51 protein-coding genes (1 of these 51 running past the window's edge) are annotated in these 57,671 nt (G+C 53.7%); 38 read left to right on the forward strand and 13 right to left on the reverse strand.

Annotated features, from left to right (window positions below):
• The first annotated feature begins 1,346 nt into the window (after positions 1-1,346).
• The 11 genes from ABD937_RS00005 (at position 1,347) to ABD937_RS00055 (ending at position 16,059) form a co-directional block, all read left to right on the forward strand.
• Entirely contained in the window at positions 1,347-1,766 is a 420-nt protein-coding gene (locus ABD937_RS00005; protein ID WP_345252519.1) for a hypothetical protein, read from the forward strand.
• Between the two features lie 1,725 nt (positions 1,767-3,491).
• On the forward strand, positions 3,492-4,022 hold the full coding sequence (locus ABD937_RS00010; RefSeq protein ID WP_345252520.1) for a hypothetical protein: 531 nt from the start codon (positions 3,492-3,494) through the stop codon (positions 4,020-4,022).
• A gap of 652 nt (positions 4,023-4,674) precedes the next feature.
• Positions 4,675-5,319, forward strand: a complete 645-nt coding sequence (locus ABD937_RS00015; protein ID WP_345252521.1) for a hypothetical protein — start codon at positions 4,675-4,677, stop codon at positions 5,317-5,319.
• Between the two features lie 971 nt (positions 5,320-6,290).
• Positions 6,291-7,067 carry a uracil-DNA glycosylase family protein gene (locus tag ABD937_RS00020; protein ID WP_345252522.1) on the forward strand — a complete coding sequence of 259 codons (777 nt, stop codon included), beginning with the start codon at positions 6,291-6,293 and terminating at the stop codon, positions 7,065-7,067.
• Positions 7,064-7,471: a hypothetical protein gene (locus ABD937_RS00025; RefSeq protein ID WP_345252523.1), complete on the forward strand. Its 408-nt coding sequence runs from the start codon at positions 7,064-7,066 to the stop codon at positions 7,469-7,471. The genes ABD937_RS00020 and ABD937_RS00025 overlap by 4 nt, the downstream gene beginning before the upstream one ends.
• Positions 7,472-7,689: 218 nt before the next feature.
• Entirely contained in the window at positions 7,690-8,946 is a 1,257-nt protein-coding gene (locus tag ABD937_RS00030; RefSeq protein ID WP_345252524.1) for a hypothetical protein, read from the forward strand.
• 729 nt (positions 8,947-9,675) lie between these two features.
• The gene (locus tag ABD937_RS00035; protein ID WP_345252525.1) at positions 9,676-10,416 is read left to right on the forward strand and encodes a hypothetical protein; all 741 of its coding nucleotides are present in this window, start codon (positions 9,676-9,678) and stop codon (positions 10,414-10,416) included.
• Positions 10,417-10,531: 115 nt separating this feature from the next.
• The gene (locus ABD937_RS00040; protein ID WP_345252526.1) at positions 10,532-10,900 is read left to right on the forward strand and encodes a hypothetical protein; all 369 of its coding nucleotides are present in this window, start codon (positions 10,532-10,534) and stop codon (positions 10,898-10,900) included.
• A 1,122-nt stretch (positions 10,901-12,022) separates the two neighbouring features.
• A complete protein-coding gene (locus ABD937_RS00045; protein ID WP_345252527.1) occupies positions 12,023-12,538 on the forward strand; it encodes a hypothetical protein in 516 nt (171 codons plus the stop codon).
• Between the two features lie 738 nt (positions 12,539-13,276).
• Positions 13,277-13,912 (forward strand): hypothetical protein, encoded by a 636-nt coding sequence (locus ABD937_RS00050; RefSeq protein WP_345252528.1) that lies wholly within the window; start codon positions 13,277-13,279, stop codon positions 13,910-13,912.
• 1,352 nt (positions 13,913-15,264) lie between these two features.
• The gene (locus ABD937_RS00055) at positions 15,265-16,059 is read left to right on the forward strand and encodes a hypothetical protein (protein ID WP_345252529.1); all 795 of its coding nucleotides are present in this window, start codon (positions 15,265-15,267) and stop codon (positions 16,057-16,059) included.
• A 120-nt stretch (positions 16,060-16,179) separates the two neighbouring features.
• On the opposite strand, the gene ABD937_RS00060 is transcribed toward ABD937_RS00055, so the two are convergent.
• The 3 genes from ABD937_RS00060 to ABD937_RS00070 all read right to left on the reverse strand — a co-directional run bounded on the left by ABD937_RS00060 (position 16,180) and on the right by ABD937_RS00070 (position 18,201).
• Positions 16,180-16,770: a hypothetical protein gene (locus tag ABD937_RS00060; RefSeq protein ID WP_345252530.1), complete on the reverse strand. Its 591-nt coding sequence runs from the start codon at positions 16,768-16,770 to the stop codon at positions 16,180-16,182.
• Positions 16,771-17,546: 776 nt separating this feature from the next.
• Positions 17,547-17,747, reverse strand: a complete 201-nt coding sequence (locus tag ABD937_RS00065) for a helix-turn-helix transcriptional regulator (RefSeq protein WP_345252531.1) — start codon at positions 17,745-17,747, stop codon at positions 17,547-17,549.
• Positions 17,731-18,201 (reverse strand): hypothetical protein, encoded by a 471-nt coding sequence (locus tag ABD937_RS00070; RefSeq protein ID WP_345252532.1) that lies wholly within the window; start codon positions 18,199-18,201, stop codon positions 17,731-17,733. The genes ABD937_RS00065 and ABD937_RS00070 overlap by 17 nt, the downstream gene beginning before the upstream one ends.
• Positions 18,202-19,773: 1,572 nt before the next feature.
• On the opposite strand from ABD937_RS00070, the gene ABD937_RS00075 reads away from it, so the two are divergent.
• From ABD937_RS00075 to ABD937_RS00095, 5 genes are all read left to right on the forward strand, one after another.
• Positions 19,774-20,238, forward strand: coding sequence for a hypothetical protein (locus ABD937_RS00075; protein WP_345252533.1), 465 nt, complete (start codon positions 19,774-19,776; stop codon positions 20,236-20,238).
• 957 nt (positions 20,239-21,195) lie between these two features.
• Positions 21,196-21,690, forward strand: a complete 495-nt coding sequence (locus tag ABD937_RS00080) for a DUF5991 domain-containing protein (protein WP_345252534.1) — start codon at positions 21,196-21,198, stop codon at positions 21,688-21,690.
• Positions 21,691-21,945: 255 nt separating this feature from the next.
• The gene (locus ABD937_RS00085; RefSeq protein WP_345252535.1) at positions 21,946-22,293 is read left to right on the forward strand and encodes a hypothetical protein; all 348 of its coding nucleotides are present in this window, start codon (positions 21,946-21,948) and stop codon (positions 22,291-22,293) included.
• 79 nt (positions 22,294-22,372) lie between these two features.
• Positions 22,373-22,954: a DinB family protein gene (locus ABD937_RS00090; protein WP_345252536.1), complete on the forward strand. Its 582-nt coding sequence runs from the start codon at positions 22,373-22,375 to the stop codon at positions 22,952-22,954.
• A gap of 151 nt (positions 22,955-23,105) precedes the next feature.
• Complete coding sequence (locus tag ABD937_RS00095) at positions 23,106-23,903, forward strand: hypothetical protein (RefSeq protein WP_345252537.1); 798 nt, start codon at positions 23,106-23,108, stop codon at positions 23,901-23,903.
• Between the two features lie 350 nt (positions 23,904-24,253).
• Here ABD937_RS00095 and ABD937_RS00100 read toward each other — a convergent pair whose 3' ends face one another.
• Together ABD937_RS00100 and ABD937_RS00105 are read right to left on the reverse strand one after the other, a co-directional pair.
• The gene (locus ABD937_RS00100; RefSeq protein WP_345252538.1) at positions 24,254-24,913 is read right to left on the reverse strand and encodes a transposase; all 660 of its coding nucleotides are present in this window, start codon (positions 24,911-24,913) and stop codon (positions 24,254-24,256) included.
• Between the two features lie 8 nt (positions 24,914-24,921).
• On the reverse strand, positions 24,922-25,143 hold the full coding sequence (locus ABD937_RS00105) for a hypothetical protein (protein ID WP_345252539.1): 222 nt from the start codon (positions 25,141-25,143) through the stop codon (positions 24,922-24,924).
• 346 nt (positions 25,144-25,489) lie between these two features.
• Here ABD937_RS00105 and ABD937_RS00110 point away from each other — a divergent pair, with 346 nt between their 5' ends.
• From ABD937_RS00110 to ABD937_RS00160, 11 genes are all read left to right on the forward strand, one after another.
• Positions 25,490-25,975, forward strand: a complete 486-nt coding sequence (locus ABD937_RS00110; RefSeq protein ID WP_345252540.1) for a hypothetical protein — start codon at positions 25,490-25,492, stop codon at positions 25,973-25,975.
• A gap of 178 nt (positions 25,976-26,153) precedes the next feature.
• Positions 26,154-26,447 carry a type II toxin-antitoxin system HigB family toxin gene (locus ABD937_RS00115; protein WP_345252541.1) on the forward strand — a complete coding sequence of 98 codons (294 nt, stop codon included), beginning with the start codon at positions 26,154-26,156 and terminating at the stop codon, positions 26,445-26,447.
• A 4-nt stretch (positions 26,448-26,451) separates the two neighbouring features.
• Entirely contained in the window at positions 26,452-26,808 is a 357-nt protein-coding gene (locus tag ABD937_RS00120) for a helix-turn-helix domain-containing protein (protein ID WP_345252542.1), read from the forward strand.
• 158 nt (positions 26,809-26,966) lie between these two features.
• A complete protein-coding gene (locus ABD937_RS00125; RefSeq protein WP_345252543.1) occupies positions 26,967-27,308 on the forward strand; it encodes a hypothetical protein in 342 nt (113 codons plus the stop codon).
• Between the two features lie 144 nt (positions 27,309-27,452).
• On the forward strand, positions 27,453-27,953 hold the full coding sequence (locus ABD937_RS00130) for a hypothetical protein (RefSeq protein ID WP_345252544.1): 501 nt from the start codon (positions 27,453-27,455) through the stop codon (positions 27,951-27,953).
• 131 nt (positions 27,954-28,084) lie between these two features.
• Positions 28,085-28,465, forward strand: a complete 381-nt coding sequence (locus ABD937_RS00135) for a hypothetical protein (protein WP_345252545.1) — start codon at positions 28,085-28,087, stop codon at positions 28,463-28,465.
• Between the two features lie 37 nt (positions 28,466-28,502).
• Positions 28,503-29,114 (forward strand): hypothetical protein, encoded by a 612-nt coding sequence (locus tag ABD937_RS00140; protein WP_345252546.1) that lies wholly within the window; start codon positions 28,503-28,505, stop codon positions 29,112-29,114.
• Positions 29,115-29,273: 159 nt separating this feature from the next.
• The gene (locus ABD937_RS00145) at positions 29,274-29,597 is read left to right on the forward strand and encodes a hypothetical protein (RefSeq protein WP_345252547.1); all 324 of its coding nucleotides are present in this window, start codon (positions 29,274-29,276) and stop codon (positions 29,595-29,597) included.
• Positions 29,598-29,743: 146 nt separating this feature from the next.
• Positions 29,744-30,166 carry an RDD family protein gene (locus ABD937_RS00150; RefSeq protein WP_345252548.1) on the forward strand — a complete coding sequence of 141 codons (423 nt, stop codon included), beginning with the start codon at positions 29,744-29,746 and terminating at the stop codon, positions 30,164-30,166.
• Between the two features lie 172 nt (positions 30,167-30,338).
• Complete coding sequence (locus tag ABD937_RS00155; protein ID WP_345252549.1) at positions 30,339-30,761, forward strand: hypothetical protein; 423 nt, start codon at positions 30,339-30,341, stop codon at positions 30,759-30,761.
• Positions 30,762-30,852: 91 nt separating this feature from the next.
• Positions 30,853-31,833 (forward strand): ADP-ribosylglycohydrolase family protein, encoded by a 981-nt coding sequence (locus ABD937_RS00160; protein ID WP_345252550.1) that lies wholly within the window; start codon positions 30,853-30,855, stop codon positions 31,831-31,833.
• Positions 31,834-31,946: 113 nt separating this feature from the next.
• Here ABD937_RS00160 and ABD937_RS00165 read toward each other — a convergent pair whose 3' ends face one another.
• Positions 31,947-32,744 carry a TIGR00266 family protein gene (locus tag ABD937_RS00165; RefSeq protein ID WP_345252551.1) on the reverse strand — a complete coding sequence of 266 codons (798 nt, stop codon included), beginning with the start codon at positions 32,742-32,744 and terminating at the stop codon, positions 31,947-31,949.
• Positions 32,745-32,884: 140 nt separating this feature from the next.
• On the reverse strand, positions 32,885-33,724 hold the full coding sequence (locus ABD937_RS00170) for a hypothetical protein (RefSeq protein WP_345252552.1): 840 nt from the start codon (positions 33,722-33,724) through the stop codon (positions 32,885-32,887).
• A gap of 123 nt (positions 33,725-33,847) precedes the next feature.
• On the opposite strand from ABD937_RS00170, the gene ABD937_RS00175 reads away from it, so the two are divergent.
• The 4 genes from ABD937_RS00175 to ABD937_RS00190 all read left to right on the forward strand — a co-directional run bounded on the left by ABD937_RS00175 (position 33,848) and on the right by ABD937_RS00190 (position 41,148).
• A complete protein-coding gene (locus ABD937_RS00175) occupies positions 33,848-36,706 on the forward strand; it encodes a M16 family metallopeptidase (protein WP_345252553.1) in 2,859 nt (952 codons plus the stop codon).
• Between the two features lie 723 nt (positions 36,707-37,429).
• Positions 37,430-40,285 (forward strand): M16 family metallopeptidase, encoded by a 2,856-nt coding sequence (locus ABD937_RS00180; RefSeq protein ID WP_345252554.1) that lies wholly within the window; start codon positions 37,430-37,432, stop codon positions 40,283-40,285.
• A 196-nt stretch (positions 40,286-40,481) separates the two neighbouring features.
• Positions 40,482-40,742, forward strand: a complete 261-nt coding sequence (locus ABD937_RS00185) for a hypothetical protein (protein WP_345252555.1) — start codon at positions 40,482-40,484, stop codon at positions 40,740-40,742.
• Between the two features lie 187 nt (positions 40,743-40,929).
• Positions 40,930-41,148 (forward strand): hypothetical protein, encoded by a 219-nt coding sequence (locus ABD937_RS00190; protein WP_345252556.1) that lies wholly within the window; start codon positions 40,930-40,932, stop codon positions 41,146-41,148.
• Positions 41,149-41,387: 239 nt separating this feature from the next.
• Here the strand turns inward: ABD937_RS00190 and ABD937_RS00195 are convergent, their stop codons facing one another.
• Both ABD937_RS00195 and ABD937_RS00200 read right to left on the reverse strand, forming a co-directional pair.
• On the reverse strand, positions 41,388-42,257 hold the full coding sequence (locus ABD937_RS00195) for a ferritin-like domain-containing protein (RefSeq protein ID WP_345252557.1): 870 nt from the start codon (positions 42,255-42,257) through the stop codon (positions 41,388-41,390).
• Positions 42,258-42,274: 17 nt separating this feature from the next.
• Positions 42,275-43,000 carry a ferritin-like domain-containing protein gene (locus ABD937_RS00200; protein WP_345252558.1) on the reverse strand — a complete coding sequence of 242 codons (726 nt, stop codon included), beginning with the start codon at positions 42,998-43,000 and terminating at the stop codon, positions 42,275-42,277.
• Positions 43,001-44,166: 1,166 nt separating this feature from the next.
• On the opposite strand from ABD937_RS00200, the gene ABD937_RS00205 reads away from it, so the two are divergent.
• On the forward strand, positions 44,167-44,553 hold the full coding sequence (locus ABD937_RS00205; RefSeq protein WP_345252559.1) for a hypothetical protein: 387 nt from the start codon (positions 44,167-44,169) through the stop codon (positions 44,551-44,553).
• A gap of 270 nt (positions 44,554-44,823) precedes the next feature.
• On the forward strand, positions 44,824-45,342 hold the full coding sequence (locus ABD937_RS00210; RefSeq protein ID WP_345252560.1) for a hypothetical protein: 519 nt from the start codon (positions 44,824-44,826) through the stop codon (positions 45,340-45,342).
• Positions 45,343-45,581: 239 nt separating this feature from the next.
• On the opposite strand, the gene ABD937_RS00215 is transcribed toward ABD937_RS00210, so the two are convergent.
• The 4 genes from ABD937_RS00215 to ABD937_RS00230 all read right to left on the reverse strand — a co-directional run bounded on the left by ABD937_RS00215 (position 45,582) and on the right by ABD937_RS00230 (position 52,446).
• Positions 45,582-49,166, reverse strand: coding sequence for an efflux RND transporter permease subunit (locus tag ABD937_RS00215; protein ID WP_345252561.1), 3,585 nt, complete (start codon positions 49,164-49,166; stop codon positions 45,582-45,584).
• A gap of 79 nt (positions 49,167-49,245) precedes the next feature.
• Positions 49,246-50,400 carry an efflux RND transporter periplasmic adaptor subunit gene (locus tag ABD937_RS00220; protein ID WP_345252562.1) on the reverse strand — a complete coding sequence of 385 codons (1,155 nt, stop codon included), beginning with the start codon at positions 50,398-50,400 and terminating at the stop codon, positions 49,246-49,248.
• Positions 50,401-50,428: 28 nt separating this feature from the next.
• Complete coding sequence (locus ABD937_RS00225; protein ID WP_345252563.1) at positions 50,429-51,823, reverse strand: TolC family protein; 1,395 nt, start codon at positions 51,821-51,823, stop codon at positions 50,429-50,431.
• Positions 51,820-52,446: a TetR/AcrR family transcriptional regulator gene (locus ABD937_RS00230; protein ID WP_345252564.1), complete on the reverse strand. Its 627-nt coding sequence runs from the start codon at positions 52,444-52,446 to the stop codon at positions 51,820-51,822. Before ABD937_RS00230 ends, ABD937_RS00225 begins: the two co-directional genes overlap by 4 nt.
• Before the next feature lie 107 nt (positions 52,447-52,553).
• On the opposite strand from ABD937_RS00230, the gene ABD937_RS00235 reads away from it, so the two are divergent.
• From ABD937_RS00235 to serC, 5 genes are all read left to right on the forward strand, one after another.
• The gene (locus ABD937_RS00235; RefSeq protein ID WP_345252565.1) at positions 52,554-53,231 is read left to right on the forward strand and encodes a DUF502 domain-containing protein; all 678 of its coding nucleotides are present in this window, start codon (positions 52,554-52,556) and stop codon (positions 53,229-53,231) included.
• Positions 53,194-54,171, forward strand: a complete 978-nt coding sequence (locus ABD937_RS00240; RefSeq protein ID WP_345252566.1) for a zinc dependent phospholipase C family protein — start codon at positions 53,194-53,196, stop codon at positions 54,169-54,171. The genes ABD937_RS00235 and ABD937_RS00240 overlap by 38 nt, the downstream gene beginning before the upstream one ends.
• Positions 54,172-54,271: 100 nt before the next feature.
• Positions 54,272-54,700 carry an SRPBCC family protein gene (locus ABD937_RS00245; RefSeq protein ID WP_345252567.1) on the forward strand — a complete coding sequence of 143 codons (429 nt, stop codon included), beginning with the start codon at positions 54,272-54,274 and terminating at the stop codon, positions 54,698-54,700.
• 148 nt (positions 54,701-54,848) lie between these two features.
• Entirely contained in the window at positions 54,849-56,894 is a 2,046-nt protein-coding gene (locus tag ABD937_RS00250; RefSeq protein ID WP_345252568.1) for a M13 family metallopeptidase, read from the forward strand.
• 90 nt (positions 56,895-56,984) lie between these two features.
• On the forward strand, positions 56,985-57,671 hold the 5' portion of the coding sequence (gene serC / locus ABD937_RS00255; RefSeq protein WP_345252569.1) for a 3-phosphoserine/phosphohydroxythreonine transaminase. 405 nt of this gene lie beyond the right edge of the window; 687 of the gene's 1,092 nt are visible here — the first part of the coding sequence; it begins with the start codon at positions 56,985-56,987; its stop codon lies beyond the right edge, outside the window.

The following is a 57,671-nucleotide window of genomic DNA, read 5'->3' on the forward strand; positions in this document are numbered from 1 at the left end:
GAAACGTCGATGCCGCAAACAAGTTTCATTTCGTACTTTGGTTTTACGTTAGAAAAAGGAATGTGGGTTTTTACACCGCTGCAGCTATCCTAACTTTCATACGAGCTATCAGAGGGCTAGTCTGTGCTCAGTGGAACTGTTCGCAGTACGTGGTGTAAAAAGGCAGCGGGGGGCCGCCATGTTAGACAAGCTCTAAAAGGCTTCATTGGGCTATGTGGTCTTACTCCCGCTGCCCACATTCTTTATCACCAAAAAGATAAGAAAACAAACATAGGATGGGCTGTTGCGCTATGGCCATATGGTCGTTTATAGTTAATATCTTTACGCTGGCCACAGCGCAAAGCCCTGGTCGTTATGCGCCACCTGCCTTCCTTAGGTCGAAGATTGGCCAGCCTCGCTAAAGTGGCTTTTGCTTTTCGGAACATTCTTCATTGCGGCGTTCGCGTCGAGTGCTTCGTAGCGAGTACCGTCGCAACCTATCCGCCGCCCGCTTTCGACTTCTCATCGAGCACTTCGCCAACAACTAGGGCGACAGCTTCTTCCACAGCTCCGCGCGGCTTGTTCGCAACGTAATTCGCGGTGACCGGGACACGACGAATTCCGACTTACATCGTCGTAGCCGGACTAAGCCGCGCTACTGGAAGCGGGCGGCTGAAACGCGGCTTCATAGCGGCAGGCGTGACGGGTACATTCTTTCTGACCGAATAGCTGGTTCTCCCATCCCAAAGTCCGGCGGCGCATAACATGGGCTATTGCGCTAGCCTAAGTCGTTCATAATTAATATCTTTCCTAAAGCAATCCGGCCAGCGCAAAGCCCTGGTCGTTATGCGCCACCTGCCTTCCTTAGGTCGAAGTTTGGCCAGCCTCACTAAAGTGGCTTCAGTTTTTCGGAACTTTTCTTCAACTCGACTTTCGTGACGATAGCTTCGTAGCGCTTGCCGACGTAAACTCGCCGCCGCCCGCTTTCGGCTTCGCATTGAGCGCTTCGTCGGATACTTTGTCGACAGCTTCCATAGCAGCTTCGCGCGGCCTCATCGCAAGAGAAGTTCGTCGAGGCCGAAGCGCGACGACTTCCGGAATTGCTTTGTCGCAGCCGGACGAGGCCACGCTACCTAGTTCGGGCGGCTCGGGCCCAGCTTCATAGCGGCGAACGTGACGGTAAAAGTCTTCCTGATCGATTTGTTGGTTCTTCCATCCCAAAGTCCGGCGGCGCATAACATGGGCTGTTGCGCTATGGCCTCTGAACACTCCGAAAGCGCTAACTTCATTCTCGGCCACAGCGCAAAGCCCTGGTCGTTGTGCGCAATGCTGTAGCAGTCCTATATTCGAAGAGACAAATTGCTCCTATGAATAAGTTTGGATTGTTGATTCTTTTGGCCGGTCTGGCTGTAATACTTTTTCTAGCGATTCGACAGGATCGCAAACTGGAACAAAACTTCAAAATAACAGCGGCAATCGTCTCTGGAATTGACGGTGCGACTGGAAACGGAAATCGCTTGGCAGATTATACATATGCAGTCAATGGTAAATCCTATACAAGGAGGTCAAGTTTGCCTTGCAGTTCCATTCCTTGCATCAAGTATTACCGTAACGCTGTTGTTGGAAAGAAGTTTTTGGTTGTTTATCAAGCAGACAACCCGTCGAATAGTCGTATGATTTTTACAAATAACGACCTCAAGCATTTTAAAATTAACCCCACTCTGGACGTTCAGAGAGCGGCCCAAGAAATGGATAGTGTTGTTGCTGCACACGGAGACGAGTGGTAATTCGAGCAGCCTTCCATGAGCACTGCGCACAACAGGGGCTGTTGCGCTATGGCCTTCGAACACTCTGAAACTTCGTAACTTTCTGCTCGGCCACAGCGCAAAGCCCTGGTCGTTATGCGCCACCTGCCTTCCTTAGGTCGAAGTTTGGCCAGCCTCACTAAAGTAGCTTCAGTTTTCCGGATCATTTCCTCAGTTCGACGTTCGTGCTACCCGCTTCGTAGCGCATTCCGACGAATAGTTGACGCCGCCGGCTACCGGCTTCGCATCAAGCATCTCAACGACGACTTCGGCGACAGTTTCTGCAATAGCTCCGCGCGGCCTCTTCGCAAGAGAAATTCGTCGTAGCCGGGACGCGGTAGCTTCCGAAATTGCTTTGCACCAGCCGGACAAGGCCGCGCTACCAGAGGCGGCGGCTTGTTACCAGCTCCATAGCGGCGGACGTGAAGGGATGAGTCTTCCTGATCGATTAGCTGGTTCTCCCATCCCAAAGTCCGGCGGCGCATAACATGGGCTATTGCACTATGGCCTCCCGACACTCCGAAACTTCGTACATTCATTCTCGGCCACAGCGCAAAGCCCTGGTCGTTATGCGCTATGCTACATTCTTCGTAATCTAGATCCAATGCGACAGTTATCTATAGGATTGGCCTTTCTGCTGTTTTGCGCTGGTGATCTTAAAGCCCAGAGGGTGGAGTCTGACTCAGCAAAGGCGATGGCGGATGCCGTTATGAAGACTTTTAAAAGGGCACGTCCACGGCAAATCGGTCGGATTAACACCAAGGATAGTTTATTGGTTTTTGGAGCAGACAAAGCGCGAACGCACCTTTTAACCGTCTCGAGCCATAATTACGCAACGTCTTGGAACGTACATTACTACTATGACGCGGCTGGTTTGGTTCGGATTCTCGTGCTTGGGAGCCCTAAAACATCGACCCCGCGGTTTAGCAACGGGCGAAAAGCTGAAGATTATTTCTTCAAAGGGGGCGTCCTTGTGTATTCTACAGGCAGCGGGGAAGACCTGAAATGGCTTGTTGCAGAAGCCGACCGATATTATCGGGAGGGGACAGTTCTTTTGGGAAACCGGCCTTGATAGTGGCCGCACAGCGCATAACATGGGCTATTGCGCTAGCCCCGGTCGTTTGAACTAGAATCATTTTCTAAATTCAGGGGCCAGCGCAAAGCCCTGGTCGTTAGCCGCAAGTCTGCATTCCTAAATTCGATAGACGGACAAATATGAAGAAGCGTGTTTTGCTTTCAATTATCTCATTGTCTTCTCTGGCCGCCCAACCGCAGACCGCAGACCGATTAAATTATCTGTTTGTCGTCAACCTCGCAAAGTTGGACTCTTGCTTAGGCGACGCCCACGACAGTGCCTACACTCCTGCACCTAATCATCTGATTGACTTCATGGAGACATATACCGGTATAAAGCGACGCGGTTACTTGCCTACTTGCTGGTTACCGCAGCCGTTTTCTCGTGAGGATTTAGCAAAATGGAGGCGATGGTACTGGACAAACCGCCGGAATCTTAAAAGAAAGACTCTCTTCTTCTATTCGACTCGCTGACTTCAGTGGGGCCGACTGTGCGGCTAACATGGGCTATTGCGCTATGGCCTCTCGACATTCGTTATAGTTCGTAACTTTCTGCTGGGCCACAGCGCAAAGCCCTGGTCGTTGTGCGCAAGCAAGAGCTGCCACTTCGAATAAGGAAATAAATACCATGCTATGAGATTGACTTACATTATTTTGGCGATAATTGCTTTCGGCTGCTCAGACTCGGAGCAATCTAGTTCGGTGAGCACTCCTATTGAAGAGACAAAGCCAGTTTCCACTATCAATGTTGACACTTCTTCCGAAGCGGCGCCCGCGGTTGACAGAGCTTTAATTAGTGCCGCGATACAACGTAGCGTTGATAGCGTTATCAAACTGGAGGACAGAAAGTTCAAAACTAAGTATACGACTCTTGCTCAAGTAATGAGAAAGGTTTTTTCCGAGTACTCGACGAAGGAAGAGGTGTATAATGTTCAAGGTGCGCCAAAAATGAAGCAAAGTTTGGAAGGGCCTAATTTAATTGAAGTTTGGGTGTACGGGAATTGCGAGGTGCATTTTGAAGGTAATCTTGTAAAGGATGTCTATCCAGAAGGTTGTAAAAAGTTTAAATACAAGAGTATCGGAGAGCTTCTTATGAGCGATGATTATCTAGAGAAGGAGTTCGGTAACTCTTTGATGTCTAGAAAGGCAAGGTCCATGTATTGAAATCATCAATTTGACTTCGAGCCTGGGTTCATATATCAAAAGCTAGGACGAGGACTCAAAGGCCTGCGCACAACATGGGCTATTGCGCTATGGCCGGTCGTTTAAAGTAAAACGCTAACTTAGTTCAGGCCACAGCGCAAAGCCCTGGTCGTTATGCGCCACCTGGCCTCTGTAGGTGGGAGAGCGGTAGGCCTCACTAAAGTAGCTTCAGTTTTTCGGACCATTTCTTATTGCGGCGTTTGCGCCGACAGCTTCGTAGCGAGTACCGACGTAAACTATCCGCCGCCCGTTTTCGGCTTCTCATCGAGCACTTCGACGACAACTTTGGCGACACCTTCTTCAGCAGCTCCGCGCGGCCCCTTCGCAATATGGTTCGCGGTGACCGGAACGTATTACCATCCGGAATAGCTTCGCAGCTAGCCGGGCAAGGCCGCGCTTTAGACGGCGGGCGGCTCGAGCGCAGCTCAATAGCGGCGTGCGTGACTGGACCGTTCTTCCGGATCGATTTGCTGGTTCTCCCATACTAAAGTCCGGCGGCGCATAACATGGGCTATTGCGCTATGGCCTCCGAACACTCCAAAAGATCGTAATTTCATTCTCGGCCACAGCGCAAAGCCCTGGTCGTTAGCCGCCATTCGTAACACTCCGAAACTTGAATAATTACCTTCGCAACCGTAAAGTTGGACAACAGATTATCGAAGGGCCTAGATCTATATTTCCGCCTGGTTTATCAGGGCGTTGGTATGAAAAGGACTTTTCCGCCATTAGTTTTGATTATCGGGCTAATGTTGGGCAGCATGTTTCATTGTGGAGCGACTCAACTATGAATCGTGAAGGTGAGCCAATGCCCTCTATTATCCGATTTGTTCATTGGCACCGGGAGAATGATTTAGGGCGGAAGTTCGAAGCCACTTTTCCTGACGTAAGAGTGTTTCTCGGATACATAGCTGACGGTGCAGACCTTCTGATTGAAAAAGCTCTATCGAAAGTATATGGAAGCTTATCAAAAATTGACTTTCGGAAATTCCAGCCAGGCTTAGATGGCCAACATTGTAAGACTGACCACGTCGATTTTGATAGTAGTATCGAGATTTTTATGCGCAATGGATATCAGACGTTTAGTCATTTTACCTATGATATTGAAGACGATGAATTTCTATTAGCGATACATGATGTTCGGAGAGCTCTTCTAAAAGCGGTGGTCGAGTTCGACAAACACGGCTGGATTGAACGCTACAACCTCAGTTTTAGTCAAGACGTGTTTGATTGGGACTTCTCCTTATTGAACGGCGGCTAACATGGGCTGTTGCGCTATGGCCTGCGAACACTCTAAATGTGCTAACTTTCCTCTCGGCCACAGCGCAAAGCCCTGGTCGTTATGCGCCACCTGCCTTCCGTGGGTGGGAGAGCGGGTAGGCCTCGCTAAAGCAGCTTCGGTTTTCGGATCATTTCCTCAGTCCGACTTTTGTGCCGATAGCTTCGTAGACAGACTCTTCGAAACTAGTAGCCGCCCGCCACCTGCTTCGCATCGAGCGCTTCGTCGAAAACCTCGGCGACACCTTCCATTGCGGCTCCGCGTGGCCAGTTCGCAAGAGTAGTTCGTCGTGGCCAGGACGCGATAGCTTCCGATATAGCGTCGTCGTAGCCGGACGAGGCCGCGCTTCCGGAGGCGGGCGTCTTGCTACCAGCCCTGTAGCAGTGGGCGTGACAGCTACAATCTCTCTGATCGATCTGGGAGATTTCGTTTCCGAAAGTCCGGCGGCGCATAACATGGGCTGTTGCGCTATGGCCTGCGATCATTCATTAAAGTGCTAACTTCATTCTCGGCCACAGCGCAAAGCCCTGGCCGTTGGGCGCAAGCCTGCAGTCTTCTGGCCGGATATTTTGCGTTCGCTTCGCGCTTTTGTGTTGCCAGCTTTTCCTTCAGTTCGCCATCGTAGCGACGACTCCAAATGTGCTTGCGGCTTTAAAGGCCGGCCGCTTTTGGTGTTCTAAAGAGAAGAATCTCCTCTGCTTCAGGGTTTCGGTCAGCCTGCAGGTGCACGGGCCTAAGGCGGCCTGGCGTACACGTAAGATCGAACTTTGTCTCAGCGTCTTTTCCTAAAGCGGGACGTCGGGGACAGTCTGCGTCCGAAAGACGGCCAGCGCCCAACAGGGGCTGTGCCGCTATGGCCTGCGAGCAGTCGCTATAGTTCGTAGATTCGTTCTGGCCACAGCGGCAAGCCCTGTCCGTTGTGCGCAAGCCGTGCGCTCTCCGAAAATAAAAGTATGGGTATCGTTCATAAAAACAATGCTACAATTTGGACAAACGAGTTTTCGTCTGAGGAAGCTATATTGAAACGAACACCGTATGATCCAGAAATCTTGATTTTGGGAACATTTAATCCCGCATTGCAGAAGACGAACTTTTCCGATTTTTTCTATGGAAGGAATTATTTCTGGCCAATTCTCTATAATATATTCAAAGCTAATTCGATAGAGCTTTCAAAAAGAAGAATTGCTCCAAATTGTAAATCAGCCCCAAAGCAATTGCTTCCATCGCTAAACCAGATATTCGAACTATGTAAGTTGCTAAAGCTCTCGTTTGCTGATCTGATTTCGGAAGCTTTTTATCGAGAGGGGCATAACGCTACGGAATTAGAAGGCGGAAAAATACAGTTCAAGGGAAGAATCTATAATCTCATCAGAGATGACGCTTACAATGGGGAACTGGGTTTAAAGCAAATAGATGCAGTAAAAGAGATAAAATGGAACGACTCACAAATAATACAGTATCTACATAATACTCCGTCAATTAAACGAATATATTTCACACGCAAAAGGGATTCAATTTGGCAGAGGCCTATCGAAGAAGTGGAGCGTCGGACGAAGCTTAAAGTGGAATCATTATTCACACCATCAGGAAATGGTTTGGAGGGGCGCCCACGAATTGAAAAATTGATCAATCATTGGTTATACAACGAATCAAGCGATTATAGTCGTCTCGATCCTCGACTCCTACGTCGCTACGCTCCGAATTTTCCAACTAAATATGAGAGGTTATGAACATTGATGAACTCAAGCCTGTACTTAAAGATGATAAAGTGTATCCAGTAGATCGTCTGTACGTGTATGTCTTCAGTGTATGCATATTGCTTGCTATTGCATCAATTGTGATTTGGTATCAAACGAGCGACGATCGTTGGTGGTGGGGCGTATTAATTCCTTTAGCTGTATGGCAGGTACTCGTGTGGATTATTGCTAATTATACAAGAATGGGAAGGGAGGATCGCGAGCGAAGCAAACAACACAAAGAGGCTTTAAAGCGCGAGAAAGCCCTTTGGGAACAGAATAACATCCCGTGGATATACGACGAATCGCTGAGGGTAAAAACTTGGGAACAACGGAAAAGGACAATTCAAGCATTTCAAAACTTAGCACGTGAAGATGGTGTCACCGGGAAAGAGTAGTGCGATGCGACTTCGGAAGGCCTGCGCACAACAGGGGCTGTTGCGCTATGGCCTGCGAGCAGTCATTATAGTTCGTAGCTTCGCCCTGGCCACAGCGCAAAGCCCTGGTCGTTGTGCGCAATCGATCGACCTTTAGGACCGGATTTGCATATAAATTTTTGTCCATGAAATTTGTTGTCGAGCGTTTTAACTTGCGACTGTATCTAAACTAACTGTAAATGTCCACACAACAATCAAGCGAGGTAGAGATTAGGCCATTACCAAAGAAGCAAAATGGAGATAGCCGATGGACTCAGCGAGTCTTATTATATATCGTTCTGTTGGCTGCAACGGTTGGACTTTTCTTTTATGTATATAGGTATACCCAAGAGAAAAATACAATATCCATACAAAGAATTGATGCGGAAAAGGCGAGGTTGAAACTTATTAATGACCGATTGAGTAGCTTATATACTACTGTTTATTCTTCTTATCAATCCTCTGAGAAAGCTAAAAAAGATATACAGCTTGAGATAGATTTCCTTGAAAAACAAAGGGACCTAGCTACAAAAAAAATTGAAGACTTAAGTAAGGACCCAGATGCGTCTCTAATTCTCTTTGCAACGTTAGCCCTCGTAATGACAGGAATCATCTTCTTTTATGCTTTAAAATTATTTAGAAAGCCTGAAGAGCTTTACTCGCCGGACGACTTTGCTGTTGACAGGAATGAAATAAAAGTGAAATACCGGGAATTTTGGACATGGCTGACTAAGAATGAGATTGCTGAGAAAAATCTAGACGGCATTGATTTACAGAAAGCACGCGCACTCAAAGACATATTTGATATTAGTGAACCTCTCGGGACTAGGCAAGCCGAGCTTCTTTCTAAAATCGTTGAATACTCAAATAAATCCCTAGAAGAGAAGCAGGCAAAATCAGACGAGTTCAGAGTTATTTACGATCATTTCAAGACTTTAAGGGACCGGCTTTTGTCTGAAATGGTACGATTGAATCAGCGCGCTAATTTCACACTAATCTCGGGATACTTAATAGCAAGTATCGTGATTGGGATTATTTTCTATTCCGCATTCAATGCAGAAGCTTTTTCAGAAGCAAAGAATTGGCTAGAATTTTCGTTTAAGATGATACCGAAAGTCATTTCTGTAGTAAGTCTTTTGACAATGTTTTTTTTCTTTATTAGAACTTATAAAGGAACAGTGTTAGATGTAAAATACTACCAGAATGAACTTACTAACGTTGATCTAAAGTTTGTGGCACTGCGCGCAGCACTACAATCCGGCGATGAATTGACAAAGAATAAAATAATATCGGATCTTTCATTAATTGAAAGAAATACTATTTTCTCCAAGGAGTTTACAAGTAATGAGCTGGAAAGATTAAAATTGGAAAATGAATTACATAAAGACCAAGTTCAGCAGGTTCTCGAACTTGTTACGTTTTTTAAGAAAAAGGATGATCAACCAGTAAGACAGTAATTGGGGATAACGTCTCTGTTACAAGCGCTTCGTCTCGATGACTGCGCACAACATGGGCTGTTGCGCTAGCCTAGGTCGTTTTAGTTCATATCTTCACTAAAGCAGACCGGCCAGCGCAAAGCCCTGGTATGTTAGCCGCCATCCAATGCTGACAAGATTCGAATATAAATTAGTTGGGACAGGTTGGGCCAGAGTCTACTTTTCAGATGGTATTGTAGACTCTGAGTTTACGGTTTCCTATTTAAGTGATCCGATTCGAGATCTTTTGTGCGCGTGTATTTCACTCCTAGATGGCGGTGTAGAAGAACAGGAAATATCATTCTGCGACGAACCTGGCGAAACGAAACTTTCCTTGAAGCCCATTGCAAGTGGGGAATTAGAAATTGTCTTGGAGAGGTGCGATGACTGTATTGGTTTGGTACCTGAGCCATTCGGTTCCTTTGAACTTATTTTCACCACCAAGATGCCAACGGTCAGTTTTATTCAAATTGTTAAGGGACTTTGCGATAGGCTACTGTTGGAAAACGGGAAAGCTGGTTATAAAACAAAATGGTGTAGTCACTTTCCTACACGGAGTTTCAATTCCCTAATGATGAGACTTAACTCTATAACGCGGGACGGCGGCTAACATGGGCTATTGCGCTATGGCCTGCGAACACACTAAAAGGTCGTAACTTTCCTCTCGGCCACAGCGCAAAGCCCTGGTCGTTAGGCGCAATCACAACCACCATGAAAGTTCAAGCTGTAGTTTATCAAGAGTCAATTCCTTGGCGGACCCAAGATGATCTCAACACGCAGATATTCAATGACACCAACGCGGATGTTATCCTTTTTCCGGGCTGGTCATTCCGTGATACCAATCATGTTGAGAATTTCCAAGAATCACTTTCAAATAACAAGACTCTCGGGTTTTTAGAATTGCAACGTGTTGACAGTCGCAACTTGACAAATGCACTTTTTTCCATTTCGAAAGGCGAACTGAAGTTTGTGTCATTTCAACTCTTTTCTACTTCTAATGAAATCGCTTCTAATCCCGTTCTTGGGAATATGTTCGTAGACCAGTTTGCCAATGCAAGAGCCTTCCAAGTAAAGAATAAGATCGTCCGGGTAATGCAATGCGGCGAGCTTAATATTTTACGAAACGAACAGTCCAACGATAATCGGGTTGGCTTCCGTTTTCTAGACATAGACTTAGAACGAAGGTTCAGGCAATCGCTGCAGGGTACGTCTTTAATATTAAACCCTCAGCATACACCGATGGGTAATCAAGGTAAAATGAGCCGCCGGAGGGAATATTTATCAGCAAATAAACGTGGCTACATTTCGGTTTCTAATGTTGCGACAAGTCAAGAATTGGAAAAGTCTAAGTCGGCTCACTACGCGTATTTCAACGGACGTGAATTGGAGCGTCACGTAGTCGACAAGGGAAAGTTCCACCGGTTGTTCGAGTACGACCTTGACTGCGCCTAACATGGGCTGTTGCGCTAGCCTACTTTTCTCAAAGTTGTTAGCTATCTTAGATTGACCGGCCAGCGCAAAGCCCTGGTCGTTGTGCGCAATCGACCAAAATCTGCTCGAACTACAGATGATAGGCACTAAAGACATAAGAATAGGAAACTGGATTTGCACTGAGGAAAATCAATGGGGCACTGTCACGTCAATTAGTAGAGATGCTATATTAGTCAAACATGCTCTGGGTACTCAGGGCTATAACCCAGAAGATTTGTTTCCAATAAGCGTTACTGTCGATATTCTTTCGCTATGCGGATTCCAAGTTTTTAATGCAGGTTACCGCCACAAGGACTCATTTTTCTTTTTAAGATACTTTGGTGATGGTGATTTATCGTTGGATATAGCGGGCCACGCTGAAAAGTTTTCCTATGTTCATCAATTGCAGAATTTATACTATCGCCTAACAGGTACATTATTGGAGCCGTATCTGTACGGCAATTAGCGATAATTGACACAAGTATTTAGACAAAGGCACTTTGAACTTTCTGAAGGAGAGGGCACACTTGTGAAAGATCAAATAACTTTTGCCGACTGCGGATGTTGCTCCCCCTATTGACTGCGCACAACATGGGCTGTTGCGCTATGGCCTCCGGACATTCTTTATAGTTCGTAACTTACGCTCGGCCACAGCGCAAAGCCCTGGTCGTTAGCGGCAATTGATGTCCTAAAGTGCAAAAGCATGGAGATTTGCCTTCGAATATTCGGTGTGACATCTATGCTGCTATGGGTAGCGATTCAATTTGTACGCGTAAACTCTGCTAACAAACTCTCAAAGGAATTTAATATTCCTCTGCGTCATATCTTAACGCTTGGATTCAACAAGAATCTAATATCGCATGATAATCCAAGGCGGGAAACGGCGGAAGAAGAGTTCAAGAATGTCCAACGAGTCACTTTCCGAATTTGGGTATTGACGCTTTTGGTCGGTATGATCGGAGCGATAATAGTGGGCGTGACGACTCACTAAGGCTGCGACTGCCGCTAACATGGGCTATTGCGCTATGGCCTCCGAACACTCTGAAAGATCGTACATTCATTCTCGGCCACAGCGCAAAGCCCTGGTCGTTGGCCGCAACCTACACTCCGAAGTGGCCGAGAGTTCAGGCTCCGCAATCGTAGGCGCTGCTTTTCGGACCATTCCTAAAGTTTTACTTTCCTGCAGGCAGCTTCGTAGACAAGTTCGACGAGTCTAGGCGCCGCCACGCAACTTCTCCGATTATTTCTGCCCAAGACGTCGCTACCAACTTCTACGACGGCTGCGCGGCCTTGTTCGAATTTAGTTCGCGGCAACGATGCGGGACGGATTACGAGTTGGCTTTGCGGCGCCGGCGCAGCTGCAGGTCCGGCAGTGGCGGCTTGGCGAGATCTTCGTAGCTCGGAGCGTGACAGGACGATTCTTTCTGATTGATCTGGTGGTTTCTATGTCCTAAAGGCCGGCTGCGGCCAACAGGGGCTATGCCGCAAGCCTCGGTCGTTTATAGTTATTATCTTCACCAAAGCACTTCGGCCTGCGTCAAGCCCTGGTCGTTAGCGGCAATGCTACTGTTTCAAAGCAGCAAGAGTTATGGGTAAAGCCTTTATTTTAATTGCGTTCTTGCTTATTTCAGGGGCGGGAAATTTACGTGCGCAAGGCACCGAGACGATTGATCTTCGACCTATTGACGTCCGGCGCGTTGAAAGAACGTTTTCCGAATCGACTTTTTGTGTGGATAGTTCAGGATGCATGTTGGACGGCTGTCAGGTAGATTTGCCGGGTATTCGCGTTGAGTTTTATAAAGCATATTTAGATCGTCGGACGCAGACTTTAAGATTGGTTGGACGCGCTATGCTCCCAGTAGATGCGGGAATTTATGTGAGTGATAATCCGAATTGCTTTGACAAGAGTTCACTCCTAGGCTATACGTCAAACTCTTGCTCCAATCTTTCAAATTTTGGATTTTTCGACATTGAGCTTGTGATACCGAAGAACGGTTGGCTTTTTTTCAGCCACCCCCAGACTTATTGTGCGCGCTTCAACATTGGCCGTCTTTTGGTCTCCAACAAGAATACCTCCGCCGGCTCGAATCGAAACGTTCAATGAAAGTGAGACTATTGAGGGCTTTCCTCAATTTGGCCCGCACTGCCGCTAACATGGGCTGTTGCGCTATGGCCTGCGAACAGTTCCTATAATTTGTACCTTACGCTCGGCCACAGCGCAAAGCCCTGGTCGTTAGCGGCAAGCTACATTCACCTAATATGAAGAAGTTGACCTTTCTCGTGCTTTTGGGAGTGTTCGCCTACGCTAATGCGAAGGGACAAAGCTTGACTGTATTTTACGGACCACACACGACTAAACACCGGAATGAGCGATTGCTGGGGACTTGGTTCGACTACTCTTGGGAAAGGCCGGTCATGCGTGGGCACATGCTTGCACGTAAAAAGACAGATTCTTCGAAGTACAGCTTCACTTTCTTTTCGAACGGAATGGCTGTTGCAAGAAGGCTTGAGGACACTACAGCCGTAACACATTATAGCGATTGGCTCATTGTTGAGTCCCGACTTTACGTAAGGTCGGTCTCAGACTCACTTTACATAGGCGGCCGCATTTTTTTCGATGGTGACAGTGTTGTGAACTTTCAGCCTCGACCTCCGTCACCAAGATATAATCTTGTCAGGAAGGCGAACTTCTAGGTTGAAGCGAAGCCGTCCATGGCTGACCGCCTGCCGCTAACATGGGCTGTTGCGCTATGGCCTGCGAACACTCCGAAACTTCGTAAATTCATTCCCGGCCACAGCGCAAAGCCCTGGTCGTTGTGCGCAATTAGCTAAACCAACACTCATGAAATCATTCAAGCGGACAAATTGTAGTTCTAAAATTCTGGAAAACAAGGGAAATGAATGGTTAACTGCTTTCGAACTCGAAGCAAGTTTATTTGAACAGGCGAATAACTGGGAAGAATTTTGGCGGATCTACAAGGAGCAACCGTTACTCACCTTGCTGGCTACAGGTCTTTCGAGAGCTGATAGTCAAAGAGCTTTGTCAATTTTAAGGGAATATCCGGTGTACCAAGGTGGTGACTTCATTGGTTCGAGTGATCTTTTCTTGAATTATCACGTAGAGAAAAGACATTTTTATATTGAGGCTAAATATGAGCGCGCTCGATGGGAAACTGGCTTCGTAATGTGGTCCGACGAAAATTTTCAGAAGTTTCTTAAGGAGACTAGTTACCAGCTCGATTCATACATTGAAGCAGAGCATGACAAGAATTTTGAATCCTATTCAGTTGTGCTGCTATTTCATATTGTAGATTTCAAAAAAGAGGAAGATTTTGAAGCTTACAGAGCTTTAGCTTTAAAAACACCCTTGTCACTAGAGTCTTTCTATGCATTTATTCCAGCCAGAAACCCTAACAATAGCCCCTATAACACATTTGGTGTATTGGAAGTTGCAGGATTTTTCCGCATGGTTCACTAGTGGACACAACTGCGCACAACATGGGCTGTTGCGCTATGGCCTACGAACACTCATTATAGTTCTTAACTTTCTCCTTGGCCACAGCGCAAAGCCCTGGTCGTTATGCGCCACCTGCCTTCCGTGGGAGCTAGAGCGGTGGTCCTCGCTAAAGTGGCTGCCGTTTCTCAGAACATTTCTTCAGTTCGACTATCACAACGACGGCTTCGTAGCCCATCCCAACGTAAACTTGATGCCGCCCACTACTTGCTTCGCATCAAACGCTTTGTAGAGAACTTCGGCGACAGCTTCCATAGCATCTCCGCGCGGCCTCATCGCAAAATGGTTTCGTCGTGACCGGGACGCGGCAACTTCCGCTAGTGCTTCGCAGCAGCCGAGCGAGGCCGCGCTTCCAGAAGCGGGCGGCTTGCTGCCAGCTTCGTAGCAGCGGCGTGACAGAATGCGTCTCTATGATCGATCTGGGAGATTTTACTTCCGAAAGTCCGGCGGCGCATAACATGGGCTGTTGCGCTATGGCCTGCGAACATTTCCTATAATTTGTACCTTACGCTCGGCCACAGCGCAAAGCCCTGGTCGTTAGCGGCGACTGATCGACCATTCCTAAATTTGAATAAAAATCGCTTGAAGCCATTACTCCTCTTCGCGTCTTTTTTGCTTTCCTCAGTTTGCTGTGCGCAGCTAAAGCCGATTCCAAGGCCGCCCAGACCCTTTACAGAAAAAGAGCAGGAAATGGAGGATTGTAATCATGATTGTGCATTTCGTCCAATTGGGAGCGCTGCTCAACGGCGAAAGCTTTATCCATTTCGAGAAACAGCTTCTGTATTCTTGGTTTCGTTTGGACCGTCCAACGGTGTCGTGATGGGTAGCTCCCTTCCTAGCCGACTAGGTAAGAGAATTGACCCTAGTAAATACAAAGAGGTGAAACGGCTCAACTCTGCAGCGATTGACAGTTTGACTTCTATCCTTTACAATTGGCGCTATCGTGGCGTAATCCGCGAAATAGAAAAGCGGATGTGTTATAATCCGAGGAATGCCATTTTGATGCTGGATTCGAGCGGTAGGCTAGTTTCGTTTATTGAACTGTGCTTCGAATGTTCAGAATACCGGCTCAGTAGCGAGCGAGTTCAAACGGGTGAATTCTGTAACCAGAAATTTCAGTTGTTGCGCTCGTTTTTTAGATCACATGGCGTTGACTTCGGTACGCGCGACGATTAGGTCGTACAGTCTGAGCCCGCCGCTAACATGGGCTGTTGCGCTATGGCCAATGTTTCAAAGCAAAACGCTAACTTAGTTAGGGCCACAGCGCAAAGCCCTGGTCGTTGTGCGCAATCTGGAGCAGTTCTAAAACTTGAGAAATGATAAACAAGATTTCATGCGCTTTATTTTTTTCCATTTGTTTTGTGTCTTGTGGAGATCGTAGCGCCAACGCTGATAACGTGACAAAGAAAATATCAGTGATTGATAGCCTTACACCTACAACGCTCACTGCGCCGGATTCTGCGATTGAAAGTAGGCAACAAGTGAAGAATGATTTTTATACTAAGGCATTCGATGAAATCAACTTTGGTGAGCTCCAGTCAAACAGCCCGGCGAGACATCACTATAATTATAAGATCGGGCAATACTGGTACACGTTAAAAAATGATGGTTACGATGATTCTCTGGGTCTGTCATCTTTTGATTTAGTAGGCGAAGACAGGCCAGATTTACAAGCTGTCAATGAAAGATTTACAACAATTATTGACTTGGTGTCAGAGAAGTATGGTCGGGCTTTAAGTATGCACCGTACTGAACAGGATGCGTTGCAGGGCATAATGAAGGATTGGGAGAAGGAGTCAGCTTTCAAAAGCAGAACTAAGCCGGTAAAGACCCCATCAGATGATGGTCTTAACGTGACCAAATATCAATGGAAGAAAGGCGACATAGTAATCGAATTGGGATATCAAATACGATACGAACGAGAATACCGACAACCAAATAGCGTATCGGAAATCGACGAGTTTACGACACAAAACGATGGCAAGGTGGTCTTGCATAAGGTATATAAAGTTTTTTTGGGATTTACGCACAACGGAATCTTACAAGAGAGCCGCCAGCGATCTCAACGGAACACTAAAGCGAATAACTTGACTGAGCAGTCTCCCTTTTGACTGCGCACAACATGGGCTATTGTGCTACTCGCCGCTGCAGCCTCTCTTAAAGTGCTATGAGTGTCCTAAAGCAGTAACTTCATTACTGCGGCGGCAGCGCAAAGCCCTGGTCGTTAGGCGCTATCCTACAGCTTTCAATTCGGAGGAAGGTTCGATTCGGTTGGAGAAACCTGTAGACTTAGTCTTTTTAAAACCTACCCATTCCCAGACACTCATAAAGTAGTCCAATTCATCCCCGGGAATAGAAGAGAGACATTGCCAATTGGGGTGATAGGTATTTGCTTTGGCGATTGCCTCCTGCCATTTAATATTATTCGGCTTTGGATAAATGAAAGCTATAGCAAGCTTCTTGGTCGATTCAGAGCAAGGCTCCTTTTCGAGTTTACGGAAATCGTTAAATAAATGGCTGTCGGACATATAAAAGCTCAAACCTCGCGAACCTTTAAGTTTACTTATGCTCAATGCTTTGAGTTCTAGAAAGACGATTTCCCCACTGGGAAGGATCAATTTGAAATCTACCCGTTCTCCCGTCATCAATGAATGTTCCACTTCAAAATCGGCGATGATTTTGCTGTGTTTCATGAATGCAAATAGAACCAGCATTTCACCTTTAAACCACCCTTCTAGTCTTGTATCGGTTGCCGAAAATATTAGGAAATAGAAATTCTTCTCGTTGAACCACTTTTCGAGCTGTGACAGTACTTGCTTCATAGTTTTAAATTTCTAGCAAGGTAGACTGACGCCTGATGGGAGAATATTTATAAAAAAATAAAACTCATAAAAGAACGTATAAATAGACCCTATTAAATCACAAGTAAGTAGTGATTAGAAATGGCAACTTAATGCTGACAGTCTTTCTCGTCTTGCCGGACAGCGCCCAACAGGGGCTGTTGCGCTATGGCCTCCGGGCAGTCGTTATAGTTCGTACATTCATCCTCGGCCACAGCGCAAAGCCCTGGCCGTTAGGCGCAACTTAGCGGCCTGTCTACAAACGCACTTTATGAAGTTTCTAGCCACCATACTTTTCTGCATTTTTAGCTTTGGCGCAAAAGCCTGTGATTGCTATACGACGAGAGGACTTGATGACGCAGATGTAGCATTTCGAGGTACAGTGTTGCGTGTAAAGCGCTTGGAAGAGCCGTACATTCGATACGAAATCACCTTTCAGGTTAGCAAGTGGATGAAAGGAAAGCAGCGCAGACGGACGATGGTGGTCGACACGACCTGCTTGTCGGAGATGTGCTGCGGAATATCCTTTCAGAAGGGGAGTCATTACGAGGTGTTTGCTGGGGCCGATGGCAAACGCATGAAAACAGGGCTCTGCTGGGCAACTAGGAGAATAGGATCACCATCAAAATAGCTGCGCCTAACATGGGCTATTGCGCTAGCCCCGGTCGTTTGTACTAAAGTCATTTCCTAATTTCAGGGGCCAGCGCAAAGCCCTGGTCGTTATGCGCCAGTCGGATCTTTCCTAAAGTGCAAGCGTATTAGTCTGAGTTCTCGAGCTCAAAGAGATCTTCGACTTTCTTTTTGAGAACTTTGGCCAGCTTTAATGAGAGAACCGTGGAAGGTAAATACCTGCCGGACTCAATAGAAATGATTGTTTGCCGAGACACCTGAACCCTTTCGGCCAGTTCTGCCTGTGTGAGCAGTTGCCTTGTGCGCTCTTCCTTAATATAGTTTTTCATTTCTGAGCTTCACATGAATAACATAGTTGAACCGGGTAATGAAAAAGATCCAGAAGAGCAGTATAGAGCAAATAAAAAAGTTCATCATTCCCTCTTTTTCAGGCTCTCCGTATAATAGGATCGCTACGAAGCCACCGATAATGGCAAGCAACTGCAGCGCTGAGGCAAACTGAAAGCTCTCCAATCGGACTTGACTGATCATTTCATCTTCAACTTTCTCCTTTGAAAATGCAATGAAGTATAGCCCGCCCAGAAAGGAGAAGAAGCCGATGATGGCAAAAGCCACATTAGCGCTGTGGTAAGGAGGGTAGCCTTCTCTAGGGACAGGCGTTCCCAATACCCAAATCAGAGCTCGGGTCACAAGGCCTCGTTGCATGAGAATCCAGAAAAGAAGTCCTGCGGGAGCCATAAGCAGACCCGCCTTTTTAAACCGGTAGGGGAGTAGCAATTTCATGGGAGAAGCATTTGGTTACAGACCGAATGTAAAGTAAACTTTACATACTAGGGGCTTTTATTTTTCCTCTGTGCGACTTTCTTACGGAAGACCGGCGCATAACATGGGCTGTTGCGCTATGGCCTGCGAACACTCTGAAACTTCGTAATTTCATTCTCGGCCACAGCGCAAAGCCCTGGTCGTTGGCCGCAACCTGTGACACTCCACCCGACCGGAAAGAATACGGAAATCTTAATTCGTTCATTGTTGACATTGATCTACATGTACGCATGACTTAGATTATGCTCAAGACTTAATGTGCAGCGGACAATGAGATTCAAACTGTAAGGCCGGGAATAGGTGTAAAAGAGGCGGCGACCTGCAGTTGCGGTTAGGAGTTAATACGACCGAGGTAAATTTATGAACTACGTACTATGTTTTGGACAGCATTCTGGCTTGGATTCCTCATTTTGGGAGGAATAAACTTAGCGAACATCTATGTAAAAGGAGGCGACAGAAGCCGTCTGCTTTGGGGGTTACTTTATGCAGTTGGTATTGGACTCGTATTTGGGGTGATTTCATTGGCATTTTTCGGAATTATAGGTACAGCAGCTCCTTAGGGCTGCGGCCAACATGGGCTATTGCGCTATGGCCGCATGGTCGCCTGTATTTAATACCTTCACGCTGGCCACAGCGCAAAGCCCTGGTCGTTGGGCGCAAGCCTGCATTCATTAAGGCCGGATATTTTGCGTTCGCTTCGCGCTTTTGTGTTTTTCATCTTTTCCTACAGGTCGACGATCGTAGCAACGACTCCAATTGAGTGAGGTGCATCAAAGGCCAGCCGCTTTTGGATTCCTAAAGGAGGAGTCTCCGCTACTTCAAGTTTTAAATCAGCCTGCAGGTGCTACGGCTTTAGGCGGCCTGGCGTTCACCTACGATCGAGTTGGGTCTCTGCATCATTTCCTAAAGCGGGACCTCGGGGACACTCCGCGTCCAAAAGACGGCCAGCGCCCAACAGGGGCTGTGCCGCTATGGCCTGCTAGCTTGCGTTAAAGCACTAACTTCACTCTGGCCACAGCGTCAAGCCCTGGTCGTTATGCGCCACCTGCCTTCCTTAGGTCGAAGTTTGGCCAACCTTACTAAAGTAGCTTCAGTTTTTCGGATCATTTCCTCAGTTCGACTTTTGGGATACCAGCTTCGTAGCGCATGCCGACGAACCTAGGCGCCGCCCGCTACCTGCTTCGCATCAAGTAGCCTGTCAAATACTTTGGCGACAGCTTCCACAAGAGCTCCGCGCGGCCTCTTTGCAAGAGTAGTTTGTCATGACCGGGACGCGATTGCTTCAGAAATGGCTTCGCAGCAGCCGGATGAGGCCGCGCTACCAGAAGCGGCGGCTTGCTGCCAGCTTCGTAGCAGCGGGCGTGACAGCCACAATCGTTCTGATCGATCTGGGAGATTCTATTTCCTAAAGTCCGGCGGCGCATAACATGGGCTATTCCGCTATGGCCTCCCGACATTCGTTATAGTTCGTAATTTCATTCTCGGCCACAGCGCAAAGCCCTGGTCGTTGTGCGCTATCTACAGTCCTATAGTATGAACTGGATTATTGATCAAAGCGAGCGGATGCCATTTCACACAAACCTTGCATTGGTCATTGCTCCTTTGCGAGAGGTGATCGCGTCGTACAACTGGTTCATATCAAACTTCTGGTTCCATCCTCGAGAAGGACAGTCTCCAGATATTGATCGAAGTAAGGACTGGATATTGCTTTCGCCTGAGGAATTCTCAAGACTTGTGGCCTATCGAATGCAAACTCTTTGGGCGTTTATTGCTGCGGTCCCTAAAGAGGTAAGTCTTGAAATAGACGAGGACAGCCTGCCTTGGGCAGACGGTAACCCCTATATTTGGAAGCTTGGGCATTTCGAACTAGATCAATCTGAGGTGGAGATCATTTGCTGGGACGGCAGCTATACAATTGTCAAGTTCAGGACGGCAGTGTTGCCGGACAGGTTTAAGGAATACTTTCCGGAAGCGCTCCCGTTGTCCGACTACGAATGACCGACAGCGCACAACATGGGCTGTTGCGCTATGGCCTCCGAGCACTCCGAAACTTCGTACATTCATCCTCGGCCACAGCGCAAAGCCCTGGCCGTTAAGCGCAAGCTACATTCCTAAACCCTGAGCATGGATCAACAACTTAATCCCAGAGACCTCAAATATTTTCGTTCCTTAAAGTGGACTTTGCAGACTTGGAAGCCGACACCAGCACTTATTGAAAAGAAAGGTGCAAACGCTCGTCCATACATCGGACAGGGATACGATCCGGTCTTTTTTGATCTCGTAGAAGACGGCTGGAGGCACGACCATTGTGAAGTATGTTTCGTGAAGCTTTGTGATAATCCTGAGACGTGTCAGACAGAAGGATATACAGCCGACCGCCAATGGCTTTGCCGTGAGTGTTATGAGCAAAACGTTGCAGTGTCCTCTAGACTGCGTTCCTAATGGGCCGCCTGCGCTTAACATGGGCTGTTGCGCTATGGCCTATCATCATTCACTATAGTTCTTAACTTCATTCTCGGCCACAGCGCAAAGCCCTGGTCGTTAAGCGCAAGCTATCTTACTAAACCCGAAGCATGGATCAGCTCACTTCAGAGGACTTACAATACTATCGAAGCTTAGATTGGATATTCAAAGTGTGGCAACCTTCTCCGGCACTAATTGAGAAGAAAGCCGGTAACGCGCGTCCCTTCGTTGGACAAAGCTTTGACCCTGCTTACTTCGACTTGGTCCAAGATGGATGGACCCATGACCACTGCGAAATCTGCTTTGTAAACTTATCGGATGATACCGAGGCCGGCGAGACAGACGGCTATACAGCTGACAGGCAATGGATTTGCAAGACATGCCATGCTAAGCTATTTCCCCCTTCGGACGGGCAGGCCTCCTGATGGCCGCCTGCGCTTAACAGGGGCTGTTGCGCTATGGCCTTCAAACACTCTGAAACTTTGTAAATTCATGCTCGGCCACAGCGCAAAGCTCTGGTCGTTAGCGGCTACTACCAGTCTTATGAATCGAAGCATTTTATTGTACCTATCTGCCTTTAAAACCCTTTTGGTGATTTTCGTTCTTCTGAGCTGCAAGACACGACAAAAGCCTTCTATTGACTCTTGGGTCGGTGAGTATTCTTATGAGGAAGAGCCTTTAGATCAAGCTGAGGTGCCGGCGCCTTCTATGTTATGGGAGTTTGCTGTCGCAAAATCTGGCGACTCCACTTTGGGTACACTTGACGTAAATGGCTTTCAGACATTCACCAAAGCCAGAGCTCAGCTCACGGGAGACTCCAGTGCGCTTTATGTAATCTTTGACAGAGATCTGGACGGATCCAGTACCTGGAAGCGCGGTGATACGTTGTTTGTGCTCTCCCGCAAGGAAAAGTCAACCATTACAACTTGGAAAAGAGCAACTCCGATGCTCAGAGAGAATCCTCCCAAGACGTGTGAGTGCTTCTAAACTCGCCGCAGCCGCTAACATGGGCTATTGCGCTATGGCCTTTCGACATTCCTTATAGTTCGTACATTCAATCTCGGCCACAGCGCAAAGCCCTGGTCGTTGGCCGCAATCTACAGTCTGAAAGTTCAAATCACCATATCGTTACTTCTCTCAAGCATTTTTTGCCTTAGTCAGCCCAAGACTAATCTCTCGGGTACGAAATGGATTGCTAAGAACTGGGATAGTGCGTTTTTTAAGGCAGATACAGTGCAGATTATGAACTTCCAGAAGACAGTTTCAGCACAAGCGGAAGAAGGGTTCGCGCTTTATCAGATCGCTTATTACGTTGAACTTGATTTCAAGACCGGCGGACAGTTGGCTTTTCGGGTTGTAAATATTGATTACTCCGACGTCAGTACTTGGAAGGGGATTGGGTCATGGAGATATGATCAAAGTGTTAGAATGTTGTCATTGTACCAGGGACAAAATTTCATTGGTTGTTTTCGCCTCGTCAGTTCAGGTAAGAAGAAGGCGGAATCTCCGTACAGGAAGTCAACGGTTGCCGTGGTGCCGGAAATTCTTCTCCTTAGGACCGACTGCGGCCAACATGGGCTGTTGCGCTAGCTGTCTGCCCTAAAGTTGTAATTTCACCAAGCTCACCGCCAGCGCAAAGCCCTAGTCGTTAGGCGCTAGTAGAACCAGCATGAGAGTACAAACAGTCATAGAAGATATCCGGAACAGTCTCGTTAGTTCCTTTTCCTCAATCGATGCTTGGTTCGATAAGGAAGCCGGTGTGCGTTCCTACAAACCCCAGAACGGAGGCTGGTCAATCAATGAGGTGCTTGAACATATTGCTCTCACGAATCATTTCCTTCTGATTCTGATCGATAAAGGTGCCAGGAAGGCTCTTGACAATGCCTCTAGAGTGAATGTCGAGGACGCGGTTAAGGACTACGAGTTTCATCGCGACCGTCTGGACGAAGTCGGAATTCACAAGTCCTTTGACTGGATCCGGCCCGAGCATATGGAGCCGAAGGGGGGCAAGTCGTTGACAGAGGTGCGACAGGAACTCAACGGTCAGCTCGAAAGATGCCTTGGCCATCTGCAAAATCTGGGAAAAGGGGAAGGCGTGCTTTATAGAACTACTATGAGTGTGAACGGGCTCGGAAAGATCGACGTTTACGAGTATATCTACTTCCTAGCGCAGCATGGGCAACGCCATATTACGCAGATGCATAAAGTAGAGGCTGAGTATCAGGCCGGAGCGTCCTCGACCAGCGCCTAACATGGGCTATTGCGCTATGGCCGGTCGTTTCATTTCAAGTCATATCTTTAGTTCAGGCCACAGCGCAAAGCCCTGGTCGTTGGGAGCAAGCCGGAAGAAGTCTTTGCTGTATGAAATCATCCTTTTTTTTGGTTTTTCTTAAAATTAAATGATGACGCTTTCTTACAGCGACACCCTACCTGACGTATTTGAGTTTGATGCCACTCATGGCAGGTTGACTTCCTCTGGAAAGGGCGGTATAGTTCGTGTTTATGATTGCGCCGGCGGGGAGTGGGTGCTCGGCAATTTCTCAAAGAGTAAGCGCCTTTGGGTGAACGGGCAGACTTGTTTTCTGATTGATTCCTGGGATGGATCGGTCCTGGCCTATGACTTGGGAAGCAGAGAACAACTGTTTGCCTGCAATCAGTATGCTTTTTTGCCGGGGGGCAGTGGCCCTTACCTGATTGGCGGCACATACGACTCTACGCGGCTGGCGCTGTGCGGAGGCCTTTTTGATTGGACAAGCCAAATCCAGATCTGGCAACGTCCCGATACATCCCTTCTTCAGTTTATCGAAGGAGCCTTGTTTGATAGGACGAATGATGTAATTCAGCAGTTGGAGATCGCAACCGGAAAGACCATTTGGAAAGTTGATGTGAGCGCGGCAGGTAAAGTGCATCGCTTGATTGGGAATTATGCCGGTTGCCTATGGGCCGCGCTGCAGGATGCTTCCGAAACGCATCTCTTGCTTGGAGTTGATCTGGAATCAGGCGCAGTCCGGTTTGAGGGCGATGCCTTCCATATAGGTTACTCCTTTGCTACGCATCTTATTCATCCCCAAGACCGGGTTCTATCCCTTTATGGTTTATCTGCTTACGCTCCGGAAACTAACTACAGGGAGTTTGATGCCGGGTCAGGCGCTCTTTTGCGAGAGGGATTGTATCTTCGGCACTTCGCGAAAAGCTCGTGATCCGGTCCTGGCAAGTAGTGGGTGAGTATATCTTCTTTACTGCATTACGGGATGGGCGGTTTCCTACTTATATCGGGGTTTTAGATTATGAACACCTTGAACTACTCGACTATCAGCAGGTTCCGGGCGGAAGACCCCTACCTGCTGGCATCGCTCCACGTTTGGATGGTAATCAGCTCTATATCCGCGACACGGCAGGCGGTCTACACCGGTATTATTGGAAGCAGCCTTGATGCCTGCGCACAACATGAACTATGTTGATTTCCTGATATTTTTTAAGCCAGGGTGCTTTTATAGTCTGCCTGATAGGTAGTTCCTTTTGTGGCAATAGCCAAGGCTTGTTTGAGCAGTTAATTGCAAACGGCGATGAGGGCGACATAGGGTGCTTTTCTTTTTGCTATCAAGCGATCGTAAAGCTCCCTGCACGCCCGGTTATGTTTCTTGGCAGACATGGCTCCCATGAACAACACACTGCGCAAGTAGCCATTGCCCATCTTGCAAATTCCTTTTTTGCCTTTGATGGAGGTGCCACTTTGGTGCTCCCGTGGAGCAAGGCCGGCAAGGGCGATGAGCTGCCGGTGGTTGGTAACCTTCGTGAACCCGTCGGTAGCCACCATCAGGGCCGCTGTGGCACGCTTACCCAACCCTGGAACAGAGCGCACGGCCTTCATCTTCTCTTCGCACCACCCCTTTAGCTCAGTGTTCATTTGGTCTTCGAGTTTCTTGATCTCCCGGTCGAGCCTGGCGATCGATCCTTTTATACTTTTTGCCACTTCTTTGTCGGCAAAGGGCATGTAGGTGAGGGCGTGCAGCTGATTCTGCAGCATCGTATTCTGCCGGACGTACATATCGATCAAAGCCCCGATCTGGCTGCATTTGAGCTGCGCCTGCGAGGGGACGCGCCACACGGAAGCCTCACGCTCCACACCATAGCGATACAGCCAGCGCGCATCCTTTTTATCGCTCTTGTTGCGCTCCAGGTTCATCTGGATAAAGCGCTTGACCACCATTGGGTTCTCTACCCGGACGTCGCCACCCCCTTCTTTAAGGGTAAAGGCAAGGCCAGGTAATACGGTCCGGAGGTCTCGAGGACGTACTGGCGCACACCGCACTTGCGGAGCAGATCGCGGTGCCCACTGGCGTTGTTGGGGAGCTTCGCATAATGGTTCTTCCTTTTCTCATCATTGTAATAGATGTCGAGCGTGTCTTTAGAGACATCGATGCCGCAAACGAGTTTCATTTCGTAATTTGCTTTTAGTGTTAGAAAAACGAATGTGATTTTTACACGTCTGCAGCCATCCTAATTTCATGCGAGTTCACGGACTGCCATCCGGACTCAGTTGAACTACCCGCAGTAACGTGTAAAAAGGCAGAGGGGGATCATCATGTTGTACAAGCTTTTCCTGGCTTCAGGGGCTATGTGATCTTACTCCCGCTGCCCACATTCTTCATCACCGAAAAGTAATAGAAAACAAACATAGGATGGGCTGTTGCGCTATGGCCTTCGAACACCCTGAAACTTCATACCTTTCCTCTCGGCCACAGCGCAAAGCCCTGGCCGTTGGGCGCTACTAGTCAAACATTCTATGAGATTGATCATCGTAATCATATGTCTAACTTTTTTGTCTGAGCTCACATACGCTCAGGATAGAAAAGATTTGAAGGAAATTGACTTTGGTGTACATCTGGCCGATAGTATTGATAAAGGCCATGTCTTTGTAATTGATGTTACACGGATGGGCTGCTTTGGCGGAACAGACTTTGTTCTTCATATTCGGAAGATTGGGTCGGACTACTTCGCTTCTCAAAGTGCAGTCGGCTACGATGGGGGAGAGGCGGCGGTAGATACTGCAGCGTATCGTTTGCGGCCTAGTCAAATAGATTCGTTGAAGGCCTTAGAGCTTGAATTGATTCAAAGGTTTGAAGAAGTACGTAGGAATGGTGACAAAACACCGAGTTGTGCTACAATTACCGAGCACCGGATATATGTCGGGTGGCAATTCAAAAGATTTACTGAACCAAACTGCACGACTTGGCTACGGCGGCTGATGGCTGCTATGCGACGTCTCTGAGAGCAGGGCCCAACATGGGCCTGTTGCGCTAGCCCCGGTCATTTACAGCAGATAGTCTCCTAACTTCAGGGACCGGCGCAAAGCCCTGGCCGTTAGTCGAAATGTCCTTTGTGAGAAAGCCCTAAATTTGGTTCCCATATTGGGAACATTCCTTATCTTTGTTTAAAGTCGGTTTTAGGTGAGAGTCATTGCAAAGAAGACCTTGCGGGACTTCTGGTTGAAGCACCCGGATTGCGAGCAGCAGCTGAAGTCTTGGTATCAGGAAGCGGAGGCAGCCTCGTGGAAGGGTCCTAAAGACATTAAAAGGGATTATCCATCGGCGAGCTTCCTTGCAGATAACCGGGTTGTTTTCAACATCAAGGGCAATCACTACCGGCTCATTGTTAAGATCAATTATCCTTTCCAAATGGTATGGATCCGTTTTATTGGTACTCACGCCCAGTATGACCGGATCGATGCGACAACCATATAGACCTATGACGATTAAGCCCATCAAGACGAAGAAAGACTACCAGGCAGCCATGCAACGCCTGGAGGTAATCTTTGATGCTCGCCACGGCTCCCCGGAAGGAGACGAGCTGGAAGTACTTAGTATCCTGATTGAGAAGTACGAGAACGAACATTTTCCTGTTGGAATGCCCGATCCCATTGAAGCCATCCGCTTCCGCATGGAACAGCTGGGCTATAACCAAAGCGACCTTGCTGAGGTAGTTGGCCTTAAGAGCCGTGTCAGCGAGATTCTCAACAAAAAGAGAAAGCTGACGCTGGAGATGATTAGACAACTGCATCAAAGGCTCAACATTCCCACAGACGTCCTCATCCAGAGCTACTAAGTCGGGCACTTCTCCTAACAGGGGTTATTGCGCTATGGGCTCCCGGCATTCACTAAAGTGCTAACTTCACTCTCGGCCACAGCGGCAAGCCCTGGTCGTTAGCGGCAAGTTGTAAAACCAATTCCTAGAGGCGAGATTCATCATCTAAATTTATCAGAATGAAAAGGAGTTTGCTTTTTTTAATTGTAAGCTTCTCTGTTGGTATTGTTAGTGCACAAGAAGGTCAAACTTCCAACGTAAAGTTCTCAATCAAGAATTCGTCGATACTTCCTAAAAAGGTTACAATTATCAGCTATGCACCAGGTGAATCTCAAAATGGTACCGAGCAAATAACTATGTGGCCGAAGTCTGTAAAAGCACTTTACTTTAAAGCAGGTACAAGGGTTTATTTGGCAAGTTCAAAACAAGTTGGTCTTGTAATGAGCGGAAAAAGAATTGATCAGGATAAACCCTTTTTGGTAGTTTCAAAAGAGAGCGAGAGCAAAACATTCGTCTATTAAGCGGTTTAAATCTACAAGATCAACCTGCCGCTAACAGGGGCTGTTGCGCTGTGGCCTGCGAGCAGTCATTTTAGCTCGTAATTTCATTTTGGGCCACAGCGCAAAGCCCTGGTCGTTGTGCGCAATGCTTCTAACCCAATGCTGATGATCAATTCTGAAGAAGTAAAGAAGGACATGGTGAGAATTGGCTTGTACCAGATCGTTGGAGGCTCACTTGGAATTCTAATAGGACTTTGGTCTGTGCTGACCAGTGGCACCGTCAATATCACCCTGGTAGTATGCTTATTAGTCCTCTGTGGGTTTTCCATTTTTTGTGGTTACCTATGTTATCAGGGGAAGGAGCGAGGCTTGAGATTAAGCCTGTGGAACCAGATTCTCCAAATCATTCACTTCGGTTTTCCAATACTTGGTTTCAGTTTCGCTACGGGATGTTACCTGGCAATGGGAGTTTCGAATGGGGAAGCGGGCCCCGTAACATTTGACATGGGTTTTCTAAGAATGACTTTTTCGTTAGGCTCCGAAGGGGATACCTATGACTACTCTTTGAATTTTGTGGCGATGGGTTTCTTGATTTGGATTAATCGGCTGATGAAAACGGTTAAGGAAGAGGCCGGGCATCACGCCATTTCCGAACTAGGACAGTGACCACACACGGCGCGTGACATGGGCTGTTCTGCTATCGCCTCCGGGCTTGCTTTATACTTCGTAACTTGTTCCCCGCCCACAGCGCAAAGCCTTGGCCGTTAAGCGCAAGCGATGTCCTAAACTCGAATCAGGTGGCAAATTCAGCACAAGGTCAACGACTAACAGAGCAGGGGCTTTATCGGATCCTGAAGGAAACATTTCCTGCGCAGAATGATTTTCATAACACGGACTACTGCGAAGAGCTACAGGAACTCAGCGATTTCGGCATTACAAGCCCTGAACAGTTGAAGGGCATCCTTGACCGCCACAGCCCCGCTGTGTTGGAGTACGATTCAGATCCACTAGGCGACTTCCACGAACAGCATTACAAAAGCGAGTATGGAGAGGCTTTCGTAAACGAGCGGGTAAAGGGCGGGTTTTGGTTTGCCTACCCTGCTTTACTCCGCATTGCCTTGGAACTAGAATTCGGCGATCGCTATCGTGAATACGCCAACCGACGAGACGGAGTTTGAATTGGGCGACGCCTGCGCTTAACAGGGCTGTCGCGCTATGGCCTGCAAGCACTCTGAAAGGTCGTACATTCACACCTGGCCACAGCGCAAAGCGCTGTTGTTAGCGGCAAGGCCAGGCTACCCGCCTATGATTGTTTTCAAGCGAAATACAAGTCCTGTAGTTTATGCCGTCTGGGTTCTGGCGCTTATTGGTGTGGGGCTCGGAATCTATTTCCTTCTTTCCGGTCGCGACGTTGCAGCGCTTGCCAGCTTAGCCGCATCAGTCATACTTTGGGTCTATCCGGTTTATGGGCTGACAATTATGGAAGATTCCATAGTTGTAAAGCGGACTGTTGCATTCGGCTTCCGGTCAAGATCCTTTACGGTCGCCCCTGATTCAGGCTATAGAGGAGAGTTGATAACGAACGGCTACAGCCCCGATGGAGGCGAAGAGGTGGACAGTGTGTTGAATTTCGTTTACTTGCTGGTTCCATTCCTATATCGTAGCCGTAGTCTATGGATCTATGACATCCAGTATAACAAGCTGAGAATGCTGGTGAAGCTTAGCTACAGCGAATATGACCAGATCCTACGGCTGAGTCGCCTGGACAAGGCACTGCCGCTGACAGGGGCTATTGCGCTATGGCCTCTGAAAAGACGTTTTAATTGATCGCTTCACTCCCGGCCACAGCGCAAGGTACTTTTCGTTATGCGCCAGCTGCAGTCAGTCTTCAATGGAACCAAACGCGACGATACGGACCGAGATAGCCTCTGACCTGGAGCTGGGCTGTTGGTCTATGTTCATAAGGTAACCTTTGAGGTTATATCGGTGCCTACCCAGGAAGGCATCGAAATGACCGGTCCTGAGCCGTGGGAGGGAAGTCTGGAAAAAATAGAACGCGACAAAAAGAAACTCGTGCTCTTCGAATCAATGTCGGCGGAGGAGAGTTTTCGGGCAATGCGGGCTTTCGTTGAGTCATTCGGCAGCGTCAAACTTCGCGCTGGACTGCAGGAAGCATTGGAAAATCCAAAGCCTTTCAAGAACTTTCGCGCAATCATCAACCAGGCCAGCGCTGTACGTGAACGGAGGTTCGCGCACTGGCAACAGGCCTCCTTACAGTGCGTCAACAGGCAGTGGGAGACCCTGCTTTGATAGGCCTGCGCACAACATGTGATATTGCGCTTTGGCCTCCGACCAGTCGCTATAGTTCGTACTTTCATCCTCGGCTACGGCACAACGCACTCGCCATAATGCGGTGTCGGTAGTTTTCATATGCACAAGAGCCAAAACAACTCAATATGTCGACAACAACTGTTTTAGAGACCAAGCCGCTTGTCTACCCTACGCTTTCCGACCGCATCCAGTCAACCTTTATCGATTCCATTTTGATTGTGGTGATGATGTTCTTTGCAGCATCAGCCCTGGAGCAGTATGAAGGTGCTCCTGACTGGATCCGGGTGGCGCTCTTCTTCGGCATCTGGGGCGTTTACGAGCCGGTATGTACGGCGCTCGGATGTACCGTCGGCAATTATTTCAAAGGCATTCGTGTCCGGCGCGCCTCCGATAAGGACAGGAAGATCAATCTCCTTCAGGCATTTTTCAGGTACTTGCTGAAGATCGGCCTTGGGTGGGTATCATTTCTGACCATGCATACCAACACAGAGCGAAGGGCGATTCACGACATCGTAGCCGGAAGCGTGGTTCTGAAGAACAATGCATAGCAAGGGCTGTTGCGCCCTGGCCGGCGATCATTCATCAAAACGCTGGCTGTTTTCGCAACCAGCTGCGCCTGGCAGAAGCGCCAGCGCTCAGGCGGTCAGGCTTTCGTTATCGTCCGTACATTCACGCCCGGCACCGGCGCAAGCTTGTTGCCATCAGTCCGAAATAGCCCCCATGCATGTAACCGACGAGCTGCTTAAAAAGATCGCATCCGAGCTGGAGCTCGGCCTCCGGGTTTTTGTCCATCGCGAAACCTTCGAAGTGATCGCGGTACCCACGGAGGAAGACCTGGAGCTTGGTGATCCGGAACTCTGGGAAACGGACCTGGACCGGATCGGGGCAGTGCCCGGCGCGTTCGTTCTGTTTGAGCCAATGGATTCCAGTGAGGCATTTTCCGTCATGGAAGCATATGCAGGGACTGTAGCAGATCCTGGCTTCAGCACGCAACTTAAAGCTGCGCTTTTGCAACCGAAGCCGTTCGCCCGGTTTTACGAAGTGATCAACAGGGCAGGCGCTTACCGGGAACGTTGGTTCGCGTTCAAGCAGGAAGCCGTAAACCAATGGCTTCGGCAAAAGTGGGCGCGGCTATTCGAATAGACCCGCTCACCGGTAGAAAAAGGGCACGGTAGCGTCGGCCCAACTCAGGCAACGTTAGCCTTCCGCCTGTTCGCTGTTACCAAGCCCGCTGATGTACACGAGTTATTTTATCAACACACACACACACACACTCATTTTTATGGTTCGGGATGCTTTGATTGGCCTTGCGGTAGGCGACGCGCTTGGAGTGCCGGTGGAGTTCACGTCGAGAGCGATGCTGGACGCCGATCCTGTTGTTGACATGCGGGGCTATGGATCGCACTGGCAAGCGCCCGGTACCTGGTCGGATGACAGCGCGCTCACTTTTTGCCTGGCCGAAGTGCTTGTAGGAGGCTACGATTTGAAAGCCTTGGCGGACTCTTTCACCAGATGGCTTTACCAGGGACACTGGACCGCAAACGGCGACGTGTTCGATGTCGGAATCGCCACCCGTCAGGCGATCGATCGTCTGAAGCAGGGCTGTGAACCTACACGGGCGGGCGGGGCGCAGGAGCCGGATAATGGCAACGGATCACTGATGCGGATCCTGCCCCTCGTCTTTTTCATACGAACCCTGCCGATGGAGCAGCGTTTTACGCGCACAAGAGAGGTGTCTTCCCTCACCCACCGTCATATACGGTCCGTGATCGCTTGCTTTTACTACCTGGAGTTTGCCCGTCTTCTCCTCGAAGGGAAGCCCAGGGAAGCAGCGTACCAGGAGTTGAAGGACACGATCGCCGGGTTCCTTCGCGCACAGGATATTCCCGCTAACGAAATAGTACTGTTCGGCAGGTTGCTGGAAGGAGACATAGCCACATTGCCGCGGGAGCAGATCCAGAGCAGTGGCTACGTGCTCCACACCCTGGAGGCCAGTATCTGGTGCCTGATGACGGCGTCCACCTATTCGGAGGCGGTATTGAACGCAGTGAATCTTGGTGCCGACACCGACACAACCGGTGCGGTAACAGGTGGCTCGGCCGGAATGGTCTTTGGGCAGGAGCAGATCCCGAAAGCGTGGTTATCCGAGCTGAAGCGACTTGCCGACATCGAGCGACTTGCCGACGACCTCGCCCGGAGCACAGCCCACATGTAGCCAGGTTTCATACTTGTATTATTACAGTAGTTCATCGCATCATAGCATAGAAAAAGGCACCCCGTCAGGAGCGCCCTTTTCGATCTCAGATCTGAGATCTGCGATCTCAGATCCTACCAGCGGTCGCCATCGAGCATGTTGCCGAGGCCGCCGAGGATGGAGCCTTCTTCCTTGCGGGGGCCGATGCCGTACTGCAGCACGCGGCTTGCCAGGCGGGCGATGGGCAGCGACTGGATCCACACGGTGCCCGGGCCGCGGAGCGTGGCGAAGAAGAGGCCCTCGCCGCCGAAGAAGGTGTTCTTGACGCCGCCCACGAACTGGATGTCGTAATCGCAGGAGGGCGTGAAGGCTACGATACAGCCCGTGTCGATCTTGAGCAGCTCACCGTGCCCCAGCTCGCGCTGCACCACGTGGCCGCCCGCATGCACGAAGGCAAGGCCGTCGCCCTCGAGCTTTTGCATGATAAAGCCCTCGCCGCCGAAGAGGCCGGTGCCCAGCTTGCGCTGGAACTCGATGCCCACGCTCACGCCCTTGGCCGCGGCGAGGAAGGAGTCCTTCTGGCAGATCATCTTGCCGCCGAGGCGAGCGAGGTCCATCGGGATGATCTTACCAGGGTAGGGAGAGGCGAACGATACGCGGCGCTTGCCATGACCCACGTTGGTATATGCGGTCATGAACAGGTTCTCGCCGGTGAGGAGGCGCTTGCCCGCGGAGAAGAGCTTGCCGAGGAGGCCGGTCTGTTGCTGCGAGCCGTCGCCGAAGATGGTCTGCATCTGGATGCCGTCGTCCATCATCATAAAGGCGCCCGGCTCCGCCACGGCGCTCTCGTTGGGGTCGAGCTCGATCTCCACGCACTGCATTTCCTCGCCGAGGATGCGGTAGTCGATCTCGTGGGAATTCATATAAGACATAACTAAGGTTTTAGAGGTTTTGAGGGTTTTAAAGGTTTTGGAGGTTGGGCTCCGCCCTATGAAGTTAGGCGCCCTTGCGAAAAAGAACGCAGCCGATTCCACGAAAAAAGAGAAGCACCGTACCAATGCCGGTAATCGGATTACAAACCGCTGCCGGCGGGTGCCTTCGGGCACCGGGTGCGCACGAAGCGGCTCCCGTTGAACCGGAGGCAGACCGGGTCGTCCCACTGCCGCGCAAAGAGCTGGCGGAGGGCCCGGACGCCGCTCGAGTCGGAGCGCCGCAGGATTCCCGGCGGATCCGGTACGTCGTGGCCTTCGCGGTCGCTCAGGTCGCAGCGCAGCACGCCGCTCCGGGGATAATAGGTATAGCCTGCATTGGGGAGGTTGATCGAGGACCAGCGGGAAAAGACCGGTACCCGGGCATCCAGCTTGTTGCTGTCGATCCGCACCACGAGGGCGATGCGCTGCACCGTGCTCGCATTGCCCGACTCGCTGCCCAGGAGCAGGTAGTAGCGGCCGGTGGCGGAGCGCAGCGGGTAGATGGCGTGGAACTCGCAGTACAGCAGCGGGGAAAGATCATGGGCATGGAGCTGTCCGTCGGGGCTGCGCCATTGGAGCACTGTATGTGTGTACTGTCCACGGGTGCCGCCGGAGGAATACCCGAAGTAATAGGCGCGCAGCTGCAGTGAATCGTCATACCTGGCTGAGCGCTCGAAGTTGCGGAATTGCTTCAGCTCGCGTGCCGTAGGCTGCACCCGCGACAGGTAGCGGACCAGCAGGCGCATCGTCTTTACCGAATACGCGTCTACATCCACATCGCGGTCCTCGTAGAAGCTGAAGGTGTCGAGGAAGGCGAGCCGCGCCTGGAGCTGTCGCTTCAGGGTGGCCGTGCCGGGCTGCGCGTGGCCTGCCAGGGCCGCGGCTATGAGCAAAAACGGGAGCAGGAGCGCGCGCTTCATCGGCGAACGGTCGGAAACCATCTCGGATCTTTTGCCAATTTTCGGCTTTTCCGGATGAACGGTACCGGCCTGCGGCGTGTTTTAACTAAATTTAATGCCCCCGGGAGTGCCCCGGCCTCCTCTAACAACCTAATTCTACCCCACATGATGAAACGCAACGCACTTGTGCTCGCCGGCTCGATGCTGCTCTTTGCAGGAGCCGCGCGCGGCCAGGCAAAACTTGTCGAAAAGGTGACCCGCAAAGGCACCGAGATCGTGATCCCTTACGAAAAGTATGTGCTCCCCAACGGCCTTACCGTGGTGGTGCACGAAGACCACTCCGACCCCGTGGTGCACGTAGACGTGACGTACCACGTGGGCTCCGCCCGCGAGGAGATCGGCAAATCCGGCTTCGCCCACTTCTTCGAGCACATGATGTTCCAGGGCTCCGACCACGTTGGCGACGAGCAGCACTTCAAGACGGTGCAGGGCGCCGGCGGCACGCTCAATGGCAGCACCAACCGCGACCGCACCAATTACTACCAGACCGTGCCTTCCAACCAGGTGGAAAAGATGCTGTGGCTCGAGGCCGACCGCATGGGCTTCCTGCTCGACGCCGTTACGCAGAAGAAGTTCGAAGTGCAACGCTCCACCGTCAAGAACGAGCGCGGCCAGAACTACGACAACCGTCCTTACGGCCTCGCCAACGAAACGATCTCCAAGAACCTGTATCCCTACGGGCACCCATACAGCTGGATGACGATCGGCTACCTTGAGGATCTGAACCGCTCCGACGTCAACGACCTCAAGAACTTCTTCCTCCGCTGGTACGGTCCCAACAACGCCACCGTGTCGATCGGCGGCGACGTGAAGCCCGCCGAGGTGCTGAAGATGGTCGAGAAGTATTTCGGGTCGATCCCGCGCGGCCCCGAGGTGAAGCCCGTAGAAGTACCGGCCGTCAACATTGCCAAGGACCGCTACGTAACGCACGTCGACAACTACGCCCGCGTTCCGCGCCTTTACATGACGCTGCCGACGGTGCGCAACTACCACCCCGACGCCGCTGCGCTCGACTGCCTCGCCGAGATCATCGGCCAGGGCAAGAACTCCGTATTCTACCAGACCATCGTCAAGAAGCAGCTGGCCCTCCAGGCCAGCGCGGGCCAGTTCAACTCCGAGCTCGCCGGTGAATTCCGCCTCGAGATCGTGCCCACCCCGGGTAAGTCGCTCGCCGAAATGGAGAAACTCGTACGCGACGCCCTCGCTGAGTTCGAGAAGCGCGGCGTTACCGATGAGGACATTGCCCGCTTCAAGGGCACGCAGGAAGCACAGACGATCAACGCCCTCCAGAGCGTAAGCGGCCGCGTGAGCCTGCTGGCGGCCTACCAGACCTTCACCGGCAACCCCAACAAGATCGCCGACGAGCTCGCCGACGTCCGCAAGGTGACGAAGGACGATGTGCTCCGGGTATACAACCAGTACATCAAGGGCAAAGGCGCCGTGGTGCTGAGCGTGGTGCCGAAGAACGGCGAGCAGCTTGTGGCCGCCGCCCCCAACTATAAGATCGACTCCAGTAATTATACGGTGCCCGACTACGGTTATGCCGGCCTGAAGTACGTGAAGGCGAAAGACAACTTCGACCGCGCCAAAATGCCCGCCGCCGGCCCCGCGCCGGTAGTGAAAGCCCCGGCCTTCTGGAAGAAGGACCTCGCCGGCGGCCTCCGCGCCATCGGCACCTTCAACGACGAGGCGCCCACCGTGGCGATCTCGCTCTTCCTGCCCGGCGGACACCTGCTGCAGGCAAAGGACCTCTCCAAGGCCGGCTTGGCCAGCATGGTAGCCTCGATGATGAATGAGGACACGAAGAACTACACGGCCGAGCAGATGAGCATGGAGCTGCAGAAGCTGGGCGCCTCCATCAACGTGAGCAGCGGCCTCAACGGCATCACCATCAACGTGCAGACGCTGAAGCAGAATATCGACCCGGTGCTCACCCTCCTGCAGGAGCGCCTCTTCAGCCCGAAGTTCACCGAGACCGCGTTCAGCCGCATCAAGAACCAACGGATCCAGGGCTTCAAGCAGATGAAGTCGCAGCCCGCGATGGTGGCCGACGCCGTGTTCGCCAAGGTCAACTACGGCCCCAACCACATCCTCGGCGTGAGCGAGAGCGGTACCGAGGAAACGATCAACAACATCTCGCTCGCCGACGTGGAAGCCTATTACAACAACTTTATCTCGTCGCAGGGCGCGCGCCTCGTGGTGGTGGGTGATATCCGGCAGGAGGAGGCGCTTCAGAAGTTTGCCTTCCTGAACAAGCTGCCCAACAAGAAGATCGACCTGCCGAAGGTAGACCCGGCGCCGGCCGTGGATAAAACCAAGGTGTACCTCGTAGACGTGCCCAAAGGTGCGCAGACCGAGTTCCGCGTTGGCTACGCCACCGGAATCAAGTGGGACGCCACCGGCGACTACTACCGCGCGAGCCTCGCCAACTACGCCCTCGGCGGCAACTTCAACAGCCGCGTCAACCTGAACCTCCGCGAAGACAAGGGCTGGACCTACGGCGCCCGCTCCACCTTCAATGCCAACCCGGTGTCGGGCGAGTTCCGCTTTTCCTCGGGTATTCGTGCCGATGCTACCGACTCGGCCCTCGTGGAGGTGATGAAGGACATCAACGAGTACGTGGCCAACGGCCCTTCGGACGAGGAGCTGTCGTTCATGCAAAGCGCCATGGGCCAGGTGGAGGCGCTCCGGTACGAGACGCCCGCCCAGAAAGCCCAGTTCATCAGCCGCATCCTCGAGTACAACCTGCCCGCCGATTACACGGTGCAGCAGAACAAGATCCTGAAAACGATCAAAAAGGACGAGCTCGCGCGCGTAACGAAGCAGCGCATCCAGCCGCAGAAGCTGAACATCCTGCTCGTAGGCGACAAGGCCGGCATGATCGACAAAGTGAAAAAGCTCGGCTACGAAGTAGTGGAGCTCGATGCCGACGGTAAGAAAGTAGGAGAGAAGAAGGAATTCTAGGCCCCGGCCTCCGGCCCCCTGTCCCCCGAAGGGGGCACTTAGGCGGATCATTCTTTTTCTACTTGGACCTTTTCTGAAAGCAATATCACCCAGAAGCCTCCGACAGAAATGTCGGAGGCTTTTTGTTTAATAGCGGAGGGCACTTTACTAAATCCAAACACGGAGAGCGGCGATCGCTAAGCGTAGGTCAGGGAAACCCCGCTAACGGCCGCCCGCGGCCGTCCCTTGGCGCTCTTGAAAAAGGTAACTAACTGCCGGAGTCTTCGCTGCCGTTATTCGGAGGCGTACTACTACAAGCGACTCCAAACGTATTCCTTCGCGCCTTTGCGTTAAAGCGGCGGCTCCCGGCAAACTGCGCCCATCCTTGTTCCTGAGACCTGCAGACGACGATCTGCGAACTCTTGGCAATGAAAGCTGCGTTCCGCGAAGAACAGGTCAGGGAAACCTCGCTAACGGCCCCTGCGGCCGTCCTTGGCGCTCTTGAAAAAAGGCAAGTGACTGCCGGAGTCCAGGCTACCGTTGTTCGGAGGCACACCACTGTAAACGACTCCAAACGTGTTCCTTAGCGCCTTAGCGTTAAAAAACGCGCCTCCCGGCGAACCATCCCCTCTTTTAGCAGGGTTTCCTCCAACAGATGCCGATTTTTTTTGATAAGTGGTAGCCGAAGCCCGGCAGAAACGCTTAATTTGGAGCCCTTATATCAAAACGAAAATTTCCTTGATAATGATGAAACGCAACGTACTGGTGCTTGCCAGCTCGCTGTTCTTCGCCAACGCCGCCTTCAGCCAGGCGAAGCTCGTGGAGAAGGTCACCCGCAAGGGCACCGAGCTCGTGATCCCTTATGAGAAGTATGTACTGCCCAACGGCCTCACCGTGCTGGTGCATGAAGATCACTCCGACCCTGTAGTGCACGTCGACGTCACCTACCACGTGGGCTCCGCCCGTGAAGAGATCGGCAAATCCGGCTTCGCCCACTTCTTCGAGCACATGATGTTCCAGGGCTCCGACCACGTGGCCGACGAGCAGCACTTCAAGCTCGTGTCCGGCTCCGGCGGTACCCTCAACGGCACCACCAACCAGGACCGCACCAACTATTTCGAGACCGTTCCGTCGAACCAGCTTGAGAAGATGCTGTGGCTCGAGGCCGACCGCATGGGCTTCCTGCTCGATGCCGTAACGCAGAAAAAATTCGAGATCCAGCGCTCCACCGTGAAGAACGAGCGCGGACAGAGCTACGACAACCGTCCCTACGGCCTCGCCAACGAGACGATCGCGCGTAACCTCTATCCCTATGGCCACCCCTACTCCTGGATGACCATCGGCTACCTCGAGGACCTGAACCGCTCCGACGTCAACGACCTCAAGAACTTCTTCCTCCGCTGGTACGGCCCCAACAACGCGACTATTTCCGTTGGCGGCGACGTGAAGCCGGCCGAGGTGTTGAAGCTCGTCGAGAAATACTTCGGCTCCATCCCCCGCGGCCCCGAGGTGAAGCCCGCGTCGTTCCCTGCCGTGACGCTCACCAGCGACCGCCATGTAACGCAGATCGACAACTACGCCCGCCTGCCCCGCCTCTACGTGACCTTCCCGACGGTTCCCAACTACCATAAGGACATGGAAGCCCTCGACTGCCTCGCCGAGATCCTCGGCCAGGGCAAGAACTCGGTGCTCTACCAGACCATCGTGAAGAAGCAGCTTGGTCTCCAGGCCGCTGCCTTCCACAGCAACTCCGAGCTCGCCGGTGAGTTCGAGTTCGACCTCGTGCCCATGCAGGGCAAGTCGCTCGCCGAGATGGAGAAGCTGTTCCGCGCCGCCCTCGATTCCTTCGAGGCCCGTGGCGTCACCGACGAGGACGTAGCCAAATACAAAGGTGCTACCGAAGCGCGCATGATCAACGGCATGCAGAGCGTGAGCGGTAAGGTGAGCCTGCTGGCCGCCTACCAGACCTTCACCGGCAACCCCAACAAGATCGGTGAGGAGATCGCTGCCCTCAATGCCGTAACCAAGGAAGACGTGCTGCGCGTGTACCGCCAGTACATCAAAGGCAAAGGCGCCGTGATCCTGAGCCTCGTACCGAAAGGCCAGGAGCAGCTCGTGGTGGCGGAGCCCAACTACAAGATCGACTCCAGCAACTACAAGGCCCCCGACTACGGTTATGCCGGTCTCAAGTATAACAAGGCGAAGGACAACTTCAACCGCGCCAAGATCCCCGGAAGCGGCCCCAACCCCGTGGTGAAGGTGCCCTCCTTCTGGAAGAAGGACCTCGCCGGCGGCCTCCGCGCCATCGGTACCGAGAACAACGAAACGCCCACGGTAGTGGTCTCCCTCTTCATCCCCGGCGGTCACCTGCTGCAGGCCAACGACCTCTCTAAGGTAGGCCTGGCCAGCATGTTCGCAGCCATGATGAACGAGGACACCAAGAACTACACGGCCGAGCAGATCAGCCAGGAGCTTGCCCGCCTCGGTGCTACCATCGGTGTGAGCAGCGGCGTCAACGGCGTCACCATCACCGTGCAGTCGCTCAAGAAGAACATCGACCCCGTACTCGCCCTCATGCAGGAGCGTCTCTACAACCCGAAGTTCACGGAGCAGGCATTCAACCGCATCAAGAAGGCCCGCCTCCAGTCGTTCAGCCTGCAGAAGTCGCAGCCGACGGCCATCGCCGAGAACGTGTTCGCCAAGGTGAACTACGGTCCCAACCACATCCTCGGCCTGCCGCAGGGGGGCACGGAAGAGACCGTGAAGAACATCGAGCTGAAGGACGTGGAAGCGTACTACAACAACTTCATCACTTCGCAGGGCGCGCGCCTGGTAGTAGTGGGTGACATGAAGCAGGAAGAAGCGCTTGCCAAGCTCTCCTTCCTCAGCAAGCTCCCCAACAAAAAGGTCGACCTGCCGAAGGTGAACCCCGCCCCGGCCGTGGATAAGACCAAGGTGTACCTCGTAGACGTGCCGAAGGGCGCCCAGACCGAGTTCCGCGTAGGTTATGCTACCGGCCTCAAGTGGGATGCCGCCGGCGACTACTACCGCTCCGTGCTGGCTAACTACTCGCTGGGCGGCAACTTCAACAGCCGCCTCAACCTGAACCTCCGCGAAGACAAGGGCTGGACCTATGGCGCCTCCTCTTCCTTCCAGGGCAACCAGCTCAGTGGTGAGTTCCGCTTCGGCTCCGGCATCCGTGCCGATGCTACCGATTCCGCGCTCGTGGAGGTGATGAAGGACATCAACAACTACGTAGCCAACGGCCCCACCGACGAGGAGCTCTCCTTCATGAAGAGCGCCATCGGCCAGTTCGACGCCCTGCGCTATGAGACGCCTGCACAGAAGGCCCAGTTCATCAGCCGCGTGCTCGAGTACAACCTGCCCGCCAACTACACCGAGCAGCAGAACAAGATCCTGAAGGCCATTACCAAGGGTGAGCTCGCCAGCGTTACCCGCAAGTACATCCAGCCGCAGAAGCTCAATATCCTGCTCGTTGGCGACAAGGCCAACATGATCGACAAGGTGAAGAAGCTCGGCTACGAAGTCGTGGAGCTCGACGCCGACGGCAAGAAAGTAGGAGAGAAGAAGGAGTTCTAAAGCTGGCCATTCCCTCCTGTAGGCGTCCTTCCTAAAGCAGGAATGTGCTAATGGGATAATGGGGTAATGTGCTGATAAAGAAGACCCGGTTGCGTAGCAACCGGGTCTTCTATTTTGACGGCACCATATCATCCCATTATCCCATTACCCCATTAGCACATTCGTAACTGGCACTCCCTTGGTAGCTTCTTTAGCGATGAAGCCATTTAAACTGGGAGAGCGGCTCCTCAAGGAGCTCAACAAGAAGTTCGCGCCGACCTCGATGCTGCAGCTGAAAGTGGCCGGCTACGACATCGTAGTGCGCACCGACGACAACGGCGATGCCGTACAGGCCTTTGTGGGCAAGGCCGACGCGCACGGCGCCATCCGCGGCGACCGCTTTGCCCGCACCCTCAAGTACGACCGAGCAGGCACCCGCATCAAAGACCACTGGGAACGGAAGGGGAAAGCGAGTTAGTGTGTTAATGGGGTAATGTGCTAATGTGCTGATGGGGTAATGTGCTAGAAGCTGTCTCTAAAACAGGAGCCCCCAAAAATTCGTGAAGCGTCAGGCATGAGCAGGAAGCCACTCCTGCCGGGCACGTCACGGCAGGATTCACGCCTCACGACAATGCGCGGAGCTTTCGATCTAGGAACGACTTCCAATGAGTCAGGAAGATGAGGTTACATCTGCAATGGCGCCCGGGATCAGCTGGAAAGATTTTTGGACCTGGTGGGTCATTGAAGAGTTGATCACTAATGAACTGATCGTAGAAATACGGAACGTTGCAACTCCGATGAAGCTGTGGCATACGGAGGAGCCAATCAGCACATTAACTCATCAGCACAATCACCACCTGTGTGATTTTTTCGATAAACACTAAACACGATACCGCTTTTCATAGGCTTTATCGTCATCCTCGCCGTCGTGATCTTTTTCCTGCTCAACAAGAGCAAGCAAACCGGCGACTGCCGCGAGGGACATACGCGTTAGGGAGAGAAAGTGCATGTCAAGGCGCAGCTTACCGTTAGCACATCAGCACATTAACTAATTAGTACATAAAGAAAACGGCCCAGGCATTATCGCCGGGGCCGTTTCTTCGTTTCCTGTGCGGGAACGGAATCAAGGGGCAAAGAACGGCGTTACGATCGCGGTTACCTGCTGCAACGTCAGCGGCTCGTCGAAGGCCTCGGAGGCACGGTCGGCGTTGAGGTTGGAGTTGCTTGCGATGTTCACGGTCGCCTGGGTAGTCACTTCCTCCCCATTGTACACCATTTGAACGAGGTTGTCGACCGCAGCGACACCGGAAGTGACGTGCGACACGTTGCGGGTGATCCAGGGCTTCACCTGGCCGGCACCTACCGACATGTGCGCGCGGCGCATGTAGCGGATGTGGGCGGCGTGACGGGCCTCCACCGAGTGGATCTGCAGGGCGGCTGTAAGCACGTCGTCGTTGCTCATCAGGTTGCCGGCCTGTCCTTTATAGGCACGCACACCGGTGTCCTCGAAAGCCTGGGCCACGGCGAGGAACACGCCATAGTTCGTGAAGGTGAGGTTGCCGAGCGGGCCGTTCTGGCTGCCGCCGCCTGCCGTGAAGTCGAAGTTGGGCCGGGCGATGGGCATGCCGCCTGCCGCCGTAATGGCCGTGCGCAGGAAGTTGACGTGGGCGTTCTCATGATCGCGGATCGTGGTGAGCGCGCCTACGGCCGGGGTGCCGGCGGGGATGAGGCCCGAAGCGGCCACACCACGGGTGTAGAACTCGGCTTCCAGGTACTCGAGCTTCAGGGCGAAGTTGAGCACGTCGAGGATGTTGCCGGTAGACTGGCCATAGGCCTTTTTAAGCATGCTGCCGAGCGCGGAGGGAATGGCGGCGAGGGCGAGCGTCTTACCGATGAAGGAGAACCGCTTCATGGCGTTGCGGCGCGAGTCGAGGCGGTCATACACCTCGGGATCCACGTTCTCGATGTCGTTGAAGATATTTTGCAGGTTCATGTGTTCAGGGTTTAAGATCAGGAGGGAAGGTTGCTCGCGTTCAGCGGGGTGCGGAGGTAGTTTTTGGCGATCTCCAGCACTTGTGTCGGGGTGCGGGCGGCGTCGAGCCCGTTGGCAGGAACGGCACCGAGCGGCTGCAGGGAGGGCAGGTCGGCGAAGGAGCCGTTCTGGAGCAGGTCGCGGATGAGCGCGGCGTGCCGTGCTTCTACGGATACGATCTTGCCGGCCAGCGTGAGGAAGTCGGAGCTTTGCAGCAGGCGTCCGGCACCGTTGTAGGCAGACACGCCAAGGTCTTCAAACGCCTTGGCCGTTCCCAGCACGGAGGCGCGGCTCGTGAAGTCGATGCTGTCGAAGTTCACTTCCAGGTTCTGGATGGCATTGGAGCCAAGCGCAGCCTTGAAGAAATCGCGGTGCGCAATCTCGTGGTCGCGGATGTCGGCGAGGTACTCCGATTCGGCTGCAGTAATACCACCATAGGGCGCCTGCATCACCTTAATATAGAACGCGGCCTCGAGCTGCTCCAGCGCGTAGGCATAGTTCAGGATGCCTACGTCGCCCGTGCCGAGGTTGACGGCCGGGGTCGTGTTGTTGTTGTCGTCATCGTCTTTCTTGCACGATACGCCGATCAGGGCAGCCGTGGCCGCGGCCGTACCGGTAAAGAGCAGGAACTTGCGGCGGTGCATCATCGATTCCAATGGGGACGACGAGGCCTGGCCGGTCTTTGCGGCAGATTGGGGATCCATAGACATTTATGGTTTTAGGGGTTGATAAAATGATTCTCCTTCACAATTACGAGCAGCGCTCACATCTAGATTGGAAAATTTTATCTTTTTTGCAGCAATTGTCATGCGCACCCAATCCGTACCCAGTTGTTGAAGACAATCAAATCACCCTAACCGGCAAGGTTACACGAAGCGGAGCTCATGCAGGCAGGTGTGAGGTCGGATCACCGCAAAAAGAGATTCCCTCCTGATCGCCGGCCACTGCCCGGTTTATCGAAGCGTTTGCCTCGATGCATCACCTGACCGGTTTGATTGCGTGCTCCTTGCTTCCTGCGCACCGGGCCCTCTTCGAACCTGTACCACACGCGGCTTACATAAGAGCAGGCACCGGCTTCACAAGCAATACAGGCTTTGCTGCCTTTATGAGGGAAAGAGCATCGATGCGCGGTCTTCCATTGCTTCTGCAGCTGCTACCCGGCAAACAGCACGGAGGATATGCGGCAAGCTCGGCTGATAAGTCAGGTTGTATCCAAAGGTCTGCTGTATGAAGGGCATGATCCCTTGTGAGATGGCAAGAGTACCCGGATGCAAACGCAGGAGCGCTGTGCGCGGCAATTCCTGAGCGCTGTTGTCCTGGTGTCAGGATACGTCAATGTGGCCGGTAAGCACGGCAGGCGGGCTGTGGCCCGTGATGGCGATGGACGCGACAGTACACCGGAATCCCGGGCTCGATATGTCTTCTTTCGTCGCGCCGTTGTGGCATAGCGTACGGCTCCTTCAATGGTTCCGAAGCCTCCATCGAGAGGGCAGCCGCTAAATGGCACGTCGTGCTTCCCATTGCCTGCCGGTTGCTGAAGGTGTCTCGATGTTCCTTCCCGCCAGCCGCTGCTGCATTCCTCGTTCATTGCCTTCTGGTCCTGGCTACCACGGCTGCGGACATGCGCGCGCAGGTGCCAGGTGTATGTCGTCGCAAGAATCCGGCTCGCGGATACATGGCCTGTCAGGTACTCCGGAACGGTTGTCTTTTTGCTCCACACCGGTGTCAGAAAGCGGGTCTGCACAAGAATCGTTTATCGTTTCCGGGTTGGATCAACATCCGTATTAATACGGTACATGAAAATTACCGGAACATAGGTATTGACTTCGGTATCCGGCTCGTCTAGCTTTGTCTTTATAAACTAAATCATATGAGAAAAATTTTCCGCGGGCCCCTGGTCCTGCTCCTTTCCCTTCTCTCCCTGATCACCATCGTGTCGTGCGAAAAAGACAAAGAGGACGTCGACGATGCGGCGCCTGGTGTGATCTACCTGCGTATCCAGAGCGATGGCGGATTCGATCACTATAACGATGACAATCCGACCATTCCGCATGGGTTCACCGAGAGCCGGTACTACGGCCCCTGCGAATCCGGCAGCTACAGCTATTCGGCGGAGGTGAATGGCTACACCTGGACAAACAGAACCTACACGCTTTCTAAGCCGGCAGATGGCAAGCGGAGAAATTACACACTGGGCTTTATTGCCACGGGAACCGGTATGAGTGCGGTTCTTAATTCAGAAGACGTTGATCAATAGGCAGGCGGAACATTGATCGTTTTCGCTGGGAACGCAAACGGGTGGCTGTCGCAAGCACCCATTCCCTTCCGAATGCACGCTTCCACCATTTCATCATGCGAGCGCCGGCTCCGGCCTTTGACGCAATGTGCTTCATCATTGCCGATTCAGCGGCTGGCTCCGGCGCTCTAGTTTATTCCTGCTATTACTATGAATGTTGTAATAAGGCAGCTCGCTGCCGTTTTGCTGCTCTGTGCCGGCTCCCGGGCTGACGCGCAAGATCGTACCTCCATGACTCAGTACAACAGGGGCGGCGCGCCGGTACCAAAGATTCCTGTAGTAAGGCATTATCTTCCGAAGCCGGGTGCTTTGGCGGCAGATACGGTTGTCGACTACAAGAATGAGAAAGTGAAGTACACCCCCACCAGGTTGATGTATGATTTGCGGTACCCGCTCTTCAATCTAAGTCTACAGGCGGAGGGCAGGTTGATCCGGAATACGATGAACATCAACGCAGACTACCAGATCTTTTTCCTGCCCAAAGGGAGCTCGTCTCCAACGTTTGACCAACTGACACTTTCGCTTGCGCCTTATATCCCGGTTAACCGCTTTTTCGGCGCCTACGAAAACCAGGATAAGGGCTTGTTCATCACTTCCCGGTTCGGGGTTACTACCACTACGTTCCGGGACTATGTATATACCTGGGGTTATGGAGTGGATCTCCTGTTCGGAAAGGTTGGGGTCGGCTTTGCAACCAAGAAGGTTGGCGAAGGCCGTACCACCTATACCGCCGGGTTGGTGTTCAGATGACGTCGGGTCCTTTGGTGGGGGAATCGACTTGCGCTGCCGGATCAGCGTACCCTACTTTACAGACCTCCAATTTTCACCGGGCGCGCTGATCTGGTAACAGCGCCTGTCCCCGGATCGTCGGCGGTGCGGAACGTTGTCCTGTTTTGGCGGTGTATTCTGGAGGGGTGCAGGCGTGCACAAAAAAGCGGCCCCGGCAATGAATGCCGGGGCCGCTGCCATGCTACAGGGAGAATCCTAACTTATACTTTGCTCGTCAAAAGCGGTTGACGCATCGGGCGCGGGCGCTGCTGGCCCATCCACACGCGCTTACCCTGGATCCGGCGCACACCGTACATGATGCCGACCGTGAGGAAGAACAGCGGACCCAGGAAGCCCAGCAGGGCCACGAACTTGGTGCCGTAGAAGCGCTCCATCGGGCGGCGCAGGCGCTCAGCCATCAGGTACATGCTCGGCACCATCACCAGCGTCATGAAGAACGCGAAGATAAGGCCGAAGATGATCGTCCAGGAAAGCGGGCCCCAGAACACTACGGAGTCGCCGCCGAAGAAGATGTGCGGGTTGAGCTCGGAGAACATCCGTGCGAAATCGATGTTGAAGCCCACGGCCAGCGGCAGCAGGCCCAGCATCGTGGCCAGCGCCGTCAGCAGTACGGGGATGATGCGGATCTTGCCCGCCTGCACGGCGGCCTCGCGGGTGCGCATGCCGCGGCCCCGGAGCTCGTCGGTGAACTCGATGAGCAGGATGCCGTTCTTCACCACGATGCCCGCAAGGCCTACGATGCCCACGCCGAACATGATCATCGCGATCGTCATGCCCGTGAGCGCATAGCCGATGAGCACGCCGATGATGGAGAAGAAGATCTCGGTAAGTACGATGAACGACTTGGCCATCGAGTTGAACTGCATCACGAGGATCAGGAAGATCAGCAGGAGCGCCGTCACGAGCGCCCAAACGAGGAAGCTCATGGTCTCTGCCTGCTGCTCGCTCACACCGCTCTGGCGGATCGTAACGGTGGACGGTACCTTGTACTTTCGCTTGAACTCGTCGAGCTTGAGCGCGAGGTCATCGTTGATCCGCTGGGTCTCGCTTTCCACCAGCACGTTCGACTGCAATTGGATCGTCCGCTTCAGGTTCTTGCGCCGGATACCGCCGGAGGTGGTGGTGTTGTCGCGCCGGGCCACGGCGCTCAGCGGAATCTGCTTGATGGCGCCGGTGGTGAAGTCGCGGAAGGTGAGGCGCATGTTCATGAGGTCGGTGATGTTGTTGCGCACGAGGTCGGAGGAGCGGAGCTGGATCTTGTACTCTTCTTCGCCTTCCTTGAGCTTGCTCACTTCGCGGCCGAATACGGCCGTACGCAGCTCCATGCCGATCTGCGCGGTGCTGATGCCTTCAGCCATAGCGCGCTCGCGGTCGATAGTAATGGAGATCTCGGGATTCGACAGGTCCACGTCGGTGCGCAGGCGCTCGATGCCTTCGATGCGGTTTGTGTCGATGTAGTTCTTGATGTCGGTGGCTACACGGGCGATCTCGCTGAAGTTGTCGCCGATCACTTCCACGTTCACCGGCGGGTCGGTTTGCGGGCCGCCGGCCTCGGAAGCTACGGTCACTTCCGCGCCCGGAATGCCCTGCACCGCCTTGCGGATCTTGTCGATGTAAGGCAGCGTTGCCTTGCCGCCGCGCTTGTCGAATTCCACAAACGACACCTGCACGCGGCCTAGGTTCGACTGTATGGAGCGATTGATGTCTTCGGGCGGGGTAGCGCTCACGGCTACGTTGGAGATGATGCTCTCCACCATGGAGCCTTCCGTACCCGGCTTCTCGGCTTCGAGCACCTTGTAGATGCGGCGCTCCAGTACCTGCGTCACCGAGTCGGTGTATTTGACGTCGGTGCCCACGGGCAGCTTGAGGTAGGTATAAATGAAGTTGGGGTCGCCGCTCGGGAAGAAGGTGGAGCCCGGCTTCGTGGCCACCAGTACGCCCAGCGAGATCGGGAACAGCAGGAACATGGCCACCAGCAGCCACACCGGCCGGCGCCCGTGCAGTACCCAGCGCAGCAGCTTTTCGTAGCGGTTCATCATGGAAGGCAAAGCCTTGTTCTGGAAGTAGTGGATGACGTCGCGCAGCACGAACACGTTGAAGATCGAGAGCACCGCCATAAACAGCAGGAAGTTGCCGACGCCGGGCCAGCCCGCGAGGTGGAACAGCAGGCCGAAACCAATGGCGACCCAGAAGATCGGGCGGCGGAAGAGGGCCTTCTTCGGCGACTCGTGCTCCTTGCCCTCCGGGTGCATGAACGACACGGCGAACACCGGGTTGAACACGAAGGCCACGATGAGCGAGGCGGCAAGCGTGAGGATCAGCATCGTTGGGAGGTAGATCATGAACTTGCCGATCAGTCCTTTCCAGAACAGGAGCGGGAAGAACGGGGCCAGCGTCGTGAGCGTACCCGCAAGCACCGGGATCCACACCTCGCCCGCAGCTTCCTTGGCCGAGCGCACGATCGGGACCTTGCCGTTCGCATAAATACGGTGCGTGTTTTCGATCACCACGATGGCGTCGTCCACGATGATGCCGAGGCCGAAGAGCAGGGCGAAGAGCACGATGAAGTTGAGCGTGACGTCGGTGCCCACGATCCAGTCGGCCACGGGCAGGAAGAGGAAGGCCACGAACACCGAGAGCGGTACCGAAAGCGCCACGAAGAAGGCGTTGGTGACGCCCATGAAGAACATCAGCACCACGAGCACGAGGATGAAGCCGATGATGATGGTGTTCACGAGCTCGTTGAAGGAGGTCTTCGTCTGCTTCGACATATCGCCGGTGAACACGGCGCGCAGGTCGGGCGGCAGCTCGCCGGTCTTCTGCATTGTGGCGATCGTGGCTTTCACTTTATCGGCACAGTCGATCAGGTTCTCGCCCGAGCGCTTCACGATGTTGATCGTGATCACCGGCTTTCCGTCGAGGCGGGCATAGGATTCCTTTTCTTTCACCGTATCGCGGATCTCGGCGATGTCGCGCAGGTAGATGGGGGCGCCGGCGGTATTCTTGACCACCACGTTGCGCAGGTCGAGCGCAGCGTCGAACTGGCCCTTCACGCGGAGGGTGCGGCGCATGTTGCCGACTTCGATCTGTCCGCCGGAGATATCGTTGTTCTCGTACTTGATGGCGTTGTCGATATCGTTGAACGTGATGCGCGCGGCCTGCATCTTGTAGGGGTCCACGTTTACCTGGATCTCGCGCTCGGGCGCACCCACGATGTCGGCGCGGGTGATCTCCTTGAGCTCCTCCACGCGGTCCTGAATGTCGTCGGCGAATTTCTTGAGCTTCACCGCGTCGTAGTTGCCGGAGATGTTGAGGTACATGATGGGGAACTCCGAGAAGGAGAACTCCTGTACGTCGGGCTCCTGCGTGAGGTCGTTGGGCAGGTCGCCGCGCGCTTTGTCCACGGCATCCTTCACCTTCTGCTTCGCGATATCGGTCTTGACGTCGGTGTCGAACTCCACGGTGATGAGGGAGTAGTCCTGCTGCGAGATCGAGTTCACCTTATTGACCTTGGCGCCCGAGATCGACTTGATCTGCTTTTCGATGGGGCGGGTCACGAGGTTCTCGATGTCGGAGGGCGAGTTGCCCACGTGCACGGTGATGATCGATACCGTAGGCACCACGATGTCGGGGAACTGCTCTTTCGGCAGCGTATTGAATTTGACGAGGCCATACGCGGAGATAAGGATGGCCAGTATATAGACGACGGTGCGGTTGTCCACAGCCCAGCTCGTGACCGGGAACTGCTTGAACTTCTTACCGACGCCTTCGATGAGTTTTTTCATGACGGTATTTTGGTCAATGGTCAATGGTCAATGGTGAATCGGGTGACGGCGCATTGACCATTCACCATTCACCATTCACCTATTTTGCAACTGCGATCAGCTGTCCTTCGTACAGCTCCTGGTAGCCCTCGGTGATGAGCTGGTCGCCGCTGGAGAGGCCGCTCTTCACCTCGATGGTTTCGCCGTAAGATTCGCCCACCTGCACGCTGCGCTTGCGGGCCACGGTCTTGGCGCCTTCTTTCGCGAGCACATATACATACTTACCCTTCTCGTCGCTCTGCACCACGTTGAGCGGCACCGTCACGACGTTGGGGTTGTTGTAGTCCTGGATCTTGACTTTCACTACCTGGTTCGGCTTGATGGCGGCGTCGGCCGGGATGCGGGCTTCTACCACGAAGCCGCGGGTGTCGGCGTTGATCGACTGGCTGATGACCGAAATGCTGCTCGTGAGCGTGCGGTTCAGGTCGGGGAGCTCAAGCTGCACCGGGGTGCCCTTCTTCACGCGGGCGAGGTAGGTCTCGGGGATGTTGGCCGTCACCTTCAGCGAGGAGTTGTTGACGATGCGGATGCGCGGGCCCATCGGGTTGGCGGCGAACATCTCGCCGGCGTGCACCGTTACTTCGTCGGCGATGCCGCTCGTTTCCGCATACACGTTGCTCATGTTGGCCGATTCGCGGGCGGTGGCGAGTTGCTTCTCGAGGGCAGTCACCTGGCTGCGGGCCTGGATCAGCTGCACCTCGGTGCCGATGTCTTCCTTCCACAGCTTCTGCTGGCGGTTATAGAGGTCGCGGGCAGTGACGAGTTGCGACTCGATCTGCGCGATCTGGGTGCGGGCGATGGCGTCGTCGAGCTTCAGCAGCAGCTGGCCCTTGCGCACCGGCTGGCCCTGCGTCACATATACGGCCTTCACGAGGCCGCCGCCGTTGCGGGGCGCCGCGTAGGAGATGTTGTTGCTCTCCACCTTGCCCTGCAGCTCGATGTAGTGCGTGAAGTTGTCGGTGCCGAGGGGCATTACCGTTACCAGCTTGGCCGTGGCGGCCGCGACGGAGGGGTCGAGGGCGGCGATCTCGCCTTCGAGCTTCACGATCTTGTCGCTCAGTTCTTTTTGCTCGCCGCGCAGCTTCTGCAGCTCCGCTTTTTTATCGTTGAGGGCGGCGTTGCCGTCCTTCTTGCTGCTGCCGCAGGCGCTCAGGAAGAGGGCCAGGGCAACGCTGTAGATGATCCGGAAATTCATATCGTAGCTTTTGAGGGGTGGTGATGGTTTATTGCAGTTTGCCCGTGGCCTTCAGGAAGTCCACCTTCGCCACGAGGGCGTCGTAGAGGGCGTTGATGTAGTTGGATTGCGACACGCGCAGGTCGGCGTCGGCATTGGTGATCTCGGTCTGCGAGCCGGAGCCGATCTCGTATTTCTTCTTCGTCTGGTTGTACACCTTTTCGGCGAGCTCCAGGTTGCGCTTCTGGTTTTCGAGCGTGGCGAGCGCATTGGTGTAGTTGTTGCGCGCCTGCTGCACGTCGCGGTCGATTACGAGCTTGAGCCCCTCGAGCTGGTTCTGCGATTGCTGCAGCTGGAGCTGCGAGCGCTGGATGCGCGCCGCCCGGGCGAAGCCGTCGAACACCGGCACCGATACGTTGAGCCCGATCGAGGCGCCCTTGCTCCAGGGACCGCCGAAGCCGAACTTGTCGGACTGCCGCAGCACGTTATAGCCCGAGCTGAGCGCCACGGTGGGCAGCCGGGTGAGCTTGTAGCGCTTGATGTTGTACTTGCCGAGCTCGATGCCTTTCTCGGCATACTGGAACTCCTTGCGGTCGGCATAGGTGTATTGCGTGGCGTCGAGCACCCCGCTGCGCACCTGCTCATAGCTCACCGTGTCGGTCAGCACCAGCGAGTCGGTCGTAGGCATGCCCAGGAGCAGCTTGAGCCCGAGGTAGCCATTGTCGACCTGGTTGAGCACCTTGAGTTTCTCGGTAGCGAGGTTGTTGCGCTGCACGGTCACCTTGTCGATGTCGAGCTTCTCGGCAAAGCCGGCTTCGTACAGCTTGCGCGTGTCGGCGGCGAGCTTGTCGAGGCGCACGAGGTTGGCATCGAGGATCCCGATCTGGTACTTGGCGGCGGCCAGCTGGTAATAGATCTTGTACACGTTGGCGCGGATGCCTTCCTCCGTTACCTCGGCGCCTTTGCGGGCAAACTCCATGGTGGCGCGGCGGGCCTGCAGGCCCACGAACACCTGTCCTTCGAAGAGCAGCTGCTGCAGCGACACGCCGGCGTTGTTGGTCCACTTGGTGCCGAAGGCGGCCTCGATAAAGCCCACGTCGGCCGGCATCTGGATCGACTGCCCCGAGCCGTTCTTGACGCCTTCCTGGGCCAGCACCCCGTAGGTCCCGAGGGCGATGAAGTTGGGGAAGCGCTGCGCGAGCACGAGCGGGTTGTAGGTGATGCCCGCATTGGCGTTGATCTGAGGGTAGGCGGCAGCCGTCACCTCGCGGTTCGTCTGCTCCTGGATGCTGATGTCGATCAGCGCGTTCTTGACCTGCACGTTGTTCTTGCCGGCATAGTCGGCGGCCTGCTTCGCGGAGAAGGCGTGCCGCTGCTGGGCGTCGGCGCCGGTGGCGGCACCGAGGGCGACGAGCAGGAGCCAGGTGGTGGTTTTGAGGTTCATCGGTCTGATTTTATGGTGCTTCGTTGTTTCTTGTAGCGCTGTACGAGCTTGACGCCCTTGGCCGTGGCGATGCCGTAGAGGAAGACCTCCAGCAGCTCGCGCTGCACGTGTACCAGGTTGTTGCGGCTTGCCGGGAACACGTCGAGGTTGAAGGCCTGCATCATGCTGAAGAGCCGGTACCGAACCATGATGTCGATATCGAAATCATCCCGGTACAGCTCCTCCCGGATGCCGCGCTCGATGTTGGCGCGCAGCGTGCCGGCGAGGAAGTCGTTCTGGTAGGCCTTGAACTTGCTGTAGGTAGGCGCGTGGTACTTCTCCATGTCGAAGAGCACTGACGGGTTCATGTTCTCGAACATTTCCTGCACCCCGTCGAAGGCGAGGAACACCTCGTGGATGGCGTTGTCGGAATGCTCGAGCGAGCGGCCGCAGTTGTGCTTGTTGTCTTCCATCACCCCGCTGAACACGGCGTTCACGAGTTCTTCCTTGTCGGCGTAGTACTGATAGAGGGTCTTCTTCGACATGCCCGTCTGGGTGGCGATGTCGTCCATGGATACGGAGCGGATCCCGTAGCGGTTAAACAGCTCGTGCGCTTTGACGAGTATGCGTTCTTTGGGTTCCATAATCGGCCGCAAAACTATGGAAACTTTTTCCGTAACCAAAGTTTCCACCATTATTTTTTGATGAAATGCCCATTTCCGCGGATGAGCCGCGCCGTTACCTTTGCGTCATGGACCGACCCAACGCCGCCAATCCCGACCGCTTCCGCTTCAAGAACCTGTTCCAGTATTTCCTGCAGGGGCTGCTGGTGCTGGCGCCCATTGCGGTGACGGCCTATGCCGTGTATTGGATCGTAACGGGCATCGACGACCTGCTCCCCATCTTCGTGGAGCGGAACGCCGAGGGCAAGGTGGTGATCCGCAACTACGGTCTCGGTTTCCTGATCATCCTGGTGGGCATCTGCGTCATCGGCTACGTGTCCACCTTCTTCATCCGCAACCGCCTCTTCTCGCTGTTCGATATGCTCCTGAGCAAGACGCCGGGCATCCGCTTCATCTATTCCACGGTGAAGGACTTTACCGAGGCGCTCGGCGGCGACAAGAAGAAGTTCAGCCGCCCGGTGCTCGCCAATATCGACGATACCGACGTGTGGCGCGTCGGCTTCATCACGCAGGACCATGCGCGCGACTTCGGCTTCGAGGACGACTACGTGGCGGTGTACATCCCGATGTCGTACTCCATCGCCGGCAACGTGTACCTGCTGCCGCTGGCGCGGGTGCGGCCCATCTCCAACATCGCCGCGGGCGACGCCATGAAGTTTGTGCTGAGCGGCGGCGTCACGCAGGTCGACGACGATAAACACAAGCACGATGAGCAAGCTGAAACGACTGCTGCTGCTGGGCGCTAGCCTTTGCCTTTCGCTGCCGGCCGCCTGCTGGGGCTTCTGGGGGCACCGCCAGATCAACTACTACGCGGTGTTCCTGCTGCCGCCGGAGCTCATCGCCTTTTACAAGCCGCACATCACCTATCTCTCCGAGCATGCCGTTGACCCCGACATGCGGCGCTACCTGGTGCCCGCGGAGGGGCCAAGGCACTATATCGACATCGACCGCTATGGCAGCTATCCCTACCCGGACCTCCCGCGCCGCTGGGACAGTGCCGTGGCCCGCTACGGTAAGGACACCCTCGAGGCGCATGGTACCGTGCCCTGGTGGGTCCCGGCGATGCAGGCGCGCCTCACGCAGGCGTTCAAAGAAGGCGATGCCGCGCGCATCCTGAAGCTATCGGCCGAGCTCGGCCACTATATCGGTGACGCGCACGTGCCCCTGCACGCCTCCTCCAATCACAACGGGCAGAAGACGGGGCAGCACGGCATCCACGGGCTCTGGGAGAGCCGCGTACCGGAGCTGCTGGCGAGGGAGCAATGGAGCTTCGTGATCGGGCATGCGGGCTATATCGAAAACCCGTCGGCCTATATCTGGGACCGGGTGCTGGAAAGTGCGGCAGCAGCCGATACGGTGCTTCGACTCGAGCGAGAACTCTCGCTCCGCTACCCGGCGCAGCAAAAGGTGGCCTACGAGGAGCGCAACGGGAAGCTGACGCGGCAGTATGCCGAAGGCTTCGTCCGTGCCTACGACCGCTCCATGAAGGGGATGGTGGAGCGGCGGATGCGCGCCGCCATCTACGCGGTAGCGTCGTTCTGGTACACGGCCTGGGTAGATGCAGGCCAGCCCGACCTGAAGGCGCTGGTGAAAAAGCCGCCGACGCCGGAGGAGGAAGCCGAGCTGAAGCGCCTGCACGAAGGCTGGCGCAACGGTGCCATCCTGGGCAGGAGCGAGGAGCATTAGAGCAGGAACACCGATAGTACGGATGCTACGGATCTTTACGGATCTGTACTTATCCGTGCCATCTGTATCATCCGTGTTCGTTCTCGACTACCTTTCCGCCATGGAAGAAACCCTCGTTTTCGAGCGCCGCTTCGACGCGCCCCCTGCGCAGGTATGGAAAGCCCTGACCGATACCGAAGAAATGCGCAACTGGTATTTCAGCCTGGAAGATTTCCAGCCTGTGCCAGGCTTCGCGTTCTCCTTCGTGGGCGGTCCGCCCGACGGCATTCAATACATTCACCGCTGCGTGGTTACGGAAGCCGTGCCGGAGCGCGTGCTGGCACACACCTGGGACTATCAAGGGTATAGCGGCTCCTCCACCGTGCGCTGGGAGCTGGCCCCCGACGGCGCCGGAACAAGGCTGCGCCTGACGCACGCAGGCATCGGCACGTTTCCCGAATCCAACCCCGACCTCGCCATCGCCAACTTCCGCCAGGGCTGGACGGAGATCATCCACACCCACCTGCGGGGCTACCTGGAGCGGGGCTGAAGTCAAAAGTCAAAAGTCAAAAGTCAAAAGGGGGAGCCGCGGAGAAGGTCCTGCGCCTTCTGGGTTTTTGACTTTTGACTTTCGAGTTTGGTTGCGGAGTATCACCGCCGGGTGCGATTGCGTACCTTTCAAGAACACGAACTGCCTCATGAAACCAATCCTGCTCCTCCTGGCCGCCTGCATCGGCCACGCCGCCGCTGCGCAGCGCACCTTCCTCGATACCGCGGCATTTGACCGGTCGGTTGCTCCCGGCGACGATTTTTACGCCTTCGCCAACGGCGGATGGCTGAAGCGCAACGAGATCCCGCCCACCGAAACCGCCTGGGGCGCCGCCACGATCGCCGGCAGGCAGGTAAAGCAGCGCCTCGAAGCCGTGTTGACCTCCCTTGCCGCCGAAAAACAAGCTGCCGGCAGTAATGCCCACAAGCTGGCCGTCTTTTACAGCAGCGGACTCGATACCGTTGCCATCGAGCGGGCGGGAATGGCCCCGGTCGCGTCCGACCTCGCCGGCATCGAAGCCATCCGCACCGGCACCGACCTGGTCGACGCGGTGATCCGCCAGTACACGACCGGCCTCGTAGGAATACCCTCGCCCTTCAGGAATTCCATCACGCCCGTGCCGCCGCTGTTCGTCATCTCCAATTTCCCCGACCAGCTCACCAACGAGCTGGAGCTCGTGACCCTGCAGCAAGGCGGTATGGGCATGCCCGAGAAGTCGTACTATTTCGATACGAGCCCGAAAGCCACCGGCATCCGCAACCGGTACCGCGGCTACGTGCAGACCCTGCTGGAGCGCTCCGGGCTGCCCGCGGCCGAAGCCGCTGCCTCCGCCGACGCCGTGCTGGCACTGGAAACCCGCCTTGCCGCCGGCGCCCGCACGGCCACGCAGAACCGCGACCGCCCGAAGCTGCTCAACGTCTTTTCCACGGAGCAGGTAGACCAGCGGTACCCGCAACTGGGCTGGGGCCGCATGGCAAAAGCATTGGGACTCTATGGCGCGCGCCTCTTTGTATACCAACCCGAATTCTTCGATACACTCAACAGGGAGCTGTCGGCTACGCCGGTGCCCGTATGGAAGGCCTACCTGCGGGTGCGCCTGCTGAGTAACGCGGCGCCCTACCTGAGTAGCCCCTTCGCCAACGCTTATTTCGATTTCTACAAGACCGCGCTTACCGGGCAGGCCACGATGCGGAGCCGCCAGGAAGAAGTGGTCAACATCGTGGAGGACCTTACGGGCGAGCTGCTCGCCGAGGCCTATATGCAACGCTACTTCCCGGCCGGCGCCAAGCGGCGGATCGACGACCTCGTGGCCAATATCGTGACCACCTTCGGCGAGCGCATCGCCGGCAATACCTGGCTCACGGAGGAAACGAAGAAGAACGCCCTCCTCAAGCTTTCGACCCTGAAGCGGAAGATCGCCCACCCCGACCACTGGCGCGACTACCGCGGGCTCCGCTTCGGCACCAGCTTCTTCGAAAACGTAAGGGCTGCCACGCTTTTCGATTTTCGCTTTAACGCGGACCTTACGGGGAAGCCGGTGAACCGCGACATGTGGGTGATGACGCCCACCCGCCAGAACGCGTATTACAATGCCTTCAACAACGAGATCGTATTCGGCGCGGGCCTGCTGCTGCCGCCCTTCTTTGATGCGGAAGCCGACGATGCAGTGAACTACGGCGCCATCGCCACCATCATCGGCCACGAGATCAGCCATGGCTTCGACCTGCGCGGCAGCCAATACGACGAGAAGGGCCGGTACCGCAACTGGTGGAGCCAGGCCGACCGTGAGCAGTTCGAGGCAAAGGGCGCTGCCCTGGCCGCGCAGTACGACCGCTACGTGGTGATCGACAGCCTCCGCGTGAACGGCAAGCTGACCCTGACCGAGAACATCAGCGACCTCTGCGGGCTCATTGTGGCCTACGAGGCATTCAGGAAGACACCGCAGGGCAGGAGCAACAAGAAGATCGACGGGCTCACCCCCGATCAGCGGTTCTTCCTGGCAAGCGCGGCCAAGTTTCGTCGCCACCAGCGGCCCGAGAGCCTCCGAACCCAGGTGCTTACCGACCCGCACGCACCCGGAAAATTCCGCGCCAATGGCCCCCTGTCGAACTTTCCCGCTTTCTATGCAGCCTTCGGCATCAAGCCGGGCGATGCTATGTGGCGGCCGGAAGGGGAGCGCGTGCTGATGTGGTAAACCCGCGGTGCTGTACTGCTCCATTTACCCGAAACTGTTTGCCGCCCGCCCGCCGCAATGCCGGATATTTGCGGCTTAAACGACGCCCCGATGCCTTCTGTAAAGACACCGCACAACTTCAACGCCGGCCCCTCCATACTCCCCCGCAGCGTATTCGAAGAGGCGAGCCGCTCCCTCCTCGACTTCAACGGTACCGGCCTGTCGATCCTCGAGATCGGGCACCGCACGCCGCTCTTCGAGGCGGTGATGGACGAGGCCGTGGCCCTGCTCCGCGAGCTGATGGACCTCGATGCCGAGCAGGAAGTGCTTTTCCTCCACGGCGGCGCCTCCACGCAGTTCATGCAGGTGCCGATGAACCTGCTCGACTCCAGCGCCGTGGCCGCCTATACCGACACCGGCGTGTGGGCGTCGAAGGCCATTAAGGAAGCCAAGCTCTTTGGCGGCGTGGACGTGGTGTGCACGTCGAAGGGCGATCACTATACCCACCTGCCGAAAGACTTCACGGTGGACCCTTCGGCCGCCTATCTCCATCTTACTACCAACAACACCATCTACGGCACGCAGTGGCAGGACCTGACGCCGTTCTATAAGGCGCATGTGCCGCTCGTGGCCGACATGAGCTCCGACATCCTGAGCCGCCGCCTCGACTTCAGAAAGTTCGGGCTGATCTATGCCGGCGCGCAGAAGAACATCGGCGCCGCCGGCGTCAACGTGGTGGTGGTGCGCCGCGACCTGCTCGGCAAGGTGCAGCGCACGCTGCCCACCATGATGGACTAC

Source organism: Flaviaestuariibacter amylovorans, from assembly GCF_039541815.1.
Classification (GTDB): Bacteria; Bacteroidota; Bacteroidia; order Chitinophagales; family Chitinophagaceae; genus Flavisolibacter; species Flavisolibacter amylovorans.

Bases quoted from the DNA above. Each gene is read 5' to 3' on its own strand.
- ABD937_RS00005 (WP_345252519.1), top strand. From the start codon at position 1,347: ATGAATAAGTTTGGATTGTTGATTCTTTTGGCCGGTCTGGCTGTAATA.
- ABD937_RS00010 (WP_345252520.1), top strand. From the start codon at position 3,492: ATGAGATTGACTTACATTATTTTGGCGATAATTGCTTTCGGCTGCTCA.
- ABD937_RS00020 (WP_345252522.1), top strand. From the start codon at position 6,291: ATGGGTATCGTTCATAAAAACAATGCTACAATTTGGACAAACGAGTTT.
- ABD937_RS00025 (WP_345252523.1), top strand. From the start codon at position 7,064: ATGAACATTGATGAACTCAAGCCTGTACTTAAAGATGATAAAGTGTAT.
- ABD937_RS00030 (WP_345252524.1), top strand. From the start codon at position 7,690: ATGTCCACACAACAATCAAGCGAGGTAGAGATTAGGCCATTACCAAAG.
- ABD937_RS00035 (WP_345252525.1), top strand. From the start codon at position 9,676: ATGAAAGTTCAAGCTGTAGTTTATCAAGAGTCAATTCCTTGGCGGACC.
- ABD937_RS00040 (WP_345252526.1), top strand. From the start codon at position 10,532: ATGATAGGCACTAAAGACATAAGAATAGGAAACTGGATTTGCACTGAG.
- ABD937_RS00045 (WP_345252527.1), top strand. From the start codon at position 12,023: ATGGGTAAAGCCTTTATTTTAATTGCGTTCTTGCTTATTTCAGGGGCG.
- ABD937_RS00050 (WP_345252528.1), top strand. From the start codon at position 13,277: ATGAAATCATTCAAGCGGACAAATTGTAGTTCTAAAATTCTGGAAAAC.
- ABD937_RS00055 (WP_345252529.1), top strand. From the start codon at position 15,265: ATGATAAACAAGATTTCATGCGCTTTATTTTTTTCCATTTGTTTTGTG.
- ABD937_RS00060 (WP_345252530.1), bottom strand. From the start codon at position 16,770: ATGAAGCAAGTACTGTCACAGCTCGAAAAGTGGTTCAACGAGAAGAAT.
- ABD937_RS00065 (WP_345252531.1), bottom strand. From the start codon at position 17,747: ATGAAAAACTATATTAAGGAAGAGCGCACAAGGCAACTGCTCACACAG.
- ABD937_RS00070 (WP_345252532.1), bottom strand. From the start codon at position 18,201: ATGAAATTGCTACTCCCCTACCGGTTTAAAAAGGCGGGTCTGCTTATG.
- ABD937_RS00075 (WP_345252533.1), top strand. From the start codon at position 19,774: ATGAACTGGATTATTGATCAAAGCGAGCGGATGCCATTTCACACAAAC.
- ABD937_RS00080 (WP_345252534.1), top strand. From the start codon at position 21,196: ATGCTCGGCCACAGCGCAAAGCTCTGGTCGTTAGCGGCTACTACCAGT.
- ABD937_RS00085 (WP_345252535.1), top strand. From the start codon at position 21,946: ATGAACTTCCAGAAGACAGTTTCAGCACAAGCGGAAGAAGGGTTCGCG.
- ABD937_RS00090 (WP_345252536.1), top strand. From the start codon at position 22,373: ATGAGAGTACAAACAGTCATAGAAGATATCCGGAACAGTCTCGTTAGT.
- ABD937_RS00095 (WP_345252537.1), top strand. From the start codon at position 23,106: ATGACGCTTTCTTACAGCGACACCCTACCTGACGTATTTGAGTTTGAT.
- ABD937_RS00100 (WP_345252538.1), bottom strand. From the start codon at position 24,913: ATGGTGGTCAAGCGCTTTATCCAGATGAACCTGGAGCGCAACAAGAGC.
- ABD937_RS00105 (WP_345252539.1), bottom strand. From the start codon at position 25,143: ATGAAACTCGTTTGCGGCATCGATGTCTCTAAAGACACGCTCGACATC.
- ABD937_RS00110 (WP_345252540.1), top strand. From the start codon at position 25,490: ATGAGATTGATCATCGTAATCATATGTCTAACTTTTTTGTCTGAGCTC.
- ABD937_RS00120 (WP_345252542.1), top strand. From the start codon at position 26,452: ATGACGATTAAGCCCATCAAGACGAAGAAAGACTACCAGGCAGCCATG.
- ABD937_RS00125 (WP_345252543.1), top strand. From the start codon at position 26,967: ATGAAAAGGAGTTTGCTTTTTTTAATTGTAAGCTTCTCTGTTGGTATT.
- ABD937_RS00130 (WP_345252544.1), top strand. From the start codon at position 27,453: ATGATCAATTCTGAAGAAGTAAAGAAGGACATGGTGAGAATTGGCTTG.
- ABD937_RS00140 (WP_345252546.1), top strand. From the start codon at position 28,503: ATGGCCTGCAAGCACTCTGAAAGGTCGTACATTCACACCTGGCCACAG.
- ABD937_RS00150 (WP_345252548.1), top strand. From the start codon at position 29,744: ATGTCGACAACAACTGTTTTAGAGACCAAGCCGCTTGTCTACCCTACG.
- ABD937_RS00155 (WP_345252549.1), top strand. From the start codon at position 30,339: ATGCATGTAACCGACGAGCTGCTTAAAAAGATCGCATCCGAGCTGGAG.
- ABD937_RS00160 (WP_345252550.1), top strand. From the start codon at position 30,853: ATGTACACGAGTTATTTTATCAACACACACACACACACACTCATTTTT.
- ABD937_RS00165 (WP_345252551.1), bottom strand. From the start codon at position 32,744: ATGTCTTATATGAATTCCCACGAGATCGACTACCGCATCCTCGGCGAG.
- ABD937_RS00170 (WP_345252552.1), bottom strand. From the start codon at position 33,724: ATGGTTTCCGACCGTTCGCCGATGAAGCGCGCGCTCCTGCTCCCGTTT.
- ABD937_RS00175 (WP_345252553.1), top strand. From the start codon at position 33,848: ATGATGAAACGCAACGCACTTGTGCTCGCCGGCTCGATGCTGCTCTTT.
- ABD937_RS00180 (WP_345252554.1), top strand. From the start codon at position 37,430: ATGATGAAACGCAACGTACTGGTGCTTGCCAGCTCGCTGTTCTTCGCC.
- ABD937_RS00185 (WP_345252555.1), top strand. From the start codon at position 40,482: ATGAAGCCATTTAAACTGGGAGAGCGGCTCCTCAAGGAGCTCAACAAG.
- ABD937_RS00190 (WP_345252556.1), top strand. From the start codon at position 40,930: ATGAGTCAGGAAGATGAGGTTACATCTGCAATGGCGCCCGGGATCAGC.
- ABD937_RS00195 (WP_345252557.1), bottom strand. From the start codon at position 42,257: ATGAACCTGCAAAATATCTTCAACGACATCGAGAACGTGGATCCCGAG.
- ABD937_RS00200 (WP_345252558.1), bottom strand. From the start codon at position 43,000: ATGGATCCCCAATCTGCCGCAAAGACCGGCCAGGCCTCGTCGTCCCCA.
- ABD937_RS00205 (WP_345252559.1), top strand. From the start codon at position 44,167: ATGAGAAAAATTTTCCGCGGGCCCCTGGTCCTGCTCCTTTCCCTTCTC.
- ABD937_RS00210 (WP_345252560.1), top strand. From the start codon at position 44,824: ATGACTCAGTACAACAGGGGCGGCGCGCCGGTACCAAAGATTCCTGTA.
- ABD937_RS00215 (WP_345252561.1), bottom strand. From the start codon at position 49,166: ATGAAAAAACTCATCGAAGGCGTCGGTAAGAAGTTCAAGCAGTTCCCG.
- ABD937_RS00220 (WP_345252562.1), bottom strand. From the start codon at position 50,400: ATGAATTTCCGGATCATCTACAGCGTTGCCCTGGCCCTCTTCCTGAGC.
- ABD937_RS00225 (WP_345252563.1), bottom strand. From the start codon at position 51,823: ATGAACCTCAAAACCACCACCTGGCTCCTGCTCGTCGCCCTCGGTGCC.
- ABD937_RS00230 (WP_345252564.1), bottom strand. From the start codon at position 52,446: ATGGAACCCAAAGAACGCATACTCGTCAAAGCGCACGAGCTGTTTAAC.
- ABD937_RS00235 (WP_345252565.1), top strand. From the start codon at position 52,554: ATGGACCGACCCAACGCCGCCAATCCCGACCGCTTCCGCTTCAAGAAC.
- ABD937_RS00240 (WP_345252566.1), top strand. From the start codon at position 53,194: ATGAGCAAGCTGAAACGACTGCTGCTGCTGGGCGCTAGCCTTTGCCTT.
- ABD937_RS00245 (WP_345252567.1), top strand. From the start codon at position 54,272: ATGGAAGAAACCCTCGTTTTCGAGCGCCGCTTCGACGCGCCCCCTGCG.
- ABD937_RS00250 (WP_345252568.1), top strand. From the start codon at position 54,849: ATGAAACCAATCCTGCTCCTCCTGGCCGCCTGCATCGGCCACGCCGCC.